Below are 47,388 nucleotides of genomic sequence, written 5' to 3' on the forward strand. Positions count from 1 at the left end.
ACCAGCGGCAGCGGTCTGGCCGCAGGATCGATCCTGCTGCTCGGCGGCCTCGGGGCGGGCGCCTACATGCTGCGCCGCCGCAACGCCTCCGGCACCACGGGAGCCTGACCGGCTCACCCCTCACCGGCAGCCGTACGGTCACGGTCGCGAGCTGCTGTCGCTCCAGGAAACGGCGACAGCAGCCGCGGCCGTCGTGCCGCCACCGACGCCGGTGCCCGTGCCGGCTGACGATCGATCCGCCGTTTGCCTGACCGCCGCCCCCGCTGATGAACAGGCGCACTTCCATGACCTCCTCATCGCCGGCTCCCACGGACCAGCTCCCCGCCGCTGCCACCCGTACCGTCAACCGCGCCCTGCTGGGGCCGGCCGCGGCCGTCGCACTGGGCGGCCTGCTCATCCACCACTCACTGACACCCCCCGCCGATCCCAAACCCCCGGCCCCGTCCGCTGCCGCCCTCCAGCCGGTGGCCGGTCCGCCGCCCGCCGCCCTCCCCTCGGTCCAGCCCGCTCCCAGGACGACCGCACCCTCCGTCCTCCAGGCGCTGCCCCGGTCGGCACCGAAACGGATCGTCATTCCCCAGATCGGTGTGGACGCCCCCTTCACCGACCTCTCCCTCGACGCCTCGGGACATCTGAAGCCGCCACCCGCGAACGACAGGAACCTGGCGGGCTGGTACAAGGACGGCGCCTCACCCGGTGAACGAGGCACGGCGATCGTGGCCGGCCACGTCGACACCACCACCGGGCCCGCCGTCTTCGTCTTCCTGCGTTTCCTCAGACCCGGCAACACCATCGACATCACCCGAGCCGACGGCACCACGGCCCGCTTCCAGATCGACACCGTCGAAACCTTCAGCAAGGCCCGCTTCCCCGACAAGCGGGTCTACGCCAACGCTCCCACCCCCCAGCTACGCCTCATCACCTGCGGCGGTTCCTACGACCGAGCCGCCCACGAGTACCTGTCCAACACCGTCGTCTTCGCCCACCTGAGCACGCCCTCGCACCCCCAGAGCACCACCACACCCACGGCACCCACCGCGCCTCCCACGCACACGACGCCCACCACGCCCGCCGTGCCCACGGCCCCCACCCTCCCGACCGCACCCATCGTCCCCACCGTCCCGACCGCACCCACGGTGCCCGCCGCACCGGTCGCCCCGACGGCCCCCACTGTGCCCAAGGCGCCCGCCGTACCCGCTGTGCCTGCCGTGCCTGCCGTACCCGCCGCTCCGGCCACGTCCCGCCCACGGCCGTCGCTTCCCACGGCGGCCCCGGGGCACTCGGGCGGCCCTGCCGTGGGGTCGGTCCGGACGGTGCGTCCCGGCCTCACAGGGTTGTTCAGGAGCAGTTGGAGGTACACCCGGCCGTGAGGCCTCCGCCCGCGCGATGTCCCGCGACGGCCCAGGACGGCCGGGACGGCCGGGACGGCCGTTCACCCGCCGATGATGTTCACCGAACGCGCGACCACCAGGGCCAGGGTGAGCAAGGAGATCGACGCCTGCGCCGCCATCAGCAGCTTCGCCCAGCGGGACAGGGGCATGGTGTCGGTGGGACTGAAGGCGGTGGCGTTGGTGAAGGACACGTACAGGTAGTCGGCGAACGCCGGCTCCCAGTCCGCCTGCGTCATTTCCCCGCTCTGCATCTGAGGGAAGAGGAAGTCGGTGTAGTCGTTGCCGCCTTCGGCACGCGCCACAGGTCCGCCCCGGTCCCACTCCCAGTACCAGAGCGCGAAGACGATGACGTTGGTCAGCCAGATGGCCGCTGCCGTCATCAGCAGTGTGCCGGCGTCGCTTCCCTCGGAACCGCGCACCAGACCCCTGATCAGGAGCACCGCGGACCATCCGTTGGCCAGGCTGACGATGGCGGCCAGCGTCAGCCCGCCGCCGCGCAGCAGCGAGGTCGTCCGTTTCCTACGGGAAGCCGGGAAGAGCAGGACCAGCAGAAGCAGTTCGAGCGCGGGCAGCAGCCAGGCCGGCTGGAAGGCCAGCCGCTCGGGGAGCAGCAGTTGCAGGGCGACCGCGCCGAGCACCGCCGCGGTGACGGCCCAGCGCGACTCGGCGCTCGTGGGCCGACGCCAGGCCGGCTCAGCCGGCTTCTCCAGGGCCGCTTCGAGCAGTTGCTCCATCCGCGCGAGTCGCTCCTGCAGAGCTCTGACCTCTTCGTCCACGCAACCCAGTGTGCCGTGAGGCGGCGAGAACCGTCAGGGGACTCCAGCGAGAGATGGGGCGGCACTTGCGGAGCCGGCGAGCCCGGCATGCACCGCCCTCGTCACCAGCCGCGCGGGGGCAGCGACCCCCGGAACGGCGTCACTGCGGCAGCGAGCCCGGGGGAAGCGCGGAGTTCTGCCGTGCCTGCGCGGGGGGAGTGAACAGGTCCAGCCGGGAAGGGCTGGGTGGCTGCCCCGTCCGCATGACTGCTTCCAGCTCGCGACGTATGTGCTCGGCTGCGTCGCGGACTCGCGCGGGCACATCACCGCGCTCGGCTACGAGCCGGTGATAGATCGGGGCATCCTGGAACACGTGCAACGACACCTTCCTGTCAGCGGTTTACAGCCGTATGGGCGAATGCCGAGTGTACGGGCAGTCACCGGCATCACGGCCACGCCATGTGCCGCCCGGCCGGCCCCTGGCCGTGCCTCGGCCTGACCGACCCGACCATCCGGCGGGGGCAGGCCCTGGTGCCCCGTGCTGTGGGTCAGTCCGGTGGCGAGCGAGGCGACGGTGGGGTACTTCCACCCGAAGGCGTACGCGGGTTTGATGCCCCGTCCTGTCCCAAGGCGGGTGCGCAGTTCCTTGGACAGCAGCGTCGATCATGTGCCGGTGCCATCACGGAGCCCGTTCGGCTTCGCCGCGCGGCAGCCCGTCCAGCAGCCCGGGAGAAACCCGCCGGCGGGCCCGCCTGAACCGATCGACAGAGCCGGGCTGTCAGTGCCGGGTGGGAGACTGCCTCGCATGATCGAACCGAATCCGAAAGCGGACCTTCTCCGATATCTGCAAGACGCGCGTGATGCCCTGGTGTGGAAGCTCGACGGGCTCTCGGAGTACGACATCCGCCGCCCGCTGACCCCCACGGGCACGAACCTGCTGGGGCTGGTCAAACATGTCGCCGGCGTGGAGCTGGGGTACTTCGGCGACACGTTCGGGCGGCCGTTCTTCGACGAGGAGCCGCCGCCCTGGTGGTATACGCAGGATGCGGAACCCAACTCGGACATGTGGGCCACGGCGGAGGAGTCACGCGAAGACATCGTCGGACTGTATCGCCAGGCGTGGGAACACTCCGACAGCACGATCGCGACGCTCACGCTCGATGCGATCGGCCGCGTCCCGTGGTGGCCGCAGGAGCGTCGAGAGGTGACACTGCACCACATCGTGGTGCGCGTGATCTCCGATACCCAGCGGCACGCCGGCCACGCCGACATCGTGCGAGAGCTCATCGACGGAGCCGTCGGATCTGCGCAGGGCAAGGACACCATGCCACCAGGCGATCAGGCATGGTGGGAGAGCCACCGGAGCCGACTGGAACGCGTGGCGCGAGAGGTCAACGGCTGACCTCGCCCTGCCACCGCCGACCCCATCGGCTCCGGGGTCGGCCATGCCGCACCCTTCAGACGGCTTCCTCCTGCTCAGCCTGTGCCTGCGGACTCAGCGGGCCCCGAGGCGATTCAGAAGCAGCACCGCTGAATCCGATGAGAAGGAGCTATTGGACTTCAGGATCACGCGGAGGCAGGGTGGGTATGTCCCCTCTCTCCCGGCGGGGACACCCTTCACCGAACCATCCGGAGATCACCCGATGAACCACGTCGCGGATCCTGAGCGTTACCACGGCACCATGCGCTACCGCCGCACCGGGCGCTCAGGGCTCGACCTTCCCGTCCTGTCCCTCGGCTACTGGCACAACTTCGGGGACGACAGGCCGTTCGAGACGCAGCGCGAGATCGCGCTGCGCGCCTTCGACCTCGGGATCACCCACCACGACCTCGCCAACAACTACGGCCCGCCCTACGGCTCCGCGGAGATCAACTTCGGGCGCCTGATGAAGCAGGACCTCGCGCCGTACCGGGACGAGCTGGTGATCTCCACCAAGGCCGGCTGGGACATGTGGCCCGGCCCCTACGGCCAGGGCGGCGGCTCCCGGAAGTACGTCCTCGCCTCGCTCGACCAGTCACTGCGCCGCATGGGGCTGGACTACGTGGACATCTTCTACTCCCACCGCCTCGACGCCACCACCCCGCTCGAGGAGACGATGGGCGCGCTCGACACCGCGGTGCGCCAGGGCAAGGCCCTCTACGTCGGCATCTCCTCCTACGACACCCAGCGCACCCGTGAGGCGGCCGCGATCCTCCGGGAGCTGGGCACCCCGCTCCTCATCCACCAGCCGTCCTACAGCATGGTCAACCGCTGGATCGAGACCGAGGGCCTGCTCGACGCCGCCCAGGAGGAGGGTTTCGGGGTCATCGGCTTCACGGCGCTGGCCCAGGGTCTGCTCACCGGCCGCTACCTCGACGGCGTCCCGGAAGGCTCGCGTGCCGCGCAGGGCACGTCGTTCGACACCGCCTGGCTGTCGGAGGACATGATGCACCGGCTGCGCGCCCTCAACGACATCGCGGCGCGCCGGGGGCAGACCCTCGCTCAGATGGCGCTCGCCTGGGCCCTGCGGGACGAGCGCGTCACCTCGCTCGTCATCGGCGCCTCCCGCGTCGAGCAGCTCGAGCAGAACGTCGCCGCGCTGGAGAATCCCGACTTCAGCAGCGAGGAGCTGGCCGAGATCGACAAGTTCGCCGCCGACAGCGGCGTGGACCTGTGGCGGGACGCCCGTCTGGGGAATCTGGGCTGAAACGGGCCGGGTGCCGACCGGCCGTGGTCGTGGTCGCGCCTCCGCGGCCCCACCCCGGCCCTCGAGCCACGGCTCGCGGACACCGCAACACCCGCCGTGTGAACGGGTATTGACGCGGACGGTCCGCCCGCTGCCCACCGACGGTGAGCGAGGGGCAGTGGGCGGGAGCGGCTCTGCGATGGGAAGATGAAGACTCCGGAAGGGCCTTCGCGAAGTGCGAGATCCGGGTGCACGCCCTGATCGCCGAGTGCATGGTGGTCGGCGACGGCAAGTCCTTCGTCGGTGCCCTGGTGACCATCGACGAGGAGTTCCTGCCGCGCTGGGCCGAACAGAACGGCAAGCCCAAAAGAGCGTCCCTGGCGGACCTCCGCGACGACCCCGATCTGCTCGCCGAGATCCAGCGCGCGATGGACGACGGCAACGCCGCGGTGTCCAAGGCCGAGTCCGTGCGCAAGTTCCGCATCCTGGACCACCAGTTCACCTGGGCCTCCGGCCATCTGACGCCGTCTCTGAAGCTCAAGCGCAACGTGGTGCTCCGGGACTTCGCCGACGAGATCGAGGCCCTCTACACCACCTGAGCAAGACGACGTCCGTCGCTGACAGCCGGCACGGGGAAGCCCTCGGGGAGCGCCCCGAGGGCAGTTTCGTGCGACCCGGGGACCAGGTGGGCGCCCGTCTTCACTCTGAGGCACGAAGCCGTGCGCTCGCGAGGCGTTGACGGCCCCTCACGTCCCTACCGTGGCAGCGACGGGAATCGCGTCATGCCCGACCGGCCGGGCACCCAGCACCGAGAGAGGCACCGAGCATGCAGCTACGTCGCGCACTGACCGCCGCAGCGGTGGGGACCGCTGCACTCACCACGGCAGCGACGATGAGCATCGGCTCGGCCGCCGCGGCCGTACCCCCCTTGACCTCGGCGTCCTTCGTCGCCCATCTGGACCTCGCCGAAGGGCAGCAGCCGGAGAACCTCACCGCGCTCCCCGGCGGCGCCACCGCGGTCACCTTCGCCTTCTCCCGTCAGGTCGCCGTGATAGGCCGCTCCGGTGACGTACACGTGCTGGCAACGCTGCCCGCCCCGCCCGCGGGCAGCCGTACCCCCGTGCTCGGATCCCCCTTCCTCGGCGGGATCGTCCAGGACCGCCACGGCACGCTCTACTTCCTCTACGCCACCGGCACCGACGCGCTCACCGGCGTGTGGAAGCTTCGTCCGGGCGGCCGCCCGGAGCACATCGCCGCTCTCCCGGCCGACGGTCTGCCCAACGGTCTCACCCTCGACGAGCACAGCGGACAGCTGTACGCCGCCGACTCCGTACTCGGCAAGATCTGGCGCGTCCCCACCTCGGGTGGCACCGCCCGCGCGTGGACGGCCGACTCCCTCCTCACCCCCGACGGCTTCCTGGGAGCCAACGGCATCAAGGTCCACCGTGGGGCCGTCTGGGTGAGCAACCTCGACCGCGGAACGCTGCTCCGCATCCCGATCCGGCACGACGGCGCCGCGGGCACGCTCCGCACCGCCGCCACGGGACTGACCGGAATCGACGACTTCGCCTTCACGGGACACGGCGACCAGCTCCTCGCGGCGCTGAACGCCGGCAACCAGGTGGCCCTCGTGTCCGGCGACGGCAGCCACACCATCGTCCTGGACCACGCCGACGGCCTGCAGAACCCCACCTCCCTCGCGGTCCACGGGGACACGGTGTACGTGGCCGACGCCGCCTACCTCACCCAGCAGGACCCGAACCTCCTTACCGCCCGCATCCGTGCCGGCGCCCCCACCCGGTGATCCACCGGTCAACGAGAGGAATCCCCCATGAGCAACAGCCAGCCCACGCCCGAGGGCACGGCATTCGCCCCGGAGCAGTTCCTCGTCGTCCCCGCGAGGACGTTCGAGGACCTCAAGGTGGGTGAGGTGTTCCGAGCCCCGAGCCGGACCCTGACCGACGCCCACGCCTCGGCGTTCCAGGCCGTCTCCGCCGACAACCATCCCATCCACTACGACGTCGAGTGGGCCCGCAGGCACGGCCACAGCGCCCCCGTCGTCCACGGACTTCAGGTCCTCGCCTTCACGGCACCCGGCGCGACCCTGTTCCCGCACGTCATCGGCGAGGTCTTCGTCAGCTTCCTGGAGTTGTCCTGCTCCTTCACCGGCGAGGTCCACGCCGGCGACACCCTCTACCCCGCACTGACCATCACCGCCCTGGAGCCCCAGGGAGAGACCGGTGTGGTCGTGACCGCGGCCACCGTGCACAACCAGCGGGGCGAACTCGTCCTGTCCGGTCAGCACAAGTACCTGCTGCGCCGATAACCGTCGGCTCTCGGATCACGCCCTCCCCACGGCGGCGTACCGGTTCGACCGGTACGCCGCCGTGGGCGCACACCAGAAAGAAGGGAACAACCATGAGATGGCGTTCTGTTCTCCCCTTGGCTGCCGTCGCGCTGGTCGCCTCGCTCGTAGCCGTCCCGGCCGAGGCGACGCCATCGCCCGCAGCCGCCACGTCGTCGGCGAGCCGCCAGGTCTCGGTCGGCCCTGAGTACGACACGACCCACGTGTATGTCACACCCGGGTCGCTCCAGGCGTTCGTGACGAGTTGGCAGAGCACCTTCGGCGGTACGAACACCCAGCCGGTGCTCACCACGGTCACCCCCACACCCAGCCGGACCGTGTCGGAACTGGTCTTCTCCCCGGTCGGCACGCTGTCGGTCTTCGACTTCCAGACTCCGATTCCCTACCCCTTCGGGGTGGAACGCACCGGCTGGCTGACCACGGATATCGACGACGCCGTCAAGTCGGCGCGGTCGGCGGGTGCCGACGTCGAGGTGACCCCGTTCGACGATCCCATCGGCAAGGACGCGGTCATCGAGTTCCCCGGCGGGATCCACACCCAGCTCTACTGGCACACCACCCCGCCGCACTACGCGCCCCTGGCGACCGTGCCGGAGAACCGGGTCTACGTCTCGCCCGACGCGGTGTCCGACTTCCTGCGGTCCTACCTCCGCTTCACCCGGGGTCACATCACGTCGGACAACCACAAGGCGGACGGCGCCGCGATCGGTCTGCCCGGGACGACCTACCGCCGGATCGCGCTCGAGTCGGGATTCGGCAAGACCGTGGTGACCGTCACGGACGGCCATGTGCCGTACCCCTTCGGCCGTGAGGTGACCGGATACGAGGTGACCGACCTGACCGCGACCCTGGCCAAGGCCCGGTCGGCCGGCGCCACCGTGCTCTGGGGACCGGTCACGACGGGCGGACGGGACAGCGCCCTCGTGCAGTTCCCGGGCGGCTACATCGCCGAGATCCACGACACCGCACAGGACTGACACGGCCCTGTCGCCGCCTCCTCGGTCTCCCTGTCTCGTCCATGAGGGCGAGGCAGGCCCCGGCCGATCCTGACGAGCCGACGGAAACCGGCGAGTGAGCTACGCCTGATGCCGACGGCCGTCCTCGTCGGGCGCGGCGTCGGCTTCCGTTTGCCGCTGAGCCGGGGGCTCGTCGGCCAGTGTCATCTCGACCCCGCCGACGACACCCGACGACCAGTTGAAGAGGAAGGCGACCAGCGTCGCCAGCGCGGTGGTCAGGGCCACCTCCGCCGCCACGATGACGATGACGAGGCCGAGGGTGGTCTCCCAGCCCAGCGACGCCACCGGTTCCTGGCCCAGCACGCTCAGCATGATCGTCACCACCGCCGCGGCCACGATCGTGCACAGGCCCAGGCCCGCCGACACCAGCAGGCTCGTCGTCATCACCGACCAGGGATCGGCTTGGGATATCCGCAGCCGTACCTTGCGCCATTGCGGTGCGCGGCCGGTGACCGGCGGCCACCGGCGACGCCGCTCGGCGGATATCGCGGATGCCTCTGGCACTCCGTCGTCCTCATGACCGGCGGGCGGGGATGCCTGCCGGTCCCGTCGCTCCGGTGGCCCGTCCGCCGCGCAGCGGCCGGTGGTCGGGCGGTGCGGGTGGTGCGGCTCCGTGGTGCCGGGTGCCGGCGGGTGCGCCGATGGCGGGTCGTACGGCGTGGCGGTGTCTTCCCCGGGTTGCCGCTGTCCGGAATTCGTGGGGCGCTCGCTCTGGCTCATGCCATCCTCCTCGTGCCTCACGCAACGGCTCCGCGCCAGCGGCGGACTACGCCCGGGTCAGGCAGGCGACGTCTGCGATACGGTTCAGGCGCCCTCAGCCGTCCGCCCGGACACCGCCCTTGGCCACGGATGCGATGTGGTGGCCCGTGACGCGGCCGATCTCGTGCCAGAAGGGCCTGGCCGTCAGATACGCGCCGAGCCCCGACAGCACGCCGAGGGAGACATCGACACTGAGCCGGCCCTGCTTGGCCCAGTAGACGTCCTGCAGGTCCAGCAGCAGGGCGAACTCGTCGCAGATCAGCGCGGTCCCGCAGCCGTAGGCGGCCGCCACCGCGGGATGTCCGACGGCCCGCTCGTCCCCGCGTACCGCGATCAGTCCCAGACCGGCGAGCGTGGCGATCCCGAAGTTGTAGTGGTGCAGGTGCTCGCCGCCCGCGGAGAGGTTTCCCCAGGGCAGCCATCCGCCCCGGATGCCATGGGTGATGACCCGCACGGTGGCGAAGGTGACCCCGAAGGACAACCATGTGACCAGCAGCGAACGCTGCACCGGGGTGAGATGCCGGTCCGCTGCCTGTCGCCACCGCCGTACGAGAGGCGGCCCGACCGGGCCCCGGCGGCGGATGGTGGTGGTGCGCATGGTCGACGGCCTCCCATGCCGAACGGGCACTGCGCACGACGACGCGGCGCCCGGTGCCGTCCCCCACCGAGATGCGATTCAGACACTATGTGCACACCCGTGGTTCCGCATCTCAGGGCGGAGCAGGGGTTCGCTTCACGGCAGGACGGCGTCCATGGACGGAGCTGTTGGCCGGTGAGCGAGGGAGGCGCGGCGGGGAAGCAGGCAGGTGCCGGCACGCCGTCGGGGATTGTCGATGCGGCCGCTTCCGCTAGCACAGCACGGCAAGCGCTCCGGGCAGTACCCGGGCCGTGACGGGGAGGTCCGCATCGACCTCGCCGTCGGCGCCGTAGGGAACACCCCGGTCCGCCTCGATGCGGACCTCTGCGCCCCGCACGATCCGCACCTCCCGCCGGTGGACGTGCGCCCCCGACTTCAGCTCGTTCATCAGGGTGAAGAAGAGCCGGCGCGGCGCCTCGCGGATCATCACCACGTCGAGCAGTCCGTCGTCGACGCGGGCGTCGGGGGCGATGATGCGGCCGGAGCCGTAGTAGGCGGAGTTGGCGGCGACGACGGTGTAGCCGCGGTGCGTCCGTTCCTCGCCGTCGACGGTGACCCGGTAGGCGGCCGGGCGCCAGGTGGCGACGGCCCGCAGTCCGCCCGCGTAGTAGGAGGCGGCGCCCCTCAGGAGGGTGGAGCGGTTGGCGTGGCGGTTGGCGAGCGCGTCGACGCCCGCGTACACGCTGCCGAGGGCGACGGTGCGGCCGTGGGCGGACTCCACTTCGATGGTGTCGACGGAGCGGGGGGCGTGGTGGAGCAGAACCCGGGCCAGTGCGTCCGGTTCGGTGGGCAGGCCGAGCGCGCGGGCGAAGTCGTTGCCTCGGCCGGCCGGGACCAGGCCGAAGAGCGTGTCGGTGCCGCTGAGGGCCCCGCCGATGCCCCCGACGATTCCGTCACCGCCGACGGCCAGGACGACCCGCCGGCGGGCTCCGGCCTGCCGGGCGAGTTCCTGGGCGTGGGGCAGGCTGCGGCTGTACTCGGTCTGAAGCTCGGCCCCGGCCTCCCGCAGCAGTCGGGCTACCCGGAGCAGCACCGCGACCCCGGCGGATCCGCCGGCTGTGGGGTTGACGATGGCGGTGAACTGTCGCATCGATGTGCCTCCGAGGGCGCCTGACGGGTCGTGGACGAAGCGGTCGGGATGGTGGGGGATCAGTCGGTGGGCAGCAGGACACCGGGGTTGAGCAGACCGGTGGGGTCCAGTCGCTGTTTGACGGCCTGAAGGACGCAGATGCCGAGGGGCCCGGCCTCCCGGACGTACCAGTCGCGGTGGTCGGTGCCCACGCCGTGGTGGTGGCTGATCGTGCCGCCCGCCGCCAGGATCGCCTCGTTGGCGGCGTGTTTGGCGGGCGTCCAGTGTGCCACGGGATCATCGCCCTGCGCGGAGACCACGGTGAAGTAGAGAGAGGCGCCGTTCTCGTAGACGTGGGAGACATGGCACATCACCAGGGGCGGCGTGCCCGCGTCGGTGAGCGTGGTGGTGAGCGCGTCGCGGACGGAGGCGTACAGCCCGGGCAGCCGGGACCAGAAGGCGGCGGTCTCCAGCGTCTCGGCGAACGCCCCGGCGTCCAGCAGCGCGTCGCGCAGATAGGGCGCCGAGTACCGGCCGTGGGCCCAGCGTTCTCCCGGCTCCTGGCCCAGGCAGGTGCCGCCGCAGTCGCGCAGAACGGCCGCGGCCAGTTCCCGGCGGTGGGTGGTGTCCTCCTCGGTGCCTTCGTAGCCGGTGATCGCCAGGCATCCGGCGGCCTGCGGCAGGCCGCCGGAGCCGATGGCGTCGGGCTGGGCCAGGCCGATGAGCGTCTCGGTCTCGTCCGACAGGCGCAGCACGGTCGGCCGCGGCCCGTCCTGGGCCAGGCGGCGCAGGGCGGCGGCGCCCTTTTCGAAGGAGTCGAAGCGCCATCCTTCGTAGACGCGGGTGCGCGGGATGGGACGGATCCGTACGGTCACCGACGTGATGACGCCGAACGCTCCCTCGGAGCCGAGGACGAGCTGACGCAGGTCGGGTCCGGCGGCCGAACGCGGGGCGCGGCCCACCTCCAGGATGCCCGCAGGGGTGGCGAGGGTGAGTCCGAGCACCATCTCGTCGAAGCGGCCGTAGCCGGCGGACGCCTGTCCGCTGGAGCGTGTGGCGGCGAATCCGCCGATGGTGGCCCACTCGTAGGACTGGGGGAAGTGGCCGAGGGTGAAGCCGTGGTCCTCCAGGAGCGCTTCGGCGTGCGGGGCCCGCAGGCCGGGTTGCAGGGTGGCGGTGCGGGAGACCGGATCGAGGTCGAGCAGGCCGTTCATACGGCGTAGGTCCAGGGCTACGAAGGGGCGTCGCCGCTCGGGGGTGAGGCCGCCCACGACGGAGGTGCCGCCGCCGAACGGGACGAGGGCCAGGTCGTGGTCGGCGCAGACGCGCAGTACGGCGAGGACCTCGTCGTGGCCGGCGGGGAGCACCACGGCCGCGGGGAGATCGCTCACGTCGCCCTCGCGGATGTGGAGCAGGTCCGGGGTGGACTTGCCGCGGGTGTGCCGGATGCGGGACTCGGCGTCGGTGCGCACGTGCTCCTCGTCGCCGACGACGGCGAGCAGGGCCCGGTGCGCTGAGGGGCGCAGAGGCGACTCGGGGACGGTGATCTCTTCCAGGGCGACCGGCCCGGCGCCGCGCGGCTTCACCCCGAGCATGTCGCGCAGCAGCCCGATCACCGTGTCGGGCAACGGCGCGGCCCCGGCCGGGTCGCCCCAGCCGCTCCACAGCATGTCCATGGTGCTTGTCCTTACCGGTCGTCGCGAACAGAGCCGTCCTCCCCTGCACAGCCGCAGGGCGTTACACTGTGACACATGACGCCTATTCGTCACAACGCTTCGGACAGCGATCCAGTGCTCGACGCCGTCCGGGACTGCGTCCTGGCCGTCGGAGTCCGGCGCACCACCCTGACCGACGTGGCCCGCCGTGCGGGCGTCTCGCGGATGACGCTGTACCGCCGCTGGCCCGATGTGCGCTCGCTGGTCGGCGACCTGATGACCCGTGAGTGGATCGAGGCGGCCACCGGCGCGATGCCCGAGCGGCGCCAGGGGACGGACGCACGCACCCAGATCGTGGAAGGGCTCGTGAAGGGCGTGGACGCCTTCCGCCGCCATCCGCTCTTCCGCAAGATCATCGACGTGGATCCCGAACTCCTCCTCCCCTACGTGCTCGACCGGCGCGGAGCGAGCCAGGACGCCCTCCTCGAACTGCTCGCCGACAGCCTCGCGGAGGGCCACGCGGACGGGTCGGTACGCCCCGGCCACCCCCAGCGGCAGGCCAGATCCCTGCTTCTGGTCGCCCAGTCCTTCACCCTGTCGCTGCGCACCATGACCGAGGAGGACGACACCGAGTTGGGCACCGAGGCCTTCTACGGAGAACTGCGGACCATCCTCGAGAGGACCCTCACACCATGAGCTCCAGCAGCAGCCCGGCCTCCTCGGGGCAGCCCGCTCCGGGCACGTCCCTGACCGCCGCCCGCCGTCTGCGAGAACTGGACGAGAGCCTCGACGGCCCGCCCGTGGACGTCCTGGTCGTCGGTCTCGGCGCGACCGGCGCGGGTGTCGCCCTGGACGCCGCCGCCCGCGGCCTGACCGTTGCCGCCATCGACGCCCATGACCTGGCCTTCGGCACCTCCCGCTGGAGTTCCAAGCTCATTCACGGCGGACTGCGCTACCTCGCCTCCGCACAATTCGACGTCGCCCACGAAAGCGCACGCGAACGGGGCATCCTGATGGAGCACACCGCCCCCCACCTGGTGCGCGCACAGCCGTTCGTGCTGCCGCTCACCCCGCTGGTCTCCCGCGGTCAGGCCGCCCTGGCCTGGGCCGGCTTCCGGGCCGGCGACTCGCTGCGCCTGGCCGCACGCACGGCCCGCGCGACCCTGCCCGCGCCCCGCAGGCTCTCCGCGGCGAACACGCGCCACCTGGCTCCCGCGCTGCGCGCCACGGGGCTCCGCGGCGGGCTGCTGTCCTGGGACGGCCGCGTGAGTGACGACGCCCGTCTGGTCACCGCGATCGCGCGCACGGCCGCGGGGCGGGGCGCTCGGATCCTGACTCGCGTACGGGCGCTGGAACTCACCTCGTCCGGGGCCCGGGTGCGCGACGAACTCACCGGCCGCGAGGGCGAGATCCGCGCCCGCGCGGTGATCAACGCGTCCGGCGTATGGGCGGGCGGCCTGGTGGACGGGGTCCGGATCAGGCCCTCGCGCGGCACCCACCTCGTGCTGCGCGCCGATCACCTCGGCTTCCTGCCCACCGGTCTGCACATCCCGATCCCCGGCGAGACGAACCGCTTCGTCCTCGTCCTGCCCCAGGGTGACGGCCGGGTCTACGTCGGGCTCACCGACGAACCCGTGGACGATGTCCCGGAGGTGCCCTCCGTACCCGAGACCGACATCGGCTTCCTGCTCGACGTCCTCGGCTCCGCTCTGGACATCCCGGTCCACCGGGACGATGTCGTAGGCGCGTTCGCCGGGCTGCGGCCCCTGCTCGACACCACGCCGGCCGGGGGCTCCGGCGCGACGCCGAGCACCGCCGACATCTCCCGCAGACACGCCGTCCTCACCTCCCCGGAGGGCGTGGTCACCGTGGTCGGCGGCAAGCTCACCACCTATCGGCGCATGGCCGAGGACGCCGTCGACGCCGCGATCGCCGCGCACCGTCTGACCGCGGGGCCCTCCCCCACCGCCGGCCTCCCGCTGGTCGGCGCCGCGCCGCCCCCTGTGCTCGGCGCCCTCCGCGCGCCGGGCCGGCTGATCCGCCGCTACGGCACCGAGGCACCGGCCGTGCACGCCCTGGCCACGGGCGACCCCCGGCTGGCCGAGCCGGTCCTGGACGGCCACCCGGTCACCCGCGCCGAACTGCTGTGGGCCGTACGCCATGAGGGTGCACTCGATGCGGCAGACCTCCTGGACCGCCGCACCCGCATCGGACTGGTTCCCGAGGACCGCGCCATCGCGCTGGAGACCGCGCAGGAGGTACTCGGCGCGAACCTGCGCAGCCACTGACAGGACTGCGGGCCCGGCCCGCCTGCCGGTCGGGGGGGCGAGCGGCCCGGGGGCGGTACCGGTCAGGCGGCGGTGGTCAGGTCCGCCCAGTGCAGGGTGCGGTGATGTCCACGGCTGTCGCCGTGGGCGGTGGCGATCTCATCGATGACGCACAGGCCGCGGCCGTGCTCGTCCGGGCCGCAACTCGCCGTCCACGCTGCCTGGCTGCGGGCCGGTCCGCCGTCGGTGACCTCGACTCGTATCCGCCGCGGTCCGACCCGCAGATGCAGCATGATCGGCGGCCGGGCATGCTCCACGGCGTTGGTGACCAGTTCCGACACCAGCAGCAGTACCTGGTCGATGGTGGGCTGGTCCATCCGCCGGCGCTCCAGGAAGCTCCGGGCGCGACGGCGGGCCCGCCCCGCGGCCTCGGGGCGGTGAGGCAGCAACCAGGTACGGCAGTGGACCGGCCGACCTGTTCCCTGCGCGCACCGGACCAGCCGGAGCCGGTGCGGGAACGTCCGCGAGATACTCACGGCACCTCACCTCCAACCGAATAAACGTTCGTCTGCGAGGTCGCTATTCCTGCGGACGCCCGTGATCCGCCGTCCCCGGTCCGCCGCGCGGTCTCGGCGGACCAGGAGGCGCGGGCACCTCCGCCGAGGCCACCGCCCCGCAGCCCTCAGAAGGAGACGGCCAGCGCCTCCTCCAGCGCGACCGCCGTATCGGGGTGGCGGACGAGCAGTTCCGAGCCGGACGGTCCCGGCTCCGCGGGCTCCCAGGGTTCGTCGCAGCCCAGCACTCCCGCCACCGCGTCGCACGTGGCCGGGTGGGCCGCGAGCAGGGCGACGCCCCGGCCGCCCCCGACGCGCCCCGCCGACGGAACCACGTGCGGGACCTGCTGGACCCGCCACGGCGGGACCCACGCGTCCAGCGCCGGAAGCCGACCGGGGAAGATCCGCCCGGCTTCCCGGATCAGCAGGGGAGCCAGCTCGGCACCGTCGGACCGCAACGTGGAGATCAAGGTCGGCAGCCAGGGCAGTAGCACCGGGTCCGGCAACCGCGCGAACGCGTTCGACACGGCCTCCACGACGAAGTCGGCCAGCTGCGGGACCGGCTCCAGCGCGTGCAGCAGTCCGCTGAGATACCGCGGATACGCGGGGACGACCAGCGGGTTGTCCAGCAGTTCGTCGCACCGGGCCCGCACGTCCGCCCGGGAGAGGCGGCCGAGCTGTACCTGGGCCGCCCACAACAGGGCCGTCTTCGACGGCTCCTGCGGACGGGACTGCGCGACCGCCAACTCCAGCTGGGTCCGGTCGCAGCCCAGGGACAGCGCCAGGCTCTCCATGCCGAACAGGAAGCCCATCGTCGCCGCGACCTGGCGGACGGTCGCGTCGTCATCGGTGAACGCCGTGGGCAGCAGGGTGCAGTAGTGGGCGTAGCCGGCCTTGACGAAAGACTCGACCCATGGTGGGAGCACCGGCTCGCTGGTCCGGTAGTAGGCCAGCAACCGCCGTACCCGGCGCAGCACCTCCGGCGCGCCGTCGACGCCGCGTTCGCTCGACAGGACCTCGAGGGCGCGGGTGCCCAGCTCGTCGGCGAGGCGACGGCTGCGCAGGTACAGCGTCGCGTCCTCCACGGTCTCCAGCACGGTCGCCGCGGTGGCGTGGGGACCGTAGGCCTTGCGCCGCAGACGCTGTTCCAGGACCTGCTCGATGCTGACGCCCTCGTAGCCGAGTTCGATGAGCGCCCGCTGGTGGGTGCCGAGCGCCAGGTCCCAGGACTCCTGGATGGGCCGCTCGCCGAGCCGCCGCTCGCCCATGATCGGCCGTGCGGCACCCTGGGGCATCAGCCGACGCAGCATCCACAGCACATCGGAGCACTGCCGCAGTTCCGGCCGGGAGGCGATGTCCAGCAGTGCCCGCTGCACTCCGCGCTGCCCCAGCTTCATGTTGAGCGGAGCGAGCCGGTCGTGCACGTCGCGGGCCAGGGGCGGCAGGGCGTCATAGCCGACCTGGCCGGTCCGGTCGCCGCCCATCATGATCTCCACCAGGCGGCGCACGTCGCGCCTGCCCGGCACGACGTCCTTCTCGATGCAGGTGACCGCCGCGTCCTGGAAGTCGTACGGCGTGGGCCTGGCCCGGTCGCGCATGCCGGCCAGCAGGATCGATGTCTCGAACACCGCGATGGCGTCGGCGGTGGAGGCGAGGTAGCCGTTGCGGCGTGCGGCGCGCACGATCTCCACCGACCAGCCGAGCAGTTCGGCCTCGTCCAGCCGGTCGAGCACCGGCGGGCGCTGGAGGAAGCCGGACAGCTTGTCCGGGGACACGGCTGTCGGATCGAAGGGGACGACCGCTGCCGCGGTCTTCCCTGCTGCCGCGCTCGTCGCGGTCGCCGTGGTCTTCCTGGCCGCCGCGGTCTTCTTCGCGCCCGCCTGTCCGTCCAGGCGGAACGGCCGTACCCCTGTGCGCCTGAGGTTCGTGTTCCACACCGTGGCGGCGATGGACACCGAGCCGCCGGCGAGACCGAACTGCGCCTCGATCGCCGCGTGGCTGGACGGGATCAGACCGTGCTGCCACTTGGTGGCGCTGGGCGGGCTGATCTCGAAGGTGTCGGCGCCGTGGACGCCGAACTCCGCGACACGGCTGGCCGCGTGGAACGCGCCGCACACATAGAGGCAGTCCCCCGGGTCGGTCCCGGTCGCGGCCAGGTGCCGACGCATCCTCGTCCACATGTAGCGCTCGCGGTCCTCGTCCACGCGCGCCCGCCGCGGGTCCCCGGGACCGAGTCGCCGGAACAGGCTGCCGATCAGGAGCATGACCTGCCGGTAGGTGTCGTAGTCGCTGTCGCCGAGCGGCAGCTCGACGTACTGGTGCCACCATTCCGACCAGTGCCTCACCCGGCCGTGGCGCAGCAGGTGTTCCTCCAGCTCGGCAAAGCGCGGCCGGAGATCGCCGATCTCCACACCGACCGCGTCACCGTGCAGCGCGGCCTCCTCCTCGGCCGGCGGCGCGTCCTTGTCGGCCGGCTCCGCCGGTGCCGCGTCGCGCGGCTCCCACTGGAACACATGGTCCGAGGAGCGGTCGACGAGCACCAGCTCGACACCCGGTGTGTCCAGCGCGTAGGCGATCGCCTGGTACTCGGCCGATGCCTCTGTGATCGGCGCGACCACCGACAGCGGGGCCCAGTCGGCCGGGAAGCCGTCCACCTCCGTCGCGAACGCCTGCACCGCGACCGGGAGCCGGCAGTTGCGCAGTTCGGTCAGCAGCGGTGCCATGTCCTCGCACAGCTCCAGGTACACCACCTTCGGCTGCTTCTCCCGCAGTCGCCGCGCCATGGCGGTCGCCGAGGCCGGCGAGTGATGGCAGACCGGGAAGATCTCCAGTGGTTCTTGCACCGCTCGGTCGACGTCGTCGACGATGCCGAGCAGGATGCCCTCCAGGGCGTCCGGTCCGTCCGCGAACGCCGACGCGGCCTGCCGCAGTTGCGTACGCAGGGCGTCGAACGTCCCCTCCCCCGCGCCGCTCATGACAGGGTGGCCATCGCGTCGCGGCCGCCCTCGAGGAACTCCGGCCAGGAGCCGCCTTCTTCCTTGCTGCGCGGCTCGACGACTCCGTGCAGGTACTTGTTGAGGATGGCCAGGTCCTCCGGCTCGCGGCGGGCCAGCGATCCCACGAGCGAGGAGGCGAGCGTACGGGCGGTCAGTGCGCGCTCGCCGAAGAAGTTGCTGTGCAGGATGGCGTCCTCGAGTACACCGATCTGTTCGGCCGTGGACAGCGCGGACTCCAGCCTCTCGTCCTCGCCGGCGGCCGCCGCGGCCGAGGCGCGCAGGTCGGCGAAGCTCTGCAGCAGCACGTCGAGCAGCGTCGGCGGCACGTCCAGCTCGATGCTGTGACGGCGCAGCAGCTCCTCGGTGCGGAAGCGGACGATCTCCGCCTCGCTCTTCTTGTTCGTCACCACGGGGATGCGTACGAAGTTGAAGCGGCGCTTGAGCGCGGAGGACAGGTCGTTGACCCCCCGGTCGCGGCTGTTGGCGGTGGCGATGACGGAGAAGCCGGGCTTGGCGAAGACGATGTTGTCGCTGTCCAGCTCGGGGACCGAGATGTACTTCTCCGACAGGATCGAGATCAGTGCGTCCTGAACGTCGCTGGTGGAGCGGGTGAGTTCCTCGAAGCGGCCGATCGCACCGGTCTCCATCGCGGTCATGACCGGCGAGGGGATCATCGACTCCCGCGACTGGCCCTTGGCGATCACCATGGACACGTTCCAGGAGTACTTGATGTGGTCCTCGGTGGTGCCGGCCGTGCCCTGCACCACCAGGGTGGAGTTGCGGCAGATCGCCGCGGACAGCAGTTCGGCCAGCCAGCTCTTGCCGGTGCCGGGGTCGCCGATGAGCAGCAGGCCGCGGTCGGAGGCCAGGGTGACGATGGAGCGCTCGACGAAGCTGCGGTCACCGAACCACTTCTGCCGTATCTCCCGGTCGAGACCGTCGGCGCGCTCGGAGCCCAGGATGAACAGGCGGACCATCTTCGGGGACAGACGCCAGGCGAAGGGCTTGGGGCCGTCGTCGACGGACTCCAGCCAGTCCAGTTCCTCGGCGTACTTGATCTCGGCGGGGGCGCGCAACAGGTCGGACATGTCAGGGCCTTTCACGGTGAATGACTAGCTAGCGAACGACGGAAGGGATGAGGGAACAGATAACCGAGCGCATGGGCCGTGCCCTGGCGGCTGGCTAGGCGAGAAACGTCTTGAGTTCCTGGACGAGCTTGCGGATGTGGCCGGAGATCACCGGTGTGCCGAGGTCCTTGAAGCGCTCTCGGAACCAGGGGTTGACGCTGCCGCGGCCCGAGCTGGTCACCGAGCCGACCGGGATGAACCTGACCCCGGAGCGGTACAGGGCGGACATACTCTCGAACAGTTGCTCGGTGTGCCATTCGTAGAAGTCGGATATCCAGACGACCACGGTGTTGCGGGGCTCGGCGACCTTGGGCTGGGCCAGTGCCATGGCGACCGTCCCGTCGGTACCGCCGCCCAGGTTGGTGCGCAGCAGCGTCTCGAAGGGGTCGTGCACCCACGGTGTGAGGTCGAGCGCCTGGGTGTCGTACGCGATGAGGTGTACGTCCACCTTCGGCAGCCCGGCGAAGATCGACGCCAGGATGGTGCAGTTGACCATCGAGTCGACCATGGAGCCCGACTGGTCCACCACCACGATCAGCCGCCGGGGCGTCGTCTTGCGGGTGGTGTGGCGATAGTAGAGGCGGTCGACGTAGAGCCGCTCCTCCTCAGGACTCCAGTTGGTGAGGTTCTTCCAGATCGTGCGGTCCAGGTCCAGGTTGCGGAAGACGCGCTTGGGCGGCACCGAACGGTCCAGGGCACCGACCGTGGCCTTCTCCACCTGGGTGCGCAGAACCTCCGCGACCTCGTCGACGAAGCGGCGGATCAGGGCCTTGGCGTTGGCCAGGGCGACGCCGGAGAGGTTGTTCTTGTCGCGCAGCAGCTGCTCGATCAGCGACATGCTCGGGGTCAGCCGGGCGGCGAGCTGCGGGTCCGCGAGAACCTCGCGCAGATGCATCCGCTTGACCAGCTCGGCCTCGATGGAGCCGAGTTCCGGGCCGATCGCCGGGATCAGCCGGCTGAGGTCGGGCGTCACACCACGGCCCCCGGAGCCGGTCGGGCTGACGCCCCGGCCTGCGGCGCCTCCTCCCGTGTGACGGCCGCCGCGCAGGTCGCCCGGCTTGCAGCCGAGTGCGCGCTCCAGCCAGCCCGCGTCGGACTGCCAGCGCGACAGTTGGGCGGCGGTGACGGTGCCGGAGCCGGAGGCGAAGACGTTGAGCAGTACCTTCGACACCAGCGCCGCACGCCGCACCTCGGCCGCGTGGTCGCGAGCGCCCTCGTCGTCGGGCTCGGGCACCATGAGTCCCTCGAACTCGGCGGCCAGCTCCGGATGGCGCTGCACGATCGAGTCCACGGAGGTCCCGGGGTCCTGCAGCGCGGGCGGCAGGCCGATGTCCTCGACGACGGCGAGACTCGCGGATTCGAGCGTCGCCTGCTCCTCATGGTCGAAGAGACGGGCGAGAAGCCGCCAGTACAGGACCTGACGACGGCTCTCGTGGCTCGTTGGTCCGATCGCCTGCCCGGTCGTGCGACCGGTCGCCTGCTCAGTCGTCTGCTCAGTCGTCTGCTCAGTTGTTTGCTCGGTCATTTCCGCAGCAGCCTCCCCGCGCGCTCCCGCAGCGCGGCAACGGCGTCGGTGGCGGCCTTCTCGGCCTTGACGCCGGCCTTCTCGGCCGTACCGCCCGCCCACGCCCCGGCGTGCACCGCCACCGCCTTCTTGCGCACGGTCGTCTCGACGGCGAGCGGCTGCACCCTGAACGCGCCGGCGTCCCAGCGCAGCAGGCCGATGCAGGCGCTCGACGCCGCCACGGCCTCGGGACCGAGCGGCCCGGCATCCGGCGCACGGTCGGCATCGACGGCGACGCGTTGACCGGCGACCTCGAACGTGAGCGCGTCGTCGTCCCGGTGGACGGTGTAGCCCTCCAGCAGTACGGGGACGGCGAGACGGACCGGGTGCCGGTCCAGCGGTGCCGTCGGCGCGGCGGTCGCCGTGGGCAGTGCGACGCGGGCGGTGGCGAAGGCGTCCGCGGGCTCCCCCGGACGCCCGTGCTCGTCACTCCAGATCAGGTCGCCTTCGGCGGTGATCGGCATGTCCGCGAGGTCCATGGAGCGGCCTTCACCGACGACGGTCAGCAGCGACATATGCGGTCGCATCAGCTGCCAGACGCCGGCTCCGAGGACCGTGTCCGGCTTCGGCACCGAGACACTGGCACGCACCAGGCGGGGCGCGGTGCCGTCGGCGGGCTCGAAGACCGCGTGGACCTGGGCCTGTGCGGCGGTCGCGTGTTCCTGCACATCGATGCCGAGGGGCAGCAGGCGTCCGGTGACCGTGCCGGCCGTGGGCGTGCCGACGGCCTGGGGCAGCGTCAGGAGCATCGCACGCGACCACAGGTCGCCCCAGCGGCGTACGGGTATCCGTTCGAGGGAGGCGCCGGGGCAGCAGGCGGCGAGTTCGGCGGCGAAGCCGTCGAGGAGTGTCCCCAGGCGGCGCAGGGCCGGGTCCGGAAGCATCGCGGAGACGATCTGCGCCGCCCCGAAGACCGTGTCGTGGTCGATGCCCTGCCATCCGGCGCGCGCCAGATCGGACAGCCAGGAGCGGGCGGCGGCCAGCAGGTTCGCCGCCGGCTGCGCACCGGACTCCAGGACCGCCGCCGCCTCGCCGCGCCCCCGGCCGGTCGTCTCCTCGACACGCGTCATGAGCGCGTCGTGCACGGCCCCGAGCAGTGCGGTGCGGGCGGCGGCGAGGGCGACGAAGTGGTCCTCGCCCGCGGCTCCGGCAGCCGCCTTCTGAGCCGCCTCGGCGGTTCTGGAGGCCAGCGGTGTCCCCGTGACGGCATGGGCGAGTTCCTCGAGGCCCGCGGTCTGGCCGGGGTGCGGACGGAGCAGTCCGCCGACGAGAGCCCGGTCGAAGGCGTCGACGGCCGTCAGGGCCTCGTCCAGTCCGGCGATCGGTTCGGCAAGCATGGCGGCGCGCTCTCCCACGTGCCCTTCCTGCGCTCGCGGGGGCACCTCCATCACCCCGGACCTGGTCGGCGGGAACCACTGCATCTCGGGCATCGGTACGGTGCTCGGAACCAGTTCCAGATAGGCCAGATGGCGCAGGAACCGGCTGAAGACGGCGGCGGCCGCCTTGGAGTCCGCCTGCGGGGGACGGGTGCCGCTCATGACCGAGGCGATGGTCGCCGCGTTCCGTTCCGCGTCCGCGACCTCCACGCGCAGGTAGCGGGCGACACGCTCGGCCCCGTACTGGAGCACCGCCTCGTTGATCAGGGCCCGGATGTGGTTGCAGAACGTGCCCCGCGCGCCGCCGCAGGGGCGGTTGTTGTTGGTGCTGCAGGCGAACGCGTAGGTCCCGGCCGCGACCGACGAGACGTACACCCGCTCGATGTCCGAGCCGCTGGACACCACTCCCTGCAGACGTCCGTCGGCCAGCTCGACGAACGGCACCTTGGCCAGCTTCCGCGGCCGCGCGGGTGACGTGACCCGTGCCGTGCTCGACTTCTCCCAATCCGACAACGCACCATCTCCTTTGCGCCCAGGGGACGTCCACGCCGGATCGGCGGGACACGGCTGAACTTAGTGGCGACCACTGACAACGCCCTCGTGGAGCGGCCCGCCGCCCCCCGTCGGCCCGGCGACGCGGCCGACGATCGGCCCCGGGCCGACGTTCCGGCCCGTCTCGAAAACGGCCCTGGGCCCGGATGCCACAGCGGTCCGACGAGGCGGCACAGACGCGCTGAACCGGCCCTCGGAACGCCCTCGGCTCAACTCCGGGCGCTCACCGCACCCGTGCACGCGCCGCGGGGTACGCCGCCGCATGGCGTACGGCACACCCGGACGGACTAGCCAGGTGTCTTGGCGTCGGACGTCCCGCCCGGGCGGCTCTCACCGCAGGGAGCCACCATCGGCCGCGCCCGGGATGGACGAGGCCACCGCGCGATCTCGAGCCGGTTCGCACACGCTGATCACGGGGCCGGCCCACGCGGACATCCGCTCCACAGGCAGGTCCGCCCCTCCCGCCGTCCCACGACCCCAGACAAGGGAGCACGCGCAATGGCAGTGACGACGGACGCGCTCATTCCGGTGCTGCAGGACGCCCGGAAGACCCACGCCGCTCTCATCCACATGCTGCGGGCGGATTTGGCTGTCACTCCCGCACATCCGCACCGCCACACACTGGAACACCTTCTCGCCGACGTACGGGAGTACATCGACCGCATCGACGACCGTGTCCGCGCCCTGCGGCCCCGCCGGCTGCTGAGCGACGCGACCGCCATCGTCCGGACCCTCGCGTCGGTCGCCGTCCGCGCCGCCCGCATCCCGCTGGAGGCCGGCGCGATGATCGCGGACGGCGTCCTGCTCGGCGGCCGTCCGGCCACCGACCGCCAGATGCTGAGGATCACGGAGTGCGAGTACGCTGCCGCCGCACAGTCCCTGGCGACCTGCCGAGCCGGTGAGAGCATCGCGGCGCTCGCCGGTGACGAGGCGGCCATGGACCTGCTCGGAGCGCTGCGCCAGCGGGACGAGGAGTTGCTGCGGACACTGGAGAACCGCCTCGAACAGCTCGCCCTGGCCCTGGCCGAGGCAACCGCCCGTGGCGGCCGGTCGACCCGTACCTACGGCCCGGCCCCGGCGCCGGCCCATCTGACCGGACTGCAGAGCCATCAGTCCTGGTCCGGCCACGGCCCGTCCACGGACAGCCAAGTCGGCTCCGGCGCACCGGGTATGGGACTGCGGGCCGCCGCACCGGTGGCGGGAGCGGGTCAGTAGCGATCGGCGAACGGCGCGCGGGGACAGCCGGCCGACCGGCTTGGGCGCCTACCAGGCCGCCTTCCGTGAACACCGGTTGGAGGCGGCGGCCGTCTCCGTCCTGCTCCCGTGTATGCGCGCGGGCGCCGGCCGGGCCGCGGAGCCCTGCGCAGCACGCGACGGCTCCTCTCTCCTGCGGGGAACGAGGCACCACCGGGCCGCCGCGTCGGCGGCCGCGCACACGTCAGGTCCGGAGGTTCTCCCTGGCGCCACGCTGCCCTCACAGGCGTTGCCTGACGACCGCCGTGAACTGCGGGCCGTTTCCGCAGTACGCGTCCGTAAAACAGGGTCAGCACAGGTGTGTAAGCCCCCGGGCACCGTGTCTGTGCCGTCGAGCATGTGCAGATCCGCCCCAACGCGCTGCCCTTGCGGGTCGCTCGGCGCGACAGCCGCTGACGCCGGCCGGCCCTCCGACGACCGCTCGACCCCCTGGCTTCCGTACACAGAGAGAACCCCGCCTTCGGAGTACCGAAGACGGGGTTCCGTCGAGCGCCGGGCAGGCCTTGCACCTGCATTTCCCCGCAGGAAGCGGGGCGTCTTTCCTTGGACCACCAACGCATTGGGAAGGCACCGTAGTTCAGCGCCGTTCACTAGATCGAGTGTAGCGCACCAGCACGACACGCCGCACGCCGCGGCGTGGCCCCGCCTCGGCGGCGCCCGCGAGCACCAGCGACGGCCGTGCCGCCGGACGGCCGGAGACCGAGCTCGTCCCCGCACCGCCAGGGGTGGTCAGCGGGACCAGGAAGTTTCAGCTGTCGGTGGCTTGGGAACGGGGGACGCATGACGGGTTCTTCAGGCCCGCCCCCGCACGAACGGCCCCAGCACCGCGGACGGCACACACGCTGGCACACCCGCTGGCACAACTCGCCCGCCGGACGGCTCTGGCAGCATGGCCGCGAGATGGAACTGATGCACCGCTCCATGGGCTTCGCCGCGCTGGCTCTCGTCACCCTCGCACCGCTGCTGATCGTCGTCGCCGCCGCGGCCCCCTTCCAGCAGCGCGGCTTCGCCTCCTGGGTGACCGACGGCATGAGCCTGACGGGGCAGCCCGCGAACGCCGTCGACCACCTGTTCTCTGCGCCCCGCAAAGTACTCAGCGCGACCAGCGCCTTCAGCGTCGTCGCACTGGCTCTGTTCGGACTCACCTTCGCGTCAAGTGTCCAGACGGGCTACGAGAGGGTGTGGGATCTGCCCGCGGGTCGCTGGCACACCGTGTGGCGCCGCGCCGTATGGCTCGCGGCCCTGACGGCCTATCTGTTCGCCGAGGTGCAGAGCGGCGCGATCCTGGGGAGCGGTCTGGTCCAGTCCTTCGTCCGCATCACCCTCACCGTCGCGTTCGGCCTGCTGTTCTTCTGGTGGGGCCAGCACTTCCTGCTGGGCAGCCGGGTGTCCTGGCGGGCGCTGCTGCCCGGGGCGACGGCCACCATGCTGGGCCTGGTCGGCCTGCGCTGGTTCTCCTACCAGGTCTTCTCGCCGCTCATCGTGAACAACGCCGTCACCTACGGCACGGTGGGCGCCGTCCTCATCGTCCAGTCCTGGCTCATCGGGGTCGGCTTCGTCGTCTTCGGCGGCGCCCTGCTGGGCCGCCACCTCCACGAGGCCCACGCCGGACGACGGCCGCCACGCCCCGAGTGAGGGCGCCCCCGTGCGGCCGACCCGCGCCGTCGAGCCCGGTCGACCGGCGGCCGCCCGCATCGCAGCGGGCACCGCCCGGCCGCCTCGGGGGAGCCGAGCGGTCGGGCGGGGTGATCGGTCGGGGCCGTCGTATCGGTCCGAGGCGACGGCGCAGCCCACGTCAGCCGTGCAGGGCCTGACGCAGGGCCTCGGTGGCCTCGGCCACCGCGGACTTGGCGGCGTGGCTGTCGGCGAGCCCGTTGAGCATCACGAAGTCGTGGATCATGTGCGCGTAGTGGACGTGGGTGACCGGAACGCCGGCTGCGTGCAGCTTGGCGGCGTAGTCGCGGCCCTCGTTGTACAGCACATCGCTGTCAGTGATCACCAGCGCCTTGGGCAGGCCCTGCAACTGAGCGGCGGTGGCGCGCAGCGGGGAGGCGGTGGGCTGGGTGCGGACCATGGTGTCGGGGGCGTACTGGTTCCAGAACCACTTCATGCCCGCGGCGGTCAGCCAGCAGCCGGTGGCGAAGCGCTGGTAGGACGGGGTGGCGAAGTCGGCGTCGGTGACGGGGTAGAACAGCACCTGCTGGGCCAGCCTGGGACCGCCGCGCTGCTTGGCCATCAGGGTGACGGCGGCGGTCATGTTGCCGCCGACGCTGTCACCGGCCACGGCCAGCCGGGAGCCGTCGACGTTGATCTCGTCGCCGTGCTGGGCGACCCACTGGGTGGCCGCGTAGGCCTCCTCGTTGGCGGTCGCGTACCTGGCCTCGGGTGAGGGGGTGTAGTTGACGAAGATCACCGCTGCCTTGGCGCCGTCGGCTATCTGCCGGACCAGCCGGTCGTGGGTGGAGGCGTCACCGAGGACCCAGCCGCCGCCGTGGAAGTACATCACCGCGGGCAGCTTCCCGGTCATGCCCTGCGGCCGGACGATGCGGAGGGAGACCGAGCCGGTGGGACCGCCGGGGATGGTGCGTTCGGTGATGTCGGCGGGAAGCTTGGCGACCGGGTAGGCGGCCTGGAGGTCCAGGAGCGCCTTGCGGGCGGCGGCAGGCGACAGGTCCTGGATCGGCGGGCCGCCCGCCGCGGCGAGCTTGTCGAGGAAGGCCTGGGCGGTCGGCTCCAGGTTCTGCCGGGGGTCGCCGCAGGTTGCCTTGGAGGCGGCGGCAGCCGGGGTGGCCAGGGCCGGGACGGCGACGGCGAGGGCTGCGGTGGTGGCCAGGGCGGTCAGGGCCGACAGGGGCTTGCGCAGGCAGCGAGAGCGTCGGGTGGCGCTCATGGTTGTCCTCCTTCCGAGGGGTTCTTCCTCAGCGAGTGTTGGGTGTGCGCGGCCGAGTGGCCCGCCGGTCCGGTCCGAAGGAGTGGCGCTGTACGCCTGCCAGGGTGAACGGCGCGCCGGAACCGTTTGCGGCCAGGCCGCTCCGGCTTGCGCGCGCGGCCGTGCCGGCCGAGTTGCCCCGGTGGCGCGGGCCCCATGGAGACCTCCGCCAGGAATCGATCGCGTCCCGATCGCATGCTTACCGCGACGACAGCGGCAGGCCTGGCCGGCGTCGTCGCGCAGCAGCCGCGACGGATCGTCGAGTGCCGCCGCGGGTGCGGCAGGTGCTTCCGGCGGGCACCTCGCATGTGGGGAAGTCGAACTGTTCGACGGCGGCGGCCGGTTCGGCGAACTCTGGCATGTCGAACGCCTGGCGGGCTGCGGCGGCGCCCTCGCCGAACAGCGCGGCGGGCAAGCTCATGGCACTGGATGTGCCGTTGCGCTACTGCACACCCGTCTTTCAGCTGACCTCGTTCCGCGCTCAGCACCCGGACGGAGGTTTCGGGCGAGTTGAGGTCTGTGACCAACGTCGCATGAGGCGGATGCACCCCCTGTGACCTTGCTTCATTTCGCGGCGGAATTTTACATGCACGCTCCGCATTGGTGACAGGTACACGCATCTCTGTGTACTGCTTCCCGTCATTCGGATCACCGGCGCCTTCGAGCGTCGACACCAGAAGGGGAAGCACGTCGTGTACGAGGAATTCCTGTCCGCAAAACTGCACGAGCTGCGCAGCAGCGGGCAGTACCGCGAGTTCGTTGACATCAATCGTCAGGCGGGCGCCTACCCGCAAGCCGTCTACGACACCCCGACCTGGGACGCGGACTACCTTCGCATCTGGCGCCGGGGCGTCGACGGTGAGGAGGTGTTGCACGAGGTCGACCCCCGTCATCAGCAGGTCCCCGACCGGCTGCGGACCATCGTCAAGTTGCGCCGATTGGTCGCCGACGTCCTGCGCTTCGTCCAGCGCGGCGAGGTTCCTCAGGTCGCCTTCGCCGGGCTGACCGAATCGGTGGAACTGCAACAGCTGCTCAACACCATCGAAGAGCACGCCCGCGTCACAGGACCGGCCTGCTACTTCCCCGACGGCCGAACTGTCGCCTCCGACACGGACTGGGAGCGTCTGGGATGAGCGACACCCTCACTGCCGGGTCTCGCGGCAGGTTCGTGCTCCTGCTCGCGTTCGGCGCGTTCGCGCTCGGCCTTGACGCCTACGTCATGGCCGGACTCCTACCGCAGGTTGCAGGTGATCTCCATGTGGCGGAGTCGTCCGCCGGGCAGATGGTGACCGTTTTCACGCTCTGCTACGCCGTGGCCGCCCCCGTCTTCGCGACCGTCCTCGCCGGACGTTCCGCCAAGGCCGTCCTCGCCTGCGCCCTGACTGTCTTCACCATCGGCAACGCGCTCACCGCGCTGGCTACCGCCTTGCCTGTGCTGCTGGTGGCACGGGCCCTGGCCGGGATAGGCGCGGGCCTCTACTCACCGATGGCTGCCGCCACCGCCGCGGGCCTGTCCGGAGCGGAGCGTCGGGGACGCAGCCTGGCGCTGATCATGGGCGGAATGAGCATCGGCACCATCGTCGGCGTCCCCCTCGGTGTGCTGCTCGCCGAACGCACCGGCTGGCGGGACACTCTCTGGCTCATCACCGCACTCGGCCTGTTCGCCCTGGTCGGCATGACCTTGCTGCCGACCACCGCAGCGGCGCCGCCTCCCGCGCTGCGCGAGCGGATCCGCATCCTGGCCGACGGCCGCGTCGCAGGCATCGCCGTTGTCTCCCTGCTCGGCGGCATCGCAAGCCTCGGCCTGTACACGTATCTCGCACCGTTCCTCACAGACGCGGCCAACACATCGTGGACAGTCGGGCCCATGTGGGCATGGGGCGCGGGCGGCGTCATCGGCAGCCTGCTCATAGGCCGCATCGTCGACCGCACGCGCCGCCCCTTCGCGATCGTCGGCTGCGTCCTGGCGCTTCTGACCGCCTCGCACCTGCTACTGCCGCTCGCCGCCGGCGCCCCCTGGGCACTGGCGGTGCCATTGGTGATCTGGGGTGCCGCAGGCTGGGCCCTGCAAGTACCCCAGCAGCACCAACTGATCGCTGCCCAGCCGGAGCAGGCGCCCGTCGCGGTCGCCCTCAACAGTTCGTCCGTGTACCTCGGTTCCGCCATCGGCTCCGCGCTCGGCGGCACCGTCCTCGCAGCAGGGCTCGCCCCGGCGGCGCTTCCTTACTGCACCGCTGCCCTGGCCTTGTTGGCCCTCGTCCTGCACCTTACGATCGTCCGCCGCGCAGCCCATCGGCACACAGGAACCGCGAGCGGGACGGCACCCGGGTCGTCGGCCTCGCTGACCAAGTGACTAACCTGACGAAAATGGATATCGGCATCCACCACCTCAGGTGCTTCCTGACCCTGGCCGATGAACGGCACTTCACCCGGGCGGCAGACCGCCTCGGCATCACGCAACCTACCTTGAGTCGGCAACTGCGCCGTCTTGAGGACACGTTGGGCTACCGTCTGCTGGACCGCAGTACCCGCCACCCTCACCTGACTCCCGAAGGCCACCGGCTCCGGGCCGAATTGAGTGTCCTACTCCCACAGCTCGAAGCTGCTCTGGAGCCCGCCGCACCCGCGACGGACTTCCGCCTGGGCTACTCCTGGGGCTTCCCCTTGAGCCTGGGGCGGAAGGCCATCGCCTCTATGGAGGAGGAGCACCAGCTCCTCGTACAGCCGGTACGGTCCGACACCCGCACCGCCGGCCTGCGCGAAGGCACCGTCGATGCCGCCCTGATCTGGAATGCCGACGACGACCCCCGCCTGACCGCAATCCCGATCCTCCGCGAGCCACGCGTCGCGGCCGTCTCCCGACGCTCCACCTTGGCCGTGAAATCCACCGTCACCTGGCGCGACCTCGGCCGCCGCTGCATCGTGCTGAACACCACCAGCGGCACGCTCACCCCCGACGACTGGCCGCGCACTTCCACCCCCGAGATCGGCGCCGAAGCCACCAACCTGGAGGAATATCTCCATGCCGTCGCCGCCCGCCGCGGTGTCGGCGTCCTGCCCTCCTCCGTGGCCGCCGCGAACCCTGATCCCGACATCCTCTACGTCCCCCTCGCCGACGCCCCTCCAGCCGTCCTCTCTTATGTCTACCCGCGCAGCAATCCCCACCCACACGCACCCACCCTCGCCAGAACGTTCCAGCGCATCCCCGTACACAAGCCCGTCAGCCCGAAGTGAGCGAAGGCATGGAATGACACCCACACTGCCCAGTGAGGTGCAGCAATTCGAGAGCGAAAGAGAGTCTTCGCTCCGTTGGATCGGGCCAACCAACACCAGTTCGTCTGGTGACCAATTCCTCCACGATCAGCGGGCATGGCAAGGCTCGGTCCGCTCGCCGATCCCGTCCGCCGCGACCTGGCTGTCCAGGACACCCCATCATCTCCCAGTGCCCGCGGCCGCCCGTTCGACAAGCCGGGGACGGCGGCGGGCGGGATACCGGGTGGTGGCCGCGGTACGGGTCTCAGGGATCTGTGTCGGAGCCGATCCTGTTGCGGTCCAGGGCCCGCCTGAATTCGTCCAGCTCCGGCTGCGGCAGGTCACCGCCCTGGGCGAACTTGAGGACGTGTTCGGCGACGAGCCTCAGCTTGGTGTTGGTGCGCTGGGAGACGTCCCGCAGGACTCCCCAGGCCTGGTCCTGCGGGATCCGCCCCAGAACGACCACGGCGCCGATCGCCTGGTCGACCAGGGCGTGCGAGGTCACGGCACGCTTCAGTTGCCGATTCTCCACCCGCAGCCGCTCGCACTCTCGGGCGAGTTCCGTGGCGCCTGCTGTCACACTTCCACCTTCCCGCAGGACACCTCCGAGCACGACTCAAACGTGCGTCACGCCGTGTTCACGGCCAGGCGCGGCGGGCCCGTTCCCGTGTCCCATGTCCACCGTGGTGGTGACGCGCACAGCGCAGGGCCTGCGGGGGGACGAGCCGAACCTGAACCGTACGGGGGGCTCGACCGGGGCGGGGAGCCCAGGTCCTCGCCCGCGTAACGGACCGCGGCGCCGGGTGAGGGGACGCACGTCCTTCGTCCCGTAAGCCTCGTGGTGGCAGGCGCCGCCACAGGTGCGTACGCCCAGCGGCGGCCACGCCGACAGGGCCGCGCACGCGGCCCAGGCGGGACGGCAGGTGAGCGGCCCGGCATGGCAGGGCTCTGCGCAGCCATCCCATGGGACCTCGGCAGACCAGCCGTCGAAGCCCAGCCGATCCCGGCGACACCGGCCGTGCGCGCGGTGCGGTGCGGGGTTCCGTACCGCTTCCACGGCCTTCGGGCTCCCCGTACCTGGCACCGCCGTGTCAGGTACCGCCCCGGGATCGGGTGAGGGCGTCCTTCACCCGGTCGATCATGGAGACGAAGGGCCCGGTCAGCCACAGGGCCGTGGTCGATCCCGCCGCGGTCGGGTGCGGATGGGTCGGTGCCATCTTCTCCGCCACCTGGAGCAGGGTGCCCATGCCCTTGAGCTGGTGCTCGTCGCAGCCCTGACGCACGGCGGGGAACTCCTCCTGCTCCTCGCGCTCGGCGTGGTCGATCACGGACCGCTCGAAGGCGGCGATCCCGGCGTCGAACTCGGGGCTGCCGACGGCTATCTTCTCCATCTGGACGAGGACCTTGTTGGCTTCCAGCTCCTCGTGGTTGCGGGCCTGGGCCTCGGCCGCTCCGGCGGTCCTCTTCGCCATGGGGCGCAGGATCATCTCCTCCGCGCTCTCGTGGACCACCAGCAGGGCCCTCAGCTCGTCGAAGATCTGCCTCTTCTGCTCCTGCCGCGCGTGCTTGACCTCGTCGAACAGGTCTCGGATCCGGGCGTGCTGCTCCAGCAGGATGCGGACCACGTCTCCCTCGGGAAGCCGGGCCGCCTCCTCGCGTTCCGTCGTCGCGTTGCTCATCACTGCGCCCTCCTCTCCTCATGTCTCCATATCGGCCGTCAGCATCACCCGGGCGGGTAACCCTGGCAGGGCCGGACAAACGAGGCGAGGCGGACGTCCTCACCTTCGCCGTCGCGGCCCTGCGGCTCCACGTGTATCGCGTCAGCGGCGACGACTCGATGATTACTAACATTTGATTGAACAGCCCAGGCTGATAAACCTAGTGTTATTACCTATGAAGGCAGACGAAGACGCAGGGCTCGATCGCAACACCGTCGAGGCGGACACCGTGCGCCTCGCCTCCGGCCTGCGACTGGCCGTGAGCCGGATGTCCCGGCGGCTGCGCCAGGCGCATGCCGTCGGCGATGTGACGCTCTCCGAAGTGTCGGTGCTCGCCCGGCTCGCGGCTGACGGCCCCGGTTCCCCGGGGGCCCTCGCGGACCTGGAGCGCGTACGGCCGCAGGCGATGGCCAGCACGCTGGCCGGGCTCGAACAGCGCGGACTGGTCCGTCGTACCCCCGACGCGGCGGACGGGCGACGGGCCGTCGTGGCGATCACCGAGGAGGGACGGGCGATGCTCGCGGAGCGGCACTCCGAGTCCGTCCACCGGCTCTCGGCGGCCCTCGACGAGTTCACGGCCCAGGAGCGGGAGACGCTCGCATCGGCCCTGCTCCTGCTCGACCGACTGGCGGAACGGCTGTGAACGCGGGCGCCCCGGGCCCCGGCGGCCGGCCCAGGAACCGAGCGAGGGGCGGCGGCCCGTCTGCCGTCCGCACTCCACGCTCCGCGCGTCGGCGGGACCTGCCCGCGGGCCCGGGCTACAAGTGGGTCGCCCTGTCCAACACCACACTCGGTGTACTGATCGCGACGATGGACGCCTCCATCGTGATCATCTCGCTGCCCGCGATCTTCCGCGGGATCGGTCTGGACCCGCTGGCACCCGGCAACATCGGCTATCTGCTCTGGATGATCCTGGGCTATCTGCTCGTGTCGGCCGTGCTCGTCGTCGTCCTCGGCCGGCTCGGCGACATGTACGGCCGGGTCAGGATCTACAACCTCGGCTTCCTCATCTTCGCCGGTGCGTCCATCGCGTTGTCCCTGGACCCGTTCCGGGCGGGCGCGGGAGCCCTGTGGCTGATCCTGTGGCGCATCGTGCAGGCGTTCGGGGGCTCCATGCTGACCGCCAACTCGGCCGCCATCCTCACCGACGCCTTTCCCGCCCGGCAACGCGGCATGGCCCTCGGCGTCAACCAGATCACCGCGCTCGCCGGACAGTTCCTCGGCCTCCTGGCCGGCGGCCTGCTCGCCACCGTGGACTGGCGGGCCGTGTTCTGGGTGAGCGTGCCGGTCAGCGTCACCGGGACGATCTGGTCGTATCTGAGCCTGCGCGAGACCGCGGCGGGCCACCGCGGCCGCATCGACTGGCTGGGCAACATCACCTTCGCGGCGGGCGCGGGAATCCTGCTCGCCGGCATCACCTACGGCATCCAGCCCTACGGTTCCAGCGCCACCGGCTGGGGCAACCCCTGGGTGCTCGGCGGGCTGATCGGCGGCGGCGCCCTGCTGCTGCTCTTCTGCTACGCGGAGACGCGCGTCGCCGAGCCCATGTTCAAGCTGGCCCTGTTCAAGGTGCGGGCGTTCGCCGCGGGCAATCTGGCCGCCCTGCTGACCGCGATCGCGCGCGGAGGGCTGCAGTTCATGCTGATCATCTGGCTGCAGGGCATATGGCTGCCCCTGCACGGCTACGCGTTCGAGGACACCCCGCTGTGGGCGGGCATCTTCATGCTGCCGCTGACGCTGGGGTTCCTGATCGCCGGTCCCCTGTCCGGCTATCTCTCGGACCGGTTCGGCGCCCGGGTGTTCTCCACGGCGGGTCTGGTCGTCGTGGCAGGCTCCTTCCTCGGCCTGCTCACCCTGCCGGTCGATTTCGACTACGGGCCGTTCGCGGCGCTGCTGCTGCTCAACGGGCTGGGCCAGGGCATGTTCTCCTCGCCGAACACATCGTCGATCATGGGCAGCGTGCCGCCGGAGTACCGGGGCGTCGCCTCGGGCATGCGCTCGACCTTCCAGAACTCGGGCACCGCCCTGTCCATCGGCGTGTTCTTCTCGCTGATGGTCTCCGGGCTGGCCTCGTCGCTGCCCACAGCATTGCGCAACGGGCTCACGGCGCACGGCGTCCCGGCCGGCGCGGCCGAGCACGCGGCGTCACTGCCGCCGGTCAGTACGCTGTTCGCCACCTTCCTCGGCAACAACCCCGTCGAGCATCTGCTCGCCTCCGGCGGGACGCTCGCGCATCTCTCGGCGGCCCAGCGTGCCGCCCTGACCGGTCACAGCTTCTTCCCGCGGCTGGTCGCCGAGCCGTTCCACCACGGGCTGGCCATCGTCTTCGCCGTGGCCGCGGGCATGGCCCTGGTCTCCGCGCTCGCCTCGGCGCTGCGCGGCGGGCACGCTCCCGCGCCGCACCGCACACCGCAGGACGGGCCGCCCGCCGCCGGCGCCCTCTCGAAGGAAGCACAGGGACGGCACAACCCGCCCTCCCCGTGACCTCCCGCCCCGGACGCCGGCCCGCCGGTGAGCCGCCGACGACGGCAACCGGTGCGCGGGAGTCCCGCGAGGCGCCCACGCTCGGGTACGGCGCGCCGGGGCCCGGCTAGCTAGGCCTCCGGGCGCCGGCGCGACGCCCGTGACGTGGGCTCGCCTCCCCGGGGATCCTTCGTGATCTCTTCGGAGTCGAGGAGGATCCGGTCGCCGTACAGCGCCTCCAGCCAGTTGGTCTGATAGATGGTGTCGAGGTAGCGCTCGCCGAGGTCCGGGGCGATGCCCACCGCGGTCACTCCGCGCGTGTCATGGCGGGACAGCCAGTCCATCGCGCCGCTGACCACCGTCCCGGTGGAGCCGCCGAACAGGAACCCGCGGCGGGCCAGTCGGTGGCAGGCACGGATGGTGTCCGCCTCCTCGACCCGGATCACCTCGTCCACAAGGGACTCGTCCAGCAGCGGCGGGCGCATGCTCATGCCCAGACCGGGGATCATCCGGCGGCCCGGCTTGCCGCCGAAGGCCACCGAGCCGACGCTGTCCACGGCGACGATCCGCACCGGCTTGTGCCACTGGCGGAAGTAGCGCGCACACCCCATCAGGGTCCCGGTGGTGCCGGCCCCGATGAACAGCACGTCCAGCTCCGGGAACTGCCTGGCGATCTCCGGTGCCGTGGTGCGGTAGTGCGCCCGCCAGTTGCCCGGGTTGGTGTACTGGCCGAGCCACACATACCGGTCGTCGGACGCGCACAGCTCGCGTACGTAGTCGATTCGTGCGCCGAGGAAGCCTCCGTTGGCGTCCAGGTCGGCGACGATGTGTACCTGGCTGCCCAGTGCCTCCATCAGGAGTCGGGCCGACAGGTTGCAACGGGAGTCCGTGACGCACAGGAACTGGTAGCCCTTGCTGGCGGCGATCATGCTGAGCGCCACGCCCAGGTTTCCGGACGAGGACTCGACGAGGATCGAGTCCGGCTTCAGGACTCCCTCCCGTTCGGCGGTCTCCACCATCTCGATCGCAGCCTTCAGTTTGATCGAGCCCGCGAAGTTGAAGCCCTCGCACTTCAGGTACAGAGAACGCCCGAAGATCGGCTCGAGGTCGACGTACAGCTGGCTTTCGTTGAAGGCGTGAGGAGCGGTTATGACGGGCACGGTGGCCTCCTGGTGCCAGGGCTGAGGGAAGGCTTCGTCAGCCATACCGGCGCAGTTCGTGGAAGAAGTCGTCGATGAGATGGAGGTGTCCGGCCCGGGCGGCTTCGTCGTAGACGTACTTGCCGACGGCGAGGTCCAGGACGCCGAGCCCGAAGGGCGAGAAGACCACCGGCCGGTCGGCCGGCGGGGTCGCCCGCCCGGTCATGACGTCGTTGAGGGTGCCGTCCAGGAAGTCGCGGTTGCCGGTGGCCTGCTCCACGAGGTGAGGGGATGTATCGGCTTTCAGGCAGTGCTCGACGTCGTCGACGTAGTTCGCCGAGGCGAGCAGGACCTGGGGGTCGAGGTCGCGCAGGGAGACGTGCAGGACCAGCGGGTTGTGGCTGAACCATGCCGGGTCGGTGACATGGGGTGCGCCGGCGACGGTGGCGAAGATCACCAGGTCGCTGGAGCGGATCAGGTCCTCGGCACTGTCGTGGACGGTGACCTGGCCGGTGGAGGGGGACTGCCGCAGATAGCTGCAGAAGCCGGCGGTGCTGTCGGCGGACAGGTCGTGCACCCCGATCGTGTCGAACGTCCAGCCGGTGCCGATGAGGAACGAGTGGATGTAGCGGGCGATCAGGCCCGCACCGAAGAATCCGACCCGGGTGGGGCGGGTCCGGGTGCGGCTGAGCCAGTCCGCCGCCAGCGCGGCGGACGCGGCGGTTCTGGTGGCGCTGATGATGGAGCTTTCCAGACAGGCCAGCGGGTAACCGGTGTCGGGGTCGTTCAGGATCAGGACCGCGGAGGCCCTGGGCAGCCCGGCGGACACATTGCCGGGGAAGCTGGAGATCCATTTCAGGCCGTCGACCCGCACGGACCCGCCGATGGAGGCCGGCAGGGCGATGATCCGGGCCGTCGGACGGTCGGGGAAGCGCAGGAAGTACGAGGGTGGGTTGACCGAGTCCCCTGCGCCGTGCAGCCGGTAGGTGGTCTCGACCAGTTCCACGATCTGTCTCTCGCGCCCCTCGAGTGTTTGCTGTACCTGCGCACCGGAGATCACCGCGAAGGTCGGCGCGGGGAACCGGGGTGGCGGGGCAGGCTGGGTGGCGGGGGACGGCAGAGTCGTCATCGCGGACTCACCTCCGGAGTCGGGCGGCTCTCGGAGGGTCGCTGCGGTTCGGCCATGGCGACCAGCACCTGGCGGTCTCCGGTGAAGGGCTCGCGACTGTGTGCGGTGCGGATGTTGTCCACGAGCATCACGTCCCCCGGCTGCCAGGGCTCGCGCCGGGTGTGCTCCTCGTAGGTGGTGTTGATCAGCTCGACGACGTCCTCGCCGATGGGGCTGCCGTCGCCGAAGCAGGTGTTGAACGGCAGACCGTCCGCGCCGTATTCGTCGACCAGGTACTCGCGCACATCCGGGGCCAGCGTCCATTCGTTGAGGAAGGCGATCTGGTTGAACCAGCAGCGCCGGCCCGTGCGCGGGTGCCGCACCACGGCGTCACGGCGCTGGCGCGTCCGCAGCGACCCGTCGGGCTGCCAGGCGAAGTCGATGGCGTGGTCACGGCAGTACCGCTCGACGGCAGCGTGGTCGTCCGTGCCGAACGACTCCTCCAGGGACGCCCCGATCTCGTCGTTGTAGCTGCGGGTGAGCAGCCAGCCCTCGCGTTCGAAGCGTTCGCTCAGCGTGGTGGGCAGCGCCTGGAGCACGCGCTCCGCGTCGGCGACGGCGGTCGCGCCGCCCTCGCCGGGCGCGCGCAGGCACGCGAACAGCATCAGGCCGGGAGCCTCCAGGGTGTAGCTCAGCTCATGGTGCATGCACATCGGCTGGTTGTCCGGCCAGGCCGCGGAGGAGTACAGCCCCGGGCCGTGGCGCTCCCGGGGGGCGAAGGCCTCGCGCTCGGTCATCAGGCCATCGGCGAGTCCCGCGAAGACGGCGGCGACCTGGTCGGTCTCCCGTACTCCCAGGCCCCGGACGAGGAGCGCCCCGTGCTCGGTGACCTGCCCGCGCAGCGCGTCGCGGTGCGCGGCCGCCCAGCCGGCCGCATCACCCGGTGCGTCGACGTGCAGGACCGGGGGCTTGTCCGGCAGTAGCTCCACCTCGAGCAGTGATGCCGGGGATGAGGACGACATCTCGGATTCCTTTCTATCGCGCCTCGGGAAACTCAGGAGGAAGTCAGCAATTCGGCTGCGCCCAGGACGGCCCGTGCTGCTTCGGCCGGCCGGGTGCGCGGGAAGTAGTGGCCGCCGTCGGCGAGTTCGTGCAGGTCCACGCGCTCGGCCAGGAGCTGCCAGTCGTGGTACCGGTCGGGGGCCCCGGGTGTGTTCGGGTCGTCGGCGGCGACGACCACGGTGACCGGCGCGGCCAGCTTCACCGTCGGCGGGCTTTCCAGGGCCTCGGCGAAGTAGCGGTGCGCGGACACACAGTCGTGCCGGTAGGCGGCACCGACGTGCTCTGCGTGCTGTGCGTTGAGTTCTCCCAGTTCGGTGTAGCCGCTGTCGGCGGTCAGCCGCGCGGCGATGTCGGCGTTGCTCCGCTTGGTCAGCTCGGCGATGGCCGAGCGCCGGTCGGTGGCGCTGCCCAGCAACTGGGCGCCGAGGAACACCCGCGAGACCTCCAGCCCGGCCTCGCGCAGCTTCCTCGCCGTCTCCAGCGCCGGGGCGGCGCCCGAGGAGTGCCCCCAGAGCATGACCCTGGTCAGACCGCGTGCGACGATCTCGGCGCTGGCCTGCTCCACCACCCGCGCGATCGGCGCGAACGGCTCGTTCCTGGCCGCGAGGTCGTGTCCGGGCAGGTCGACGGCGTAGACCGCGGTCCCGCTACCCGCCAGGGCGCCGGCCATCGGCTGGAAGTTGACCGCGTTGCCGCCCGCGTAGGGGAAGCACACCAGGGCGTGCTCCGGCGCGCCCTCGGGCACGGACAGCGGCTGAAGCAGCTCGGGGCGCCGCTGGGTCGCGCCGTCGAGCAGCGCGGCGAGGTCGGCGAGCACCGGGTGGCGGGTGATGTCCTTGAGGGACACCGCCCGGCCCAGGGCGATGGTGAGTTTCACCGCCGACAGCGAGGTGCCGCCGCGGTCGAAGAAGTGGTCCTGCCGGCTGACGTGGTCCTGGGGGACGCCCAGCAGCTCGGCCCAGGCGGCTGCCAGTTTCCGCTCGGAGGAGGTGCGTGGGGTCTGGAACTCCTCCCCGGCGGCGCCGGACTCCGCGGCCGAGGCGGTCCGCTGGGCCAGCGTGGTCAGGGCCTTCCGGTCGATCTTGCCGTTGGCGGTCAGCGGCAGGCTCTGCTGCCAGTGGAAGGCCGAGGGGACCATGTAGGCGGGCAGCACGGCGTTCAGCGCCTGGCGCAGCGCGTCCGCGGGCTGGCACCGGCCGGTGTAGAACGCGATCAGGTGGGCGCTACGGCCTGCCAGCTCGGCGACGACGACCGCACCGTCGCGGACCCCGGGCACTTTGAGCAGGTTGTTCTCGATCTCACCGATCTCGATGCGGAAGCCACGGATCTTGACCTGGTTGTCGCGGCGCCCCAGGAACTCCAGTTTGCCGCCCGGGTGCCAGCGTCCCCAGTCGCCGCCCAGATAGAGCCGCTCCCCCGGCCGGTACGGGTCGTCGCGGTACGCCTCACGGGTCCGTTCGGGGTCGTTGACGTATCCGCGGCCCACGCACACCCCGGAGAACGCGATCACGCCCGGGGCGCCCAGCGGCACCAGGGACAGCCGCTCGTCGACGACGTAGACCCGCACGTTGTTGACGGCGCGCCCCAGCAGGACCCGTTCCGGTGCCCGCTCCATGACCTCGTGGTTGGTGTCGTCGGAGGTCTCGGTCAGCCCGTAGGCGTTGACCAGCTTGATCCCCGGCTGGATCGTGAACCAGCGCTGGACCAGCTCCCGCTTGAGCGCCTCGCCGGTCACGGACACACACATCAGGTCCGGCAGTTCGCGGGGGTGCTGCTCCAGATAGGAGACCACCACCTCCAGATAGGAGGGCACGACCTGCACGACCCCGGTCCTGCCGCGGGCCAGCGTGTCTACGTACTGCTCGACGTCCACGATCACGTCCTGCGGGACCAGCAGGGTCCGCCCGCCGACCAGCAGCGCGGCGAGCAACTGCCACAGCGAGATGTCGAAGCACTGCGGGGCCGTCTGCGCCACCACGCGCCCCTCGCCGATGCCCAGGTCGTCGATCTTGGCGAAGAGGTGGTTGAGCATGCCCGCGTGCTCGCACATGGCGCCCTTCGGCTCGCCGGTGGAGCCGGAGGTGAAGTAGATGTAGGCGAGTTGGTCGGGGGTGACCTTGACCGCGACATCGGTGTCGGCGTGCTGTTCCGCGTACGCCGTCTCGACCGGCAGCCTTTCGATGTGGGGCAGCAGCGCCAGGGCCTTGTCGAGGGTGTGGGTGCTGCCGGACTCGGTCAGCACCAGCCGGCACCCGGCGCGCGACAGTGTCGCCTCGATGCGCCCGGCCGGGAAGTGGGGCTCGATGGGCAGGTACACGCCTCCGGCCTTGAACACCGCCAGCACCGCGGCCAGCCAGTCGAGGTTGCGCTCGGTGACCACGCCGACGACGTCCTCGCCGCCGAGTCCTCGGGCCAGCAGCGCCCGGGCCAGCCGGTTCGCGCGGGCGTTGAGTTCCCCGTAGGTCCATGAGCGGTCGCCGTGCACGGCGGCCACGGCCTCGGGATGGGCCCGTACCCGCTGCTCGAACAGTTCGTGCGCACGCTGTTCCGGCAGCGTTCGCGCGGGCCCGGCCAGCCCTTCGAGCTGCTGCCGCACTTCCTCGGCCGACAGCAGACTCTGGCGTACGTGCTCGGCATCCGCGTCGGCGGTCACAAGCCTCAGCGCGGTGACGTGGTAGCCGCCGATCCGGGCGGCGCACTCGGCGTCCAGTGCCTCCGTGCGATAGCGCAGCCGCAGCAGCGTCCGCTCGCCCCGGTCGTCCCAGTCCACCGCCAGCACCGTCTCGTCGGCGAGTGCGTGACCGGTCCCCTCGGGGTCGAGAACGACCTCGTACGACGGACCGGCCACGCCCAGTTCCCTGCGCAGTTCCCGCACCGGGAACTCCTGGTGCGCGAGCAGTTCGGCCGCCTCTCGGTGGACGCTCGCGACCAGGCCGCGCCAGGTGGGGGGAGCGACGGTCAGCCGACAGGGCAGCGGGTCGTCGTCCGGTCCGGCGGCATAGCCCGTGACCACGTCCTGCTCGCCCGACAGCGCGGCCAGTACCTTGGCGTGCGCGGCCAGCACGACCGAGCTGACCGGCACCCCCAGCTCTCCCGCCAGCGCGTGCACCGCCTTGGCCGTCTCGTCCGGGACCACCGTCTCGTACGCGGCGACTCCTTCGGCCCGCTCCGGCGCCCACCGGGGGATCACGGTGCTGCCACCGGCGGCCAGCACACGGCTCCAGAACTCCCGGTCCGCGTTCAGCTGCGCTTCCATCGCAGGCCTTTCTCAACTCACCGTCGGCGCGGCACCGGGTGCCGGGGACGTCACTGTCGTCGCGGCCTGACCGACGCCGAAGGGCCAGCCGGGAGCGTCCGGATTCTCTGCGGCGGGGTTGCCACCCCACCGTGCGTACGAGGGGACTTCCTCGCCCTTCATGAGGAAGGAGTCCGGTGCCAGCTCGGCGCCGTCGCCCACGGTCACGCCGTAGTGGACATGTGCGGCGACCCCGAGGGTGCAGCCGGCACCGAGCGTGGTGCGGTCGGACTTGAAGGTGCCGTCCTCCTGGGAGTGGCACTGGATCTTGCTTGCGACGTTGAGGGTGCAGTCGTCCCCGATCGCGGTGAGCGTCCGCTCCGTCACATAGAGGCCGTCGTCGAAGACCCTGCGGCCGATGCGCACGCCCATCAACCGCCAGATCAGGTTCTTGAAGGGGGTGCCGTTGAAGACCATCACATGGCGGTCCGGCACCTTCCACAGGCGCTCGTGCCACCAGAAGTACGGGTCGTAGATGGAGCACAGCTGGGGGCTCAGCGGACGGAATCGCGCGATCCAGCGCTCCACCAGGGCGAAGTACACGGCGGTGAATCCGAGGCTGAACGACAGATAGCAGGCGATGACGATGTACCCGAGCGCTCCGTACAGGTTGAGGGTGGCGAGACCGAGCGCCGTGAGGACGAAGGCGTGCAGCCACCGGATGCTGAGGAGCAGGCCCATGGAGCGCAGGTTGTAACGATTCTTCCGAGAGAGGTGACTGTGCAGTTCGTCGCCCGTCCTGAGGTGGTCGAACCGTGAGTCGCGCTCGACCGTGCGGGGAATCTCGAAGCTCGTCGAGCCGAGCAGTCCGACGCCCTCGCGTACCTCGCCGTCGAGCGGAATGTTCACCTTGGTGGCCAGCAGGCAGTTCTCGCCCGTCTTGGCGCCCGCGGGATAGGCGATGTTGTTGCCGAGGAAGTTGTGCGGCCCGATCGTCGCCCGGGACACCCGGAAGGACGTGCTCGAGAAGTCCGCGTTGACGATGGAGAGACCGTCGGCCACCATCGTGCCCCTGCCGACGGAGACCAGGTAAGGGGTTTCGTGCACCACTTCGGTGCCGAAGTTGGACCCGGTCTGCTCCACCTGCGTCAGGTCGTATCCGAGGGCTCGCAGGTAGTACACGATGTAGGAGCTGTCGCCGAAGAGCCAGGTGAAGAACCTGATGTTCGTCATGAGGGCGATGCCCCGTTGCGCCGCGTACCGGAAGCTGCAGAGCGGATAGACCTTGTCGGGCTTGAGGGCCAGGTTCAGCAGGCGGGGAAGGGTGCACACCAGGGCGAGTCCGCCGACGACGAGGCCGAAGAACACGACGAGGGAGATGAACAGCGAGTCCGTCAGAAGTTCCGGGAAGGAGTCGACGTCCTCCGGATTCAGGCGGTCCTCGAGCGCGGGGACCCAGCTGAACACCATGTACATTCCGCCGACGCCCAGCGGGATGTACAGCAGGAAGAGCTGGAGCAGGGTGGCGATGCCGAACCAGGCCCGGCGCAGCGTGCCGCACTTGGCCGGTTCGATCCGTACGAAGTCGGTATCCGTGGGTTGTGCCGGGGACCCGTGCCGGCGCTCGCCGTCCGGGATGGACTGTCCGCGGTACAGAGAGGACGCGTGGCCGAGCTGGGCCCTGTCACCCATCGAGGTGTCGATGTCGAGCACGGTCTTCTCACCGACGAACACATCACGGCCGAGGGTCACCCGCCCGGTCTGGATACGCCCCGCATGCGCTCGGTAGCAGAGGAAGAACGCGTCCTTGCGGATGACGGTGCCCTCGCCGACCGTGAGCAGGTCGGTGCAGACCGGGACCGAGCGGGAGAGGATCGTGACTCCCTTGCCGATCCGGGCGCCGAGGGCCCGCAGGTACAGCACATACAGCGGGTTTCCGGCTAGGAAAATCATCGGATTGGCATGGAGCAACGCCTTGACGATCCAGAACCGCAGGTAGGTCAGGCCCCAGATGGGGAACTCGCCCGCCTTCCAACGGCCCACGAGGATCCACTTGGCCGCGATCGGAAACACGCACACGGCGGTGAAGGCGATCCCGCCGAACAGCAGCGACCGGGCATAGATGACGGCCGGCCCCGCTCCGTCGGAGACCCAGTCGTAGCCTCGGGCGGCGACGAGTCCGGTGACGAAGGAGTATCCCAGGAAAGCCAGCAACTGGAGCATTCCGCACAGAACATAGGCGGACGTGCTCGCCCGTTTCACGGGAGCCTCCGGAGCGGACACCGCCGGTTGCACCGACCGTACCGTCAGGGGCTGCCCGTCGACATGAGGCGGGACGGCGTCCGCGAGTGCCGCTGCCAGGTGCCGGATCGTGGGGTTCCGATAGATGTCCTTCATGGACACCGAAGGCAGATCCGACCGCTTCCTGACGCGCGCGCAGAATTGAGCCATCACCAAAGAGTTGGCACCGAGATCTTCGAAGAAGTGGCTGTCGGCCGAAACGCGTTCGACGCACACGACATCAGCCAGTACTTCGGCGAGTTTCCTCTCGGTATCCATGGTTGGCGGGCCTGCGCTGTTTCGCCTGGCCGTCGGAGGTTCGTCCGGGCCGGGTATCAACACCTCGGCAGACTTCTCTCCCATGCTAACTCCTTGCGGATATATCGCTAACCATCGCCTCGCGATGGTCAGGCCCATGCCCTGGCACCCCGCAGGGGCCGAACCCGGTAAATCCCGGAAGCCACTGGGTCGTGCGCTTCTGTTGTCTGATCACGAAAGCGTGCGCTTCAGTGTCAGTCGATCACGATCAGGCGGCCACTCGGAATCGATCTCGACAACTCGACACTATCGCTCAACGGGCCGGTATTCCTGGGCTCGCCACGCCGCGGGCCGAGTGACAAGCACTCGGATGGAGGCTCACATCTGCACCCCACAGCAGCACCACCGCATTTCGGCGCTTCGGGCGGCCCGACGGAGGATTCTGACCCGAACTCGACAAGACCGAGCGTCCCGCTCCTCCCTCAAACCTGCTTCAGCGGCGTCCTCCGGCGCCTCGTCAAAGGATACGGAAGCCGTAGGTGAATGTTCGACAAGTCAGAGTGAATGGTCCGAATGGGTGAATTCCGTCAGGTCGTTTGACGACCCGGTATACCTTGAATTTCATCACTCAGACTGCGAGTGCCGTCACCCTCGGTGTCTCCGGGTACGTACCACGCATGTCGAGAAGTGCGGTGTGAGCGGAAATCAGAAGCCGGGCGTCAGAGCCCTTCTCGACCAACCTGATGGGAAAGGCACCCGGGCGCCGCCGGACGACGGGGTGCCCGCAGGCTCCCCCCACACCAGGCGACGGGTCCCGCGGCAAACGTCCCCGGCGCCGGGCGCCGGAAAACCGCTTGCGCTCCCGTGGCGGGGGAACAGAATCAGCGCGTGCAGATCCTGTCGTTTCCCGAAGAGGCCACCCCGGTCGAACTGCGCACGCAGGTGCGCGACCTCCAGGAGCAGGCCTGGCCGTCCGCTGAGGGCCCGGTCGCCCCTGCCGGTGCCCCGGCCCACGATCCCCTGCTGCGTCCCTGGTCGATGCTGCTCGTGGACCGGGGGACGGTGCTCGCCGCTCTGGACATCCTCTCCAAGGAGATATCCCATGCGGGCGCGCGCTACGCCGCCGGCGGATTGAGCACGGTGGTGACGCGGCAGGACAGCCGTGGCCTCGGACACGGCCGGCGCCTGGTCGCCGCGGCGCGGGAGACGATGATCGCCCGGCACCTGGATCTCGGGCTGTTCACCTGCGACCGCCCGCTCCAGGCGTTCTACGAGCGTGCGGGCTGGCAACTGCTGCCCGGTGCGGTGCTGATCGGCGGGACACCGCGCGACCCGTTTCCCAGTGACCGGCCCGGCTTCGACAAGGTCACCCTGGGCGACTTCTTCTCGGCGAGGGCCCGGCAGAGCCGGATGTCGTTCCACGACAGCCGCATCGAGCTGTATCCGGGAGAGATCGACAAGCTCTGGTGACCGCCGACCGGCGCGTACGAGTGGTGCATTACCCGGTCGCGGTCGTAGCGTCGGTACACAGGCGCCTGCACGGACGGCCGGGAGTGAACATGCGGATCCACACGGTGAAGACGGCGGTCACCCTGAGTGCCGTCGCCCTGCTCGCAGCAGCCATGGGAACGGCCTCCGCCGCCCCACCGGCCGGACACATCCCCGAGCGGCAGCCCGATCGTCCCGTGATCGTCGACTGCGTCTGGCACGCGCAGGTGCGACCCGCCGACTTCATGATCGCCTGCGGTGACGGCAACAGCCGCCTCGCCTCGCTCCGCTGGTCGCACTGGGACCAGGGTTCGGCGACGGCCAGCGGCATCAACGTGGTCAACGACTGCAAGCCGTACTGCGCGGCGGGCACGTTCCACTCGTATCCGGTCACCGTGCGGCTCGGCCATCCGCAGCCGTGGAAGAAGGATCCGCAGCTGCAGCACTACACGCAGATGAGCCTCGTCTACACCGGCTCGAGGCCGGACGGATTCGCGCGTGTGGTCACCTATCCGCTGTGGAACTGACGCGGCCTGGTCGCGCGGACGGACCGCGAACCGCTACGGCACGCGCGCGGTCCACTCCGGGGCGGAGAACTTCGTGGCGGCCAGCTCCTCGGCCCGCTGAAGCTCCTGCGGGGTGATGTGGCCCGTGGTGAGGCCGTAACGGGCCTGGAACGAGCGGACCATGCGGTCGATGACGGCTTCCCGGGACAGCCCGGTCTGCCGCCTCAGCGGGTCGACGCGCTTCTTGGCGCTCTTGGTCCCCTTGTCGGACATCTTCTCCTTGCCGATGCGGAGCACTTCGAGCATCTTGTCGGCGTCGATGTCGTAGGACATCGTCACATGATGGAGGACGGCCCCAGGGCCGCCATCAGGGCCGACCATGCGCTTCTGGGCCGCACCGGCGATCTTGCCGGCCTCGGTGGCGATGTCGTTGAGGGGCTGGTACCAGGCCTTGATGCCCATGTCGTCCAGAGCGCCCAGCACCCAGTCGTCGAGGTAGGCGTAGGCATCGGCGAAGGACAGTCCGGACACGAGGGAGGCGGGCACGGACAGCGAGTAGGTGATGGTGTTTCCGGGCTCCACGAACATGGCGCCTCCCCCCGAGATACGCCGTACCACGGTGATCCCGTGCCGTTGCGCGGCCTCGGCGTCCACCTCGTTGCCCAGGGACTGGAAGCTGCCGATGACGACGGCCGGGCCGCCCCACTCCCATACCCGCAGGGTGGGCGGCCGGTGCCCGGCGGCGACCTCCGCCGTGACGACCTCGTCCAGCGCCATGTGCAAGGCGGGCGGCTGGGGCCCCTCGTGGATGAGCTGCCAGTCGTAGTCGGTCCAGTCGGTGGCCTGGGCGAGCGCGCGGCGGACGGCTGTCGCGATGCCTTCGGGGGTCAGACCGTACATGACGGCGCCCTCGGGCAGGCCCTCTCGGATGCGCTCGGCGAGTTCGGAGGCCTCCGTGGTGGCCGGGGCACCTTCGAGGGCCCGGTCGATGGCGAGCAGGGCCTCATCGGGTTCGAGGAAGAAGTCTCCAGCGACGCGCACGTCGCGCAGGACGCCGTCGTGGTCGTCGAGATCGACCACCACCAGCTTGCCCCCGGGGACCTTGTACTCGCCGTGCATGCCGACCGCCTTGATCGTTCCTGTACCGCCGTCACCGTAACGCCGGACGCATACCGCCTGTTCCGGTCGCGCTGGGGCCGGACCGATGCCGCCCGTGCCAGGACTTCCCGATGTCGGGCGCCCTGCGCGGCGTCGCGCCTCTGCCGGCCGGTCCCGGGACCTACCGGCGCGCGCCGGATGCGGGGCCCACGGTCACACCGCACCGGCTGTTCGAGGTGATCGACATGCGTTCCGCCGTCATCGCCCCGCCGGGGGCGGCGGTCAGTTCTCCGAAGGGATGCGGGCCGCGATGTCCCGCGCGAGCCGTTCCGCTTCCGCGGACAGCGGGCCGCCCTCTGCGGCGACCGTCGCCAGCAGTCGTAGCAGGTCATCCGCCTCCTCGCGGCTCATCAGTGCCAGCCGCTCCATCGTCTGCTCGACGGGAGCGGACTCGAGGTCGTCGAGGCCGAGGGGGTCGTTGTTGTCCATGCCGTGGGCAACGTACCCAGCCGTCGGTTGGTCACGCACGGACCGCGGGCCGGCACCCGGGGGCGGTGTCGTCGTGTTTCCCCGCCGTGGCGAACGAGCACGGCAACCTCGACGGGGTCGGCCGGGACCGGGGCCGCTGCCGGGGCTCAGCCGGCCCGGTGGGAGCGCAGTGCGGTGACGGTGTGCCGTAGTGCCGTAGGGTCACCGCACGTCCGAACAGGCCGGGCAGCGCACCGGCGTGGAGCGGCACGGCCCAGGTGCCGCGGCCGCGGGCGGAGGGGCGCCCCCGGGCGGGCCCCCCGGCCCCCCCCCCGGGGCCGCGGGGCGGGGGGGGCGCACCCGGGCCCCCCGGGCGGGCGG

At 70.8% G+C, this 47,388-nt stretch carries 39 protein-coding genes and 1 pseudogene; 18 read left to right on the forward strand and 22 right to left on the reverse strand.

The window, feature by feature from the left end; all coding sequences use genetic code 11:
* Positions 1 to 284 precede the first annotated feature (284 nt).
* Complete coding sequence (locus tag ACWD5Q_RS28305) at positions 285 to 1,370, forward strand: class F sortase (RefSeq protein WP_451429889.1); 1,086 nt, start codon at positions 285 to 287, stop codon at positions 1,368 to 1,370.
* A 62-nt stretch (positions 1,371 to 1,432) separates the two neighbouring features.
* On the opposite strand, the gene ACWD5Q_RS28310 is transcribed toward ACWD5Q_RS28305, so the two are convergent.
* Positions 1,433 to 2,167 carry a hypothetical protein gene (locus tag ACWD5Q_RS28310; RefSeq protein ID WP_451429890.1) on the reverse strand — a complete coding sequence of 245 codons (735 nt, stop codon included), beginning with the start codon at positions 2,165 to 2,167 and terminating at the stop codon, positions 1,433 to 1,435.
* A gap of 139 nt (positions 2,168 to 2,306) precedes the next feature.
* Positions 2,307 to 2,519 (reverse strand): hypothetical protein, encoded by a 213-nt coding sequence (locus tag ACWD5Q_RS28315; RefSeq protein WP_451429891.1) that lies wholly within the window; start codon positions 2,517 to 2,519, stop codon positions 2,307 to 2,309.
* A 432-nt stretch (positions 2,520 to 2,951) separates the two neighbouring features.
* On the opposite strand from ACWD5Q_RS28315, the gene ACWD5Q_RS28320 reads away from it, so the two are divergent.
* The 6 genes and pseudogenes from ACWD5Q_RS28320 (at position 2,952) to ACWD5Q_RS28345 (ending at position 8,154) form a co-directional block, all read left to right on the forward strand.
* On the forward strand, positions 2,952 to 3,548 hold the full coding sequence (locus ACWD5Q_RS28320) for a DinB family protein (protein ID WP_451429892.1): 597 nt from the start codon (positions 2,952 to 2,954) through the stop codon (positions 3,546 to 3,548).
* Positions 3,549 to 3,789: 241 nt separating this feature from the next.
* Entirely contained in the window at positions 3,790 to 4,833 is a 1,044-nt protein-coding gene (gene mgrA / locus ACWD5Q_RS28325) for an L-glyceraldehyde 3-phosphate reductase (RefSeq protein WP_451429893.1), read from the forward strand.
* Positions 4,834 to 5,054: 221 nt separating this feature from the next.
* A pseudogene (locus tag ACWD5Q_RS28330) lies at positions 5,055 to 5,411 on the forward strand (long-chain fatty acid--CoA ligase); the annotation flags it as partial.
* Between the two features lie 227 nt (positions 5,412 to 5,638).
* Positions 5,639 to 6,616, forward strand: a complete 978-nt coding sequence (locus tag ACWD5Q_RS28335; RefSeq protein ID WP_451429894.1) for a hypothetical protein — start codon at positions 5,639 to 5,641, stop codon at positions 6,614 to 6,616.
* Between the two features lie 27 nt (positions 6,617 to 6,643).
* Entirely contained in the window at positions 6,644 to 7,138 is a 495-nt protein-coding gene (locus ACWD5Q_RS28340; protein ID WP_451429895.1) for a MaoC family dehydratase, read from the forward strand.
* Positions 7,139 to 7,230: 92 nt separating this feature from the next.
* Positions 7,231 to 8,154, forward strand: coding sequence for a VOC family protein (locus ACWD5Q_RS28345; RefSeq protein ID WP_451429896.1), 924 nt, complete (start codon positions 7,231 to 7,233; stop codon positions 8,152 to 8,154).
* Between the two features lie 99 nt (positions 8,155 to 8,253).
* On the opposite strand, the gene ACWD5Q_RS28350 is transcribed toward ACWD5Q_RS28345, so the two are convergent.
* From ACWD5Q_RS28350 to ACWD5Q_RS28365, 4 genes are all read right to left on the reverse strand, one after another.
* Positions 8,254 to 8,913 carry a DUF3566 domain-containing protein gene (locus tag ACWD5Q_RS28350; protein WP_451429897.1) on the reverse strand — a complete coding sequence of 220 codons (660 nt, stop codon included), beginning with the start codon at positions 8,911 to 8,913 and terminating at the stop codon, positions 8,254 to 8,256.
* A 94-nt stretch (positions 8,914 to 9,007) separates the two neighbouring features.
* Positions 9,008 to 9,550 (reverse strand): hypothetical protein, encoded by a 543-nt coding sequence (locus ACWD5Q_RS28355; protein ID WP_451429898.1) that lies wholly within the window; start codon positions 9,548 to 9,550, stop codon positions 9,008 to 9,010.
* A 250-nt stretch (positions 9,551 to 9,800) separates the two neighbouring features.
* The gene (locus ACWD5Q_RS28360) at positions 9,801 to 10,679 is read right to left on the reverse strand and encodes a YegS/Rv2252/BmrU family lipid kinase (protein ID WP_451429899.1); all 879 of its coding nucleotides are present in this window, start codon (positions 10,677 to 10,679) and stop codon (positions 9,801 to 9,803) included.
* Positions 10,680 to 10,738: 59 nt separating this feature from the next.
* The gene (locus tag ACWD5Q_RS28365; RefSeq protein WP_451429900.1) at positions 10,739 to 12,334 is read right to left on the reverse strand and encodes an FAD-binding oxidoreductase; all 1,596 of its coding nucleotides are present in this window, start codon (positions 12,332 to 12,334) and stop codon (positions 10,739 to 10,741) included.
* A gap of 75 nt (positions 12,335 to 12,409) precedes the next feature.
* Between ACWD5Q_RS28365 and ACWD5Q_RS28370 the strand changes: the two genes are divergently transcribed.
* Positions 12,410 to 13,009, forward strand: coding sequence for a TetR/AcrR family transcriptional regulator (locus tag ACWD5Q_RS28370; protein ID WP_451429901.1), 600 nt, complete (start codon positions 12,410 to 12,412; stop codon positions 13,007 to 13,009).
* Entirely contained in the window at positions 13,006 to 14,601 is a 1,596-nt protein-coding gene (locus tag ACWD5Q_RS28375) for a glycerol-3-phosphate dehydrogenase/oxidase (RefSeq protein ID WP_451429902.1), read from the forward strand. The genes ACWD5Q_RS28370 and ACWD5Q_RS28375 overlap by 4 nt, the downstream gene beginning before the upstream one ends.
* A 62-nt stretch (positions 14,602 to 14,663) precedes the next feature.
* Here the strand turns inward: ACWD5Q_RS28375 and ACWD5Q_RS28380 are convergent, their stop codons facing one another.
* From ACWD5Q_RS28380 to ACWD5Q_RS28400, 5 genes are all read right to left on the reverse strand, one after another.
* Positions 14,664 to 15,116 carry an ATP-binding protein gene (locus ACWD5Q_RS28380; protein WP_451429903.1) on the reverse strand — a complete coding sequence of 151 codons (453 nt, stop codon included), beginning with the start codon at positions 15,114 to 15,116 and terminating at the stop codon, positions 14,664 to 14,666.
* Positions 15,117 to 15,262: 146 nt separating this feature from the next.
* Entirely contained in the window at positions 15,263 to 18,109 is a 2,847-nt protein-coding gene (locus ACWD5Q_RS28385) for a hypothetical protein (RefSeq protein WP_451429904.1), read from the reverse strand.
* Positions 18,106 to 19,218 carry an ATP-binding protein gene (locus ACWD5Q_RS28390; protein ID WP_451429905.1) on the reverse strand — a complete coding sequence of 371 codons (1,113 nt, stop codon included), beginning with the start codon at positions 19,216 to 19,218 and terminating at the stop codon, positions 18,106 to 18,108. Before ACWD5Q_RS28390 ends, ACWD5Q_RS28385 begins: the two co-directional genes overlap by 4 nt.
* Positions 19,219 to 19,312: 94 nt before the next feature.
* Positions 19,313 to 20,782, reverse strand: coding sequence for a VWA domain-containing protein (locus ACWD5Q_RS28395; protein WP_451429906.1), 1,470 nt, complete (start codon positions 20,780 to 20,782; stop codon positions 19,313 to 19,315).
* A complete protein-coding gene (locus ACWD5Q_RS28400) occupies positions 20,779 to 22,209 on the reverse strand; it encodes a hypothetical protein (RefSeq protein WP_451429926.1) in 1,431 nt (476 codons plus the stop codon). Before ACWD5Q_RS28400 ends, ACWD5Q_RS28395 begins: the two co-directional genes overlap by 4 nt.
* Positions 22,210 to 23,247: 1,038 nt before the next feature.
* On the opposite strand from ACWD5Q_RS28400, the gene ACWD5Q_RS28405 reads away from it, so the two are divergent.
* The gene (locus ACWD5Q_RS28405) at positions 23,248 to 23,964 is read left to right on the forward strand and encodes a hypothetical protein (RefSeq protein WP_451429907.1); all 717 of its coding nucleotides are present in this window, start codon (positions 23,248 to 23,250) and stop codon (positions 23,962 to 23,964) included.
* Positions 23,965 to 24,783: 819 nt separating this feature from the next.
* A complete protein-coding gene (locus ACWD5Q_RS28410) occupies positions 24,784 to 25,638 on the forward strand; it encodes a ribonuclease BN (RefSeq protein WP_451429908.1) in 855 nt (284 codons plus the stop codon).
* Between the two features lie 160 nt (positions 25,639 to 25,798).
* On the opposite strand, the gene ACWD5Q_RS28415 is transcribed toward ACWD5Q_RS28410, so the two are convergent.
* Both ACWD5Q_RS28415 and ACWD5Q_RS28420 read right to left on the reverse strand, forming a co-directional pair.
* On the reverse strand, positions 25,799 to 26,893 hold the full coding sequence (locus tag ACWD5Q_RS28415) for an alpha/beta hydrolase (RefSeq protein WP_451429909.1): 1,095 nt from the start codon (positions 26,891 to 26,893) through the stop codon (positions 25,799 to 25,801).
* A gap of 238 nt (positions 26,894 to 27,131) precedes the next feature.
* Entirely contained in the window at positions 27,132 to 27,353 is a 222-nt protein-coding gene (locus ACWD5Q_RS28420; RefSeq protein ID WP_451429910.1) for a hypothetical protein, read from the reverse strand.
* A 271-nt stretch (positions 27,354 to 27,624) separates the two neighbouring features.
* Between ACWD5Q_RS28420 and ACWD5Q_RS28425 the strand changes: the two genes are divergently transcribed.
* From ACWD5Q_RS28425 to ACWD5Q_RS28435, 3 genes are read left to right on the forward strand one after another with little or no spacing between them, the layout of a single operon-like run.
* Positions 27,625 to 28,065, forward strand: coding sequence for a hypothetical protein (locus tag ACWD5Q_RS28425; RefSeq protein WP_451429911.1), 441 nt, complete (start codon positions 27,625 to 27,627; stop codon positions 28,063 to 28,065).
* Positions 28,062 to 29,285 carry an MFS transporter gene (locus tag ACWD5Q_RS28430; protein ID WP_451429912.1) on the forward strand — a complete coding sequence of 408 codons (1,224 nt, stop codon included), beginning with the start codon at positions 28,062 to 28,064 and terminating at the stop codon, positions 29,283 to 29,285. The genes ACWD5Q_RS28425 and ACWD5Q_RS28430 overlap by 4 nt, the downstream gene beginning before the upstream one ends.
* Complete coding sequence (locus ACWD5Q_RS28435) at positions 29,282 to 30,166, forward strand: LysR family transcriptional regulator (protein WP_451429913.1); 885 nt, start codon at positions 29,282 to 29,284, stop codon at positions 30,164 to 30,166. Before ACWD5Q_RS28430 ends, ACWD5Q_RS28435 begins: the two co-directional genes overlap by 4 nt.
* A 283-nt stretch (positions 30,167 to 30,449) precedes the next feature.
* Here the strand turns inward: ACWD5Q_RS28435 and ACWD5Q_RS28440 are convergent, their stop codons facing one another.
* Both ACWD5Q_RS28440 and ACWD5Q_RS28445 read right to left on the reverse strand, forming a co-directional pair.
* Positions 30,450 to 30,764 carry an ANTAR domain-containing protein gene (locus ACWD5Q_RS28440; protein WP_451429914.1) on the reverse strand — a complete coding sequence of 105 codons (315 nt, stop codon included), beginning with the start codon at positions 30,762 to 30,764 and terminating at the stop codon, positions 30,450 to 30,452.
* A 511-nt stretch (positions 30,765 to 31,275) separates the two neighbouring features.
* Positions 31,276 to 31,863, reverse strand: coding sequence for a hemerythrin domain-containing protein (locus ACWD5Q_RS28445; RefSeq protein ID WP_451429915.1), 588 nt, complete (start codon positions 31,861 to 31,863; stop codon positions 31,276 to 31,278).
* A gap of 214 nt (positions 31,864 to 32,077) precedes the next feature.
* On the opposite strand from ACWD5Q_RS28445, the gene ACWD5Q_RS28450 reads away from it, so the two are divergent.
* Both ACWD5Q_RS28450 and ACWD5Q_RS28455 read left to right on the forward strand, forming a co-directional pair.
* The gene (locus tag ACWD5Q_RS28450; RefSeq protein ID WP_451429916.1) at positions 32,078 to 32,545 is read left to right on the forward strand and encodes a MarR family winged helix-turn-helix transcriptional regulator; all 468 of its coding nucleotides are present in this window, start codon (positions 32,078 to 32,080) and stop codon (positions 32,543 to 32,545) included.
* 167 nt (positions 32,546 to 32,712) lie between these two features.
* Positions 32,713 to 34,386: an MFS transporter gene (locus ACWD5Q_RS28455; protein ID WP_451429917.1), complete on the forward strand. Its 1,674-nt coding sequence runs from the start codon at positions 32,713 to 32,715 to the stop codon at positions 34,384 to 34,386.
* Positions 34,387 to 34,496: 110 nt separating this feature from the next.
* On the opposite strand, the gene sbnA is transcribed toward ACWD5Q_RS28455, so the two are convergent.
* From sbnA to ACWD5Q_RS28480, 5 genes are read right to left on the reverse strand one after another with little or no spacing between them, the layout of a single operon-like run.
* Positions 34,497 to 35,525: a 2,3-diaminopropionate biosynthesis protein SbnA gene (gene sbnA, locus ACWD5Q_RS28460; RefSeq protein ID WP_451429927.1), complete on the reverse strand. Its 1,029-nt coding sequence runs from the start codon at positions 35,523 to 35,525 to the stop codon at positions 34,497 to 34,499.
* Positions 35,526 to 35,562: 37 nt separating this feature from the next.
* A complete protein-coding gene (sbnB, locus tag ACWD5Q_RS28465) occupies positions 35,563 to 36,633 on the reverse strand; it encodes a 2,3-diaminopropionate biosynthesis protein SbnB (protein ID WP_451429918.1) in 1,071 nt (356 codons plus the stop codon).
* Positions 36,630 to 37,634, reverse strand: coding sequence for a TauD/TfdA family dioxygenase (locus tag ACWD5Q_RS28470; RefSeq protein WP_451429919.1), 1,005 nt, complete (start codon positions 37,632 to 37,634; stop codon positions 36,630 to 36,632). The genes sbnB and ACWD5Q_RS28470 overlap by 4 nt, the downstream gene beginning before the upstream one ends.
* Positions 37,635 to 37,666: 32 nt before the next feature.
* Positions 37,667 to 40,930, reverse strand: a complete 3,264-nt coding sequence (locus ACWD5Q_RS28475) for a non-ribosomal peptide synthetase (protein ID WP_451429920.1) — start codon at positions 40,928 to 40,930, stop codon at positions 37,667 to 37,669.
* A 12-nt stretch (positions 40,931 to 40,942) separates the two neighbouring features.
* Positions 40,943 to 43,552 (reverse strand): Pls/PosA family non-ribosomal peptide synthetase, encoded by a 2,610-nt coding sequence (locus ACWD5Q_RS28480; RefSeq protein ID WP_451429921.1) that lies wholly within the window; start codon positions 43,550 to 43,552, stop codon positions 40,943 to 40,945.
* Positions 43,553 to 44,335: 783 nt separating this feature from the next.
* Between ACWD5Q_RS28480 and ACWD5Q_RS28485 the strand changes: the two genes are divergently transcribed.
* Positions 44,336 to 44,917, forward strand: a complete 582-nt coding sequence (locus tag ACWD5Q_RS28485; protein ID WP_451429922.1) for a GNAT family N-acetyltransferase — start codon at positions 44,336 to 44,338, stop codon at positions 44,915 to 44,917.
* An 89-nt stretch (positions 44,918 to 45,006) separates the two neighbouring features.
* A complete protein-coding gene (locus ACWD5Q_RS28490) occupies positions 45,007 to 45,462 on the forward strand; it encodes a hypothetical protein (protein WP_451429923.1) in 456 nt (151 codons plus the stop codon).
* Positions 45,463 to 45,495: 33 nt separating this feature from the next.
* Here the strand turns inward: ACWD5Q_RS28490 and ACWD5Q_RS28495 are convergent, their stop codons facing one another.
* Together ACWD5Q_RS28495 and ACWD5Q_RS28500 are read right to left on the reverse strand one after the other, a co-directional pair.
* Positions 45,496 to 46,560: a lipoate--protein ligase family protein gene (locus ACWD5Q_RS28495; protein ID WP_451429924.1), complete on the reverse strand. Its 1,065-nt coding sequence runs from the start codon at positions 46,558 to 46,560 to the stop codon at positions 45,496 to 45,498.
* A gap of 261 nt (positions 46,561 to 46,821) precedes the next feature.
* Positions 46,822 to 47,028, reverse strand: coding sequence for a DUF6417 family protein (locus ACWD5Q_RS28500; protein ID WP_451429925.1), 207 nt, complete (start codon positions 47,026 to 47,028; stop codon positions 46,822 to 46,824).
* Positions 47,029 to 47,388: the final 360 nt, after the last annotated feature.

The organism is Streptomyces sp. NPDC002513, assembly GCF_053595355.1.

Coding starts and splice junctions, on each gene's coding strand:
- ACWD5Q_RS28305 (WP_451429889.1), top strand. CDS start 285: ATGACCTCCTCATCGCCGGCTCCCACGGACCAGCTCCCCGCCGCTGCC.
- ACWD5Q_RS28320 (WP_451429892.1), top strand. CDS start 2,952: ATGATCGAACCGAATCCGAAAGCGGACCTTCTCCGATATCTGCAAGAC.
- mgrA (WP_451429893.1), top strand. CDS start 3,790: ATGAACCACGTCGCGGATCCTGAGCGTTACCACGGCACCATGCGCTAC.
- ACWD5Q_RS28335 (WP_451429894.1), top strand. CDS start 5,639: ATGCAGCTACGTCGCGCACTGACCGCCGCAGCGGTGGGGACCGCTGCA.
- ACWD5Q_RS28340 (WP_451429895.1), top strand. CDS start 6,644: ATGAGCAACAGCCAGCCCACGCCCGAGGGCACGGCATTCGCCCCGGAG.
- ACWD5Q_RS28345 (WP_451429896.1), top strand. CDS start 7,231: ATGAGATGGCGTTCTGTTCTCCCCTTGGCTGCCGTCGCGCTGGTCGCC.
- ACWD5Q_RS28350 (WP_451429897.1), bottom strand. CDS start 8,913: ATGAGCCAGAGCGAGCGCCCCACGAATTCCGGACAGCGGCAACCCGGG.
- ACWD5Q_RS28355 (WP_451429898.1), bottom strand. CDS start 9,550: ATGCGCACCACCACCATCCGCCGCCGGGGCCCGGTCGGGCCGCCTCTC.
- ACWD5Q_RS28360 (WP_451429899.1), bottom strand. CDS start 10,679: ATGCGACAGTTCACCGCCATCGTCAACCCCACAGCCGGCGGATCCGCC.
- ACWD5Q_RS28365 (WP_451429900.1), bottom strand. CDS start 12,334: ATGGACATGCTGTGGAGCGGCTGGGGCGACCCGGCCGGGGCCGCGCCG.
- ACWD5Q_RS28370 (WP_451429901.1), top strand. CDS start 12,410: ATGACGCCTATTCGTCACAACGCTTCGGACAGCGATCCAGTGCTCGAC.
- ACWD5Q_RS28375 (WP_451429902.1), top strand. CDS start 13,006: ATGAGCTCCAGCAGCAGCCCGGCCTCCTCGGGGCAGCCCGCTCCGGGC.
- ACWD5Q_RS28385 (WP_451429904.1), bottom strand. CDS start 18,109: ATGAGCGGCGCGGGGGAGGGGACGTTCGACGCCCTGCGTACGCAACTG.
- ACWD5Q_RS28390 (WP_451429905.1), bottom strand. CDS start 19,218: ATGTCCGACCTGTTGCGCGCCCCCGCCGAGATCAAGTACGCCGAGGAA.
- ACWD5Q_RS28395 (WP_451429906.1), bottom strand. CDS start 20,782: ATGACCGAGCAAACAACTGAGCAGACGACTGAGCAGACGACTGAGCAG.
- ACWD5Q_RS28400 (WP_451429926.1), bottom strand. CDS start 22,209: ATGGAGGTGCCCCCGCGAGCGCAGGAAGGGCACGTGGGAGAGCGCGCC.
- ACWD5Q_RS28405 (WP_451429907.1), top strand. CDS start 23,248: ATGGCAGTGACGACGGACGCGCTCATTCCGGTGCTGCAGGACGCCCGG.
- ACWD5Q_RS28410 (WP_451429908.1), top strand. CDS start 24,784: ATGACGGGTTCTTCAGGCCCGCCCCCGCACGAACGGCCCCAGCACCGC.
- ACWD5Q_RS28415 (WP_451429909.1), bottom strand. CDS start 26,893: ATGAGCGCCACCCGACGCTCTCGCTGCCTGCGCAAGCCCCTGTCGGCC.
- ACWD5Q_RS28420 (WP_451429910.1), bottom strand. CDS start 27,353: ATGAGCTTGCCCGCCGCGCTGTTCGGCGAGGGCGCCGCCGCAGCCCGC.
- ACWD5Q_RS28430 (WP_451429912.1), top strand. CDS start 28,062: ATGAGCGACACCCTCACTGCCGGGTCTCGCGGCAGGTTCGTGCTCCTG.
- ACWD5Q_RS28445 (WP_451429915.1), bottom strand. CDS start 31,863: ATGAGCAACGCGACGACGGAACGCGAGGAGGCGGCCCGGCTTCCCGAG.
- ACWD5Q_RS28450 (WP_451429916.1), top strand. CDS start 32,078: ATGAAGGCAGACGAAGACGCAGGGCTCGATCGCAACACCGTCGAGGCG.
- ACWD5Q_RS28455 (WP_451429917.1), top strand. CDS start 32,713: ATGGACGCCTCCATCGTGATCATCTCGCTGCCCGCGATCTTCCGCGGG.
- sbnB (WP_451429918.1), bottom strand. CDS start 36,633: ATGACGACTCTGCCGTCCCCCGCCACCCAGCCTGCCCCGCCACCCCGG.
- ACWD5Q_RS28470 (WP_451429919.1), bottom strand. CDS start 37,634: ATGTCGTCCTCATCCCCGGCATCACTGCTCGAGGTGGAGCTACTGCCG.
- ACWD5Q_RS28475 (WP_451429920.1), bottom strand. CDS start 40,930: ATGGAAGCGCAGCTGAACGCGGACCGGGAGTTCTGGAGCCGTGTGCTG.
- ACWD5Q_RS28480 (WP_451429921.1), bottom strand. CDS start 43,552: ATGGGAGAGAAGTCTGCCGAGGTGTTGATACCCGGCCCGGACGAACCT.
- ACWD5Q_RS28490 (WP_451429923.1), top strand. CDS start 45,007: ATGCGGATCCACACGGTGAAGACGGCGGTCACCCTGAGTGCCGTCGCC.
- ACWD5Q_RS28495 (WP_451429924.1), bottom strand. CDS start 46,560: ATGCACGGCGAGTACAAGGTCCCCGGGGGCAAGCTGGTGGTGGTCGAT.
- ACWD5Q_RS28500 (WP_451429925.1), bottom strand. CDS start 47,028: ATGGACAACAACGACCCCCTCGGCCTCGACGACCTCGAGTCCGCTCCC.